Annotated in this window: 47 protein-coding genes (2 of these 47 running past the window's edge); 29 read left to right on the top strand and 18 right to left on the bottom strand. The window is 32.1% G+C overall.

The genetic code is table 11. From position 1 onward, the window contains the following. Together V9L04_RS04585 and V9L04_RS04590 are read right to left on the bottom strand one after the other, a co-directional pair. On the bottom strand, window positions 1-60 hold the 5' end (the start) of the coding sequence (locus V9L04_RS04585; protein WP_338792900.1) for a RidA family protein. The gene continues 330 nt to the left of window position 1, outside the view; only the first 60 of its 390 coding nucleotides appear in the window; its start codon is at window positions 58-60; the stop codon falls past the left edge of the window. 117 nt (window positions 61-177) lie between these two features. Next, window positions 178-741, bottom strand: coding sequence for a Crp/Fnr family transcriptional regulator (locus tag V9L04_RS04590; protein WP_338792901.1), 564 nt, complete (start codon window positions 739-741; stop codon window positions 178-180). 915 nt (window positions 742-1,656) lie between these two features. Here V9L04_RS04590 and V9L04_RS04595 point away from each other — a divergent pair. Next, on the top strand, window positions 1,657-2,247 hold the full coding sequence (locus V9L04_RS04595; RefSeq protein WP_338792902.1) for a T9SS type A sorting domain-containing protein: 591 nt from the start codon (window positions 1,657-1,659) through the stop codon (window positions 2,245-2,247). Window positions 2,248-2,392: 145 nt separating this feature from the next. Here the strand turns inward: V9L04_RS04595 and V9L04_RS04600 are convergent, their stop codons facing one another. Further along, window positions 2,393-6,505 carry a two-component regulator propeller domain-containing protein gene (locus tag V9L04_RS04600; RefSeq protein WP_338792903.1) on the bottom strand — a complete coding sequence of 1,371 codons (4,113 nt, stop codon included), beginning with the start codon at window positions 6,503-6,505 and terminating at the stop codon, window positions 2,393-2,395. A gap of 284 nt (window positions 6,506-6,789) precedes the next feature. Between V9L04_RS04600 and V9L04_RS04605 the strand changes: the two genes are divergently transcribed. Together V9L04_RS04605 and V9L04_RS04610 are read left to right on the top strand one after the other, a co-directional pair. Beyond that, complete coding sequence (locus V9L04_RS04605; protein WP_338792904.1) at window positions 6,790-8,682, top strand: ABC transporter transmembrane domain-containing protein; 1,893 nt, start codon at window positions 6,790-6,792, stop codon at window positions 8,680-8,682. Between the two features lie 166 nt (window positions 8,683-8,848). Continuing rightward, a complete protein-coding gene (locus V9L04_RS04610; RefSeq protein ID WP_338792905.1) occupies window positions 8,849-9,604 on the top strand; it encodes a superoxide dismutase in 756 nt (251 codons plus the stop codon). Window positions 9,605-9,696: 92 nt separating this feature from the next. Here V9L04_RS04610 and V9L04_RS04615 read toward each other — a convergent pair whose 3' ends face one another. Beyond that, window positions 9,697-12,261 (bottom strand): T9SS type A sorting domain-containing protein, encoded by a 2,565-nt coding sequence (locus tag V9L04_RS04615; protein WP_338792906.1) that lies wholly within the window; start codon window positions 12,259-12,261, stop codon window positions 9,697-9,699. A gap of 135 nt (window positions 12,262-12,396) precedes the next feature. Here V9L04_RS04615 and V9L04_RS04620 point away from each other — a divergent pair, with 135 nt between their 5' ends. The 6 genes from V9L04_RS04620 (at window position 12,397) to V9L04_RS04645 (ending at window position 18,145) form a co-directional block, all read left to right on the top strand. Continuing rightward, window positions 12,397-13,119 (top strand): hypothetical protein, encoded by a 723-nt coding sequence (locus tag V9L04_RS04620; RefSeq protein WP_338792907.1) that lies wholly within the window; start codon window positions 12,397-12,399, stop codon window positions 13,117-13,119. Between the two features lie 179 nt (window positions 13,120-13,298). Continuing rightward, a complete protein-coding gene (locus V9L04_RS04625; protein WP_338792908.1) occupies window positions 13,299-14,270 on the top strand; it encodes a transketolase family protein in 972 nt (323 codons plus the stop codon). Window positions 14,271-14,446: 176 nt separating this feature from the next. After that, window positions 14,447-15,307: a hypothetical protein gene (locus V9L04_RS04630; RefSeq protein ID WP_338792909.1), complete on the top strand. Its 861-nt coding sequence runs from the start codon at window positions 14,447-14,449 to the stop codon at window positions 15,305-15,307. 58 nt (window positions 15,308-15,365) lie between these two features. After that, the gene (locus V9L04_RS04635) at window positions 15,366-16,355 is read left to right on the top strand and encodes a succinylglutamate desuccinylase/aspartoacylase family protein (RefSeq protein ID WP_338792910.1); all 990 of its coding nucleotides are present in this window, start codon (window positions 15,366-15,368) and stop codon (window positions 16,353-16,355) included. A gap of 240 nt (window positions 16,356-16,595) precedes the next feature. Then, complete coding sequence (locus tag V9L04_RS04640; RefSeq protein ID WP_338792911.1) at window positions 16,596-17,498, top strand: MerR family transcriptional regulator; 903 nt, start codon at window positions 16,596-16,598, stop codon at window positions 17,496-17,498. Between the two features lie 251 nt (window positions 17,499-17,749). After that, a complete protein-coding gene (locus V9L04_RS04645) occupies window positions 17,750-18,145 on the top strand; it encodes a hypothetical protein (RefSeq protein ID WP_338792912.1) in 396 nt (131 codons plus the stop codon). Between the two features lie 98 nt (window positions 18,146-18,243). On the opposite strand, the gene V9L04_RS04650 is transcribed toward V9L04_RS04645, so the two are convergent. From V9L04_RS04650 to cobT, 3 genes are all read right to left on the bottom strand, one after another. After that, window positions 18,244-18,576 carry an iron-sulfur cluster biosynthesis family protein gene (locus V9L04_RS04650; protein ID WP_338792913.1) on the bottom strand — a complete coding sequence of 111 codons (333 nt, stop codon included), beginning with the start codon at window positions 18,574-18,576 and terminating at the stop codon, window positions 18,244-18,246. A gap of 126 nt (window positions 18,577-18,702) precedes the next feature. Continuing rightward, on the bottom strand, window positions 18,703-19,152 hold the full coding sequence (locus V9L04_RS04655; protein WP_338792914.1) for a DUF2141 domain-containing protein: 450 nt from the start codon (window positions 19,150-19,152) through the stop codon (window positions 18,703-18,705). A gap of 220 nt (window positions 19,153-19,372) precedes the next feature. After that, window positions 19,373-20,419, bottom strand: coding sequence for a nicotinate-nucleotide--dimethylbenzimidazole phosphoribosyltransferase (gene cobT, locus V9L04_RS04660; protein ID WP_338792915.1), 1,047 nt, complete (start codon window positions 20,417-20,419; stop codon window positions 19,373-19,375). 257 nt (window positions 20,420-20,676) lie between these two features. On the opposite strand from cobT, the gene V9L04_RS04665 reads away from it, so the two are divergent. Continuing rightward, window positions 20,677-20,823 (top strand): hypothetical protein, encoded by a 147-nt coding sequence (locus tag V9L04_RS04665; RefSeq protein WP_338792916.1) that lies wholly within the window; start codon window positions 20,677-20,679, stop codon window positions 20,821-20,823. Between the two features lie 323 nt (window positions 20,824-21,146). On the opposite strand, the gene V9L04_RS04670 is transcribed toward V9L04_RS04665, so the two are convergent. The 5 genes from V9L04_RS04670 to V9L04_RS04690 form a co-directional block, all read right to left on the bottom strand. Then, complete coding sequence (locus V9L04_RS04670) at window positions 21,147-22,463, bottom strand: CapA family protein (protein WP_338792917.1); 1,317 nt, start codon at window positions 22,461-22,463, stop codon at window positions 21,147-21,149. 84 nt (window positions 22,464-22,547) lie between these two features. Further along, window positions 22,548-23,552 (bottom strand): hypothetical protein, encoded by a 1,005-nt coding sequence (locus V9L04_RS04675; protein ID WP_338792918.1) that lies wholly within the window; start codon window positions 23,550-23,552, stop codon window positions 22,548-22,550. Between the two features lie 50 nt (window positions 23,553-23,602). Further along, window positions 23,603-26,878 carry a hypothetical protein gene (locus V9L04_RS04680; RefSeq protein ID WP_338792919.1) on the bottom strand — a complete coding sequence of 1,092 codons (3,276 nt, stop codon included), beginning with the start codon at window positions 26,876-26,878 and terminating at the stop codon, window positions 23,603-23,605. A gap of 140 nt (window positions 26,879-27,018) precedes the next feature. Continuing rightward, window positions 27,019-28,740, bottom strand: coding sequence for a PHP domain-containing protein (locus tag V9L04_RS04685; RefSeq protein WP_338792920.1), 1,722 nt, complete (start codon window positions 28,738-28,740; stop codon window positions 27,019-27,021). A gap of 167 nt (window positions 28,741-28,907) precedes the next feature. Further along, a complete protein-coding gene (locus V9L04_RS04690) occupies window positions 28,908-32,621 on the bottom strand; it encodes a VIT domain-containing protein (protein ID WP_338792921.1) in 3,714 nt (1,237 codons plus the stop codon). A gap of 260 nt (window positions 32,622-32,881) precedes the next feature. Between V9L04_RS04690 and V9L04_RS04695 the strand changes: the two genes are divergently transcribed. Then, window positions 32,882-33,730, top strand: a complete 849-nt coding sequence (locus V9L04_RS04695) for an SUMF1/EgtB/PvdO family nonheme iron enzyme (protein ID WP_338792922.1) — start codon at window positions 32,882-32,884, stop codon at window positions 33,728-33,730. Window positions 33,731-33,920: 190 nt separating this feature from the next. On the opposite strand, the gene V9L04_RS04700 is transcribed toward V9L04_RS04695, so the two are convergent. Together V9L04_RS04700 and V9L04_RS04705 are read right to left on the bottom strand one after the other, a co-directional pair. Next, a complete protein-coding gene (locus V9L04_RS04700) occupies window positions 33,921-35,249 on the bottom strand; it encodes a tetratricopeptide repeat protein (RefSeq protein WP_338792923.1) in 1,329 nt (442 codons plus the stop codon). Between the two features lie 181 nt (window positions 35,250-35,430). Next, the gene (locus tag V9L04_RS04705) at window positions 35,431-36,042 is read right to left on the bottom strand and encodes a fumarylacetoacetate hydrolase family protein (RefSeq protein WP_338792924.1); all 612 of its coding nucleotides are present in this window, start codon (window positions 36,040-36,042) and stop codon (window positions 35,431-35,433) included. A 318-nt stretch (window positions 36,043-36,360) separates the two neighbouring features. Here V9L04_RS04705 and V9L04_RS04710 point away from each other — a divergent pair, with 318 nt between their 5' ends. From V9L04_RS04710 to V9L04_RS04720, 3 genes are all read left to right on the top strand, one after another. Continuing rightward, window positions 36,361-38,418: a CBS domain-containing protein gene (locus V9L04_RS04710; RefSeq protein WP_338792925.1), complete on the top strand. Its 2,058-nt coding sequence runs from the start codon at window positions 36,361-36,363 to the stop codon at window positions 38,416-38,418. A gap of 135 nt (window positions 38,419-38,553) precedes the next feature. Continuing rightward, entirely contained in the window at window positions 38,554-39,138 is a 585-nt protein-coding gene (locus tag V9L04_RS04715) for a hypothetical protein (protein ID WP_338792926.1), read from the top strand. Between the two features lie 34 nt (window positions 39,139-39,172). Continuing rightward, on the top strand, window positions 39,173-39,325 hold the full coding sequence (locus V9L04_RS04720) for a hypothetical protein (RefSeq protein ID WP_338792927.1): 153 nt from the start codon (window positions 39,173-39,175) through the stop codon (window positions 39,323-39,325). 29 nt (window positions 39,326-39,354) lie between these two features. Here the strand turns inward: V9L04_RS04720 and V9L04_RS04725 are convergent, their stop codons facing one another. Next, complete coding sequence (locus tag V9L04_RS04725) at window positions 39,355-39,930, bottom strand: hypothetical protein (protein WP_338792928.1); 576 nt, start codon at window positions 39,928-39,930, stop codon at window positions 39,355-39,357. 467 nt (window positions 39,931-40,397) lie between these two features. Between V9L04_RS04725 and V9L04_RS04730 the strand changes: the two genes are divergently transcribed. Beyond that, window positions 40,398-41,393, top strand: coding sequence for a ribonucleoside-diphosphate reductase small subunit (locus tag V9L04_RS04730; RefSeq protein WP_338792929.1), 996 nt, complete (start codon window positions 40,398-40,400; stop codon window positions 41,391-41,393). Between the two features lie 104 nt (window positions 41,394-41,497). On the opposite strand, the gene rpoC is transcribed toward V9L04_RS04730, so the two are convergent. Further along, window positions 41,498-45,892, bottom strand: a complete 4,395-nt coding sequence (gene rpoC / locus V9L04_RS04735) for a DNA-directed RNA polymerase subunit beta' (protein ID WP_338792930.1) — start codon at window positions 45,890-45,892, stop codon at window positions 41,498-41,500. Between the two features lie 469 nt (window positions 45,893-46,361). Between rpoC and V9L04_RS04740 the strand changes: the two genes are divergently transcribed. The 13 genes from V9L04_RS04740 (at window position 46,362) to V9L04_RS04800 (ending at window position 53,229) form a co-directional block, all read left to right on the top strand. After that, the gene (locus tag V9L04_RS04740) at window positions 46,362-46,841 is read left to right on the top strand and encodes a hypothetical protein (RefSeq protein ID WP_338792931.1); all 480 of its coding nucleotides are present in this window, start codon (window positions 46,362-46,364) and stop codon (window positions 46,839-46,841) included. Between the two features lie 182 nt (window positions 46,842-47,023). Beyond that, window positions 47,024-47,338, top strand: coding sequence for a thioredoxin family protein (locus V9L04_RS04745; protein ID WP_338792932.1), 315 nt, complete (start codon window positions 47,024-47,026; stop codon window positions 47,336-47,338). A gap of 14 nt (window positions 47,339-47,352) precedes the next feature. Beyond that, window positions 47,353-47,808, top strand: a complete 456-nt coding sequence (locus tag V9L04_RS04750) for a RidA family protein (RefSeq protein WP_338792933.1) — start codon at window positions 47,353-47,355, stop codon at window positions 47,806-47,808. An 18-nt stretch (window positions 47,809-47,826) separates the two neighbouring features. Then, window positions 47,827-48,069 carry a hypothetical protein gene (locus V9L04_RS04755; protein WP_338792934.1) on the top strand — a complete coding sequence of 81 codons (243 nt, stop codon included), beginning with the start codon at window positions 47,827-47,829 and terminating at the stop codon, window positions 48,067-48,069. Between the two features lie 109 nt (window positions 48,070-48,178). After that, window positions 48,179-49,381 (top strand): tRNA 2-thiouridine(34) synthase MnmA, encoded by a 1,203-nt coding sequence (mnmA, locus tag V9L04_RS04760; protein ID WP_338792935.1) that lies wholly within the window; start codon window positions 48,179-48,181, stop codon window positions 49,379-49,381. Window positions 49,382-49,519: 138 nt separating this feature from the next. Beyond that, window positions 49,520-50,071: a hypothetical protein gene (locus tag V9L04_RS04765; RefSeq protein WP_338792936.1), complete on the top strand. Its 552-nt coding sequence runs from the start codon at window positions 49,520-49,522 to the stop codon at window positions 50,069-50,071. After that, entirely contained in the window at window positions 50,064-50,468 is a 405-nt protein-coding gene (locus V9L04_RS04770; protein ID WP_338792937.1) for a hypothetical protein, read from the top strand. Before V9L04_RS04765 ends, V9L04_RS04770 begins: the two co-directional genes overlap by 8 nt. Continuing rightward, complete coding sequence (locus V9L04_RS04775) at window positions 50,455-50,907, top strand: YbjN domain-containing protein (protein ID WP_338792938.1); 453 nt, start codon at window positions 50,455-50,457, stop codon at window positions 50,905-50,907. The genes V9L04_RS04770 and V9L04_RS04775 overlap by 14 nt, the downstream gene beginning before the upstream one ends. A 141-nt stretch (window positions 50,908-51,048) precedes the next feature. Then, a complete protein-coding gene (locus V9L04_RS04780) occupies window positions 51,049-51,672 on the top strand; it encodes a hypothetical protein (RefSeq protein ID WP_338792939.1) in 624 nt (207 codons plus the stop codon). 2 nt (window positions 51,673-51,674) lie between these two features. Continuing rightward, window positions 51,675-51,914, top strand: coding sequence for a hypothetical protein (locus V9L04_RS04785; RefSeq protein WP_338792940.1), 240 nt, complete (start codon window positions 51,675-51,677; stop codon window positions 51,912-51,914). Window positions 51,915-51,951: 37 nt separating this feature from the next. Beyond that, a complete protein-coding gene (locus tag V9L04_RS04790; RefSeq protein ID WP_338792941.1) occupies window positions 51,952-52,149 on the top strand; it encodes a hypothetical protein in 198 nt (65 codons plus the stop codon). 76 nt (window positions 52,150-52,225) lie between these two features. Next, entirely contained in the window at window positions 52,226-52,774 is a 549-nt protein-coding gene (locus V9L04_RS04795; protein WP_338792942.1) for a transposase, read from the top strand. Window positions 52,775-52,869: 95 nt separating this feature from the next. Further along, a complete protein-coding gene (locus tag V9L04_RS04800; RefSeq protein ID WP_338792943.1) occupies window positions 52,870-53,229 on the top strand; it encodes a calcium-binding protein in 360 nt (119 codons plus the stop codon). A gap of 65 nt (window positions 53,230-53,294) precedes the next feature. On the opposite strand, the gene V9L04_RS04805 is transcribed toward V9L04_RS04800, so the two are convergent. Next, on the bottom strand, window positions 53,295-56,051 hold the full coding sequence (locus V9L04_RS04805; protein ID WP_338792944.1) for a gliding motility-associated C-terminal domain-containing protein: 2,757 nt from the start codon (window positions 56,049-56,051) through the stop codon (window positions 53,295-53,297). Window positions 56,052-56,423: 372 nt separating this feature from the next. Here V9L04_RS04805 and V9L04_RS04810 point away from each other — a divergent pair, with 372 nt between their 5' ends. Continuing rightward, complete coding sequence (locus tag V9L04_RS04810) at window positions 56,424-57,179, top strand: metallophosphoesterase family protein (RefSeq protein ID WP_338792945.1); 756 nt, start codon at window positions 56,424-56,426, stop codon at window positions 57,177-57,179. A 374-nt stretch (window positions 57,180-57,553) separates the two neighbouring features. On the opposite strand, the gene V9L04_RS04815 is transcribed toward V9L04_RS04810, so the two are convergent. Further along, on the bottom strand, window positions 57,554-57,671 hold the 3' portion of the coding sequence (locus V9L04_RS04815; RefSeq protein ID WP_338792946.1) for an L-threonylcarbamoyladenylate synthase. The gene runs 914 nt beyond the window's last position; the window shows 118 of its 1,032 coding nt (coding positions 915-1,032); its start codon lies off the right edge, out of view; it ends in the stop codon at window positions 57,554-57,556.

Raw genomic sequence — 57,671 nt, forward strand, 5'->3', positions numbered from 1 at the left:
AGCTTGTACATAGCTACGTTGGTTTTGCCATTGCCAAGGATTGATAGTTCTTTTTTGCATTTTTTTTCTTGTTTTTGAGTAAATATACTCTGGATGATTAAAAATTTATAATGCAAAATTGTACTTTTGAAAAAGAAAAAATTGTGATATATATCACAAATTCAAATGAAGGTTTTGTCAAGAAGAAATCCGACTCAGAGTTTCTCGTGAACAGCCTAAATATAAAGCAAGTTGAGCTTTTGGTACTCTTTGAAATAATAATGGATATTTTTGAAGCAGCTTTTCATAACGCTCTTTTACACTAGTTGTTAATAATGAGAGTATGCGCTGCTGAGAAGCAATGAATCCTTTATTTGACATCTCTATTAAAAAGGTTTTCATCTTTGGAACTTCTAGACACATTTTTTGATAATTTTTAAGGGAAAGGCACAACACAGATGTATCTTCAATAGCTTGTAAAGACATACGAGCTTTTGATTGAGTAAAATAAGCTTGAAAATCGGATTCCCACCAATCTTCCATAGCAAAAGAAACAATATGAACCTTACCCAAATCGTCGACATAAGTAAGTTTCAAGAGTCCTGATACTATAAAATAAGCATACTTTACACTATCACCTTCTTTGATAAGAAACTGCTTTTTTTTGATTTTTTTTTCAACAAATAATGAACAAACAAAGCTAAATTCTTCATAGGTTAGAGGTGTAATAGCATTTATGTGATTTCTTAATTCTTCCAGCATTTAGTAATTTATTTTTATCTAAAAATAGAAAAAACTAGCTATCATATCAATGGAACAAAATGCTAAAAAATTATGGCTCTTCCGACTTTTTAGCGAAACATAGTGTGTTCAACTCCCTAGAGTTGAACGAAACGCTTTCTCAGAAGCGTGATTTAAGCAATATCACGCTTCTGAGGAAGCGTTTCGTTCGTTTTTGAGAACGGTGTAACCCTCAGCGAAGCTAAAACGAACGCACACTATTTTATAATTTCGTTAAATTGTCGGAAGAGCCAAAATTATTTATCCATCTTTAGATGATACAGCATTTTGATATTGATTGTATCTAACAATAGTATTTTTGAAAAAGCAGCTTTTTAGAAGTTGCTTTTTTTTGTCGAACACACCAAAAATTACAAAGGAAGGTACAAAATCAACTAAATTTATTTTTATTTTTTGTTTTAATTATTTTTAACATATTCTATATTAACAAATTGTTAAGAACAAAGAAAACACACTAAGCGAAATAATATTTTGAAAAAATAAATTAAACAGAATATTGCTTCCTAACAAATGAGGGGTTGCATCTTATTTTCGATGTTGTGATTTATTATGAATTCGTTTTTTGAGAGGTTTAGAACTTAACTTAAAATATTAAAACAGCAGAATTTAACACACAAAAATCAACAATATATAAAATTTTATTTTGAAATAAAGCAAATATATTTATTATAATTTCGGGTTGCACATTTTTTAGTTAAATACTTTGTTAACAAAAACGTATTTTTGAATTGTAACTTGTATCAAAATAAGCCGTTAGCTTTGTAACATCAAACGAAAACAAATACAGACAGAAAAAACAAAAAAAGAAGTCTCACTAACGAAAAAATATATTATTCAAACTTATTTATTTCAAATTCTCTAAAAACATCCATTACTATGAAATCATTAAATTCAATTTTCGCCATCGTTTTTGCTATTACACTTTCTTTTACATCATTTACTTCTGCTTTTGCTGATGAAGACAATATAACTGCAACTGTAGAGGCATTACCAAATAGCAACAAATTTATCTTGAAATTTGATAATGAAAAACAAGAAAAACTCAACATCAAGATTTATAATACAAATTTAGAACTTGTATATTCAGAAGCTCTTGGTAAAAAAGCTCAAATTCAACGTATCTACGATATGAATGCCATTGGTGAAGGAACTTATACAGTAATTGTAGAAGGCGAAACATACAATGAAAAAAGAACTGTTGTTTTGAAAAATACTTTGAAAAATGATTTCATAGCTACATTTTCTCCAAAAGCAACCAATAATAAAGTTTTTGCATCTGTAGAGAATAACAAAGGAACTGTAAAATTAACTCTTACAGATTTAGAAGGTAATATTTTGTACGAAGAAACTATCAATGAGGAAAGCAAAGCTCGTACATTTGACCTTAAAGATTTAACTCAAGGAACTTACTTTTTGCAAATTGTTGGTCAAGACAAAACAAGCTACGAAACATATTATATTGACTAATTCAATCAGAAAAAATAAAGCATTGAATTACAGACTTCTACATTAGAATGTTACTGTAATTAATTATCTCTTCATGAAAATAAAAAGCAACTTCTTTGAGGTTGCTTTTTTATGTAAAACACTTTCGTTTGATATTTTTATAAAATTATATTCTAATTCCTATTAAACTAATATCATCTACTTGTGCGCTTTCTTGTTGATGCTCTCTTAAAATATTTAATAGTTCTGTTCTTTGCTTTGTCATCATTTTTAAAGAATTATTTTCTATTATTTTACGAAGATGAAGAGAACCAATTTTTTTACGTTCTGGATTGGGTTGGTCTGCAAACCCATCAGTTGTAAGATAAATTAACGCTCCTTTTTTCAAAATAATCTCATTGTCAGTAAATGGAACAGGATTGTTTCTAGTACGTCCTCCAATCGAACGACGATTACCCTTGATAATTTTTAATTTGGACAATGAATCTGTTTTTTCAATAAAATACAAAGGTCGTTTTGCTCCTGAAAAAGTAATTTTAAATTTTTCTTCTTCTTTATCTTCTTCTAAACAAAGAAGCCCAATGTCCATTCCATCATCATTTGAAGTTTGTTCTTGTTTCAAAACAGCACGAGTATTTTTATCTAATAATTCCAAAATTTTAGAGGGTTCTTTTACTTGTTGTGTCTGTACAATTTCATCTAAAAGAGTTTTTCCAATAACAGACATAAATCCTCCTGGAACGCCATGTCCTGTACAGTCTATAATAGCTGCATAGATGCGTGTTTGAATGCTTCCCTCCACTTCTGTTTCTACTTTTGTAACCCAATAAAAATCTCCTGAAACCATAGAAAGTGGCTTAAAAATTACAAAATGAGCATCAAAAAGCGAGTCCATAAGCTCTTTTTCTGGAAGCATTGCCTGCTGAATAGTAAGTGCATAACGAATCGAATCTGTAATATTTCTGTTGTTAGTTTCGATGGTTTTGTAAGCTCGTGCATTATCTAAGGCAATAGACGTATAGGCTGCCAACGAACGCAAAATAGTGAGATGCTGATTAGAATAAGCATTTTTTTGAAAACTTTGGACTGTCAGAATTCCGATAGCATGCTGTTCTACACTAAGTGGAAAATAAGCTGCTGATTTTGGCGTTTTGCCAAGTTCCATTTCTATTCCATCATTGGCATATTCGGTAGCATAATTTTTATTCTCTTTCTGAAAATCTTGGATAACAATTTCTTTTTGCTTTTCATAACAAATTACAGAAAGGCGTTTTTTATCATTCAATGATTTGGTGTGAAATGGAAAATAGGTTTCACCTTCTACAAAAAATGGAAATTCTAAACGCTGAAATTCATCATTAAAAACACCAATTCCGAATCTATCAACAGGCATTAGTCCACTTACATTTTGATAAACTGTTTCTATCATTTGCCTCATATCCAAAGTAGACGTGATTTTTTGTCCTACCTCACTCAAAATATTTACATTATCATAAGCTACCTGAATTTCTTTTGATTGGGTTTCTAATAAAGAGTTCTGACTTTCTAATTGTTTAGTTTGGCTTTCTAGCTCCCATGTTTTTTCTGCCAGTTCATTGGTTCTTTCTTCTACTTGATACTCCAAACGACGTTTTTGTTCTTGAATTTGGTAGGTTCTAATTTTATATCCTCCTATTGTAATAACTAAAAAAAGAAAAACACTAATAGTAGTAAACCACCATGTTCGCCAAAAAGGAGGAGTTACAATAATATTCATTTCAATTCCTGTATCGTTCCAAATCCCATCACTATTAGAACCTTTTACTTTCAGAGTATAACTTCCTGAAGCAAGATTGGTATAAGTAACAAAATTTCGATTGGTAGAATGCCATTCTTTATCAAATCCCTCTAAATAATAAGAGTATTTGGTTTTGTGAGGAGCAATAAAATCTAAAACTGAAAAATCAATTGAAAACACATTCGCATCATAAGGCAACGTAATTTCTTTAGTATAAGGAATTGTCTTTTCTAAATACGAATTTTTGTTAGAAGGAGAAATCACTTTATTAAAAAGCGAAAACTGAGTAAAAACCAGTTTGGGAACACTTGTATTATAGCTCAAACTATCAGGGTTAAAGCGATTAAACCCATTTATCCCCCCAAAATAAATAAATCCTTGCTTTTCCTCTCCTGTAGTTTTGTCAATAATTCTTTCTTGATAAACTGAACCTGAAATAAACTCATTACTCTGCAAACCATCTGAAATATCATACGAACGAATTGTTTTAGAATAAGGGTCAAGTTCTGCTATTCCTTGGCTTGTACTTACCCAAATACGGTTTTGCAAATCACAAACTACTGAATGAATTATATTATTTGGCAAACCATCTTTTTCAGTAAAAACTGTAAAAACACCTTTTTTCACATCAAATTTATTAAGTCCATTTGCTGTTCCTATCCAAATATTGCCATCATCATCTTCTGTAATAGACAAAATTTCATCATTACTAATACTATTTGGATTTTCGATTTGATGCATATAACGCACAAATTTCTCACTATTTGGACTGTTGTCGTATAGATTTAGTCCATCTTCTGTTCCTATCCAAAGATTCCCAATTCTGTCTTCAAAAATTACACGGACATAGTTATTGCTCAAGCTAAAATCATTATATATTTCAGTTTTGAAAAGTTGTGTTTCTCCAGAAGGCAAAAGTTTTAATAATCCTTGTTGATATAAACCTATCCAATAGTTATTTTTTGTGTCTTGATAAATTGCTTTTATGGATAATTTGTCAGGATTATTTAGTTTTTCATTATAAATCAAAATCTGTTCAAAGGTCTCTTTTTTTTCATTGAAAATTTCCAAACCTTCTGCTGTTCCTACCCAAATTTGATTTTGCTTGTCTTGATAAACCACTGATACTTTATCACTAGCAATCGTAGTTTCATCTTTTTCTCTATGTTGGTAAGTATTAAAAATTCGTTCTTTTTCATTTTTAGGAGTCAAGATGGTAATTCCTCCACTAGCTGTTCCTATCCAAAGATTATTGGTAGTTGTCTTAAAAATACTTGTTATTCGACTATCTGGAAGACTTTTAGATTTGTCTGCTTCTTCTCTAAAATGAGCAAATTTATTTTTGATAGAATTAAATTTATTAATTCCTTCGGCAAGTGTTCCTATCCAAATGCTACCCTGATTATCTTTAAAAACACATGTGATATGATTATTACTAAGCGAATAACGTAGAGAAGGATTAGATTCAAGGGTTTTTATTTGATTTGTAGAAGGGTTGATAATCAAAACTCCATCTTCTTGTGTACCTATAAAAATCTCATCTCCAAAATTCTCAAAAGTAGTCACTATCTTTCCAGAAAAAATATTTTTAGTGGTTGGTTTTCCTGTTTTATCTACTGTTTTCTGTTCATCAGCTTCCAAAACGGTAAAAATTTCAGTATCTAAGTCTAAAATATTAATCCCTCCATCACGAGTAGCAATCCATAATTTATTTCTTTTCGAATCATCATTTTCAATAATCTCTAATCCTATTATTTGTTCACTACTTGGTGCACTCGAACTACTTCCATAAATACTTGGTCTAAAATGAATAAATTTATTTTCATTTTCTTCAAAACGGTCTAAACCACCTTCAGCAGTTGCTATCCAAAGGCGTTTTTGGTTGTCCTCTATAATATCAGTAACATGATTTTGAGCTAATGAATTTTGATTACGCTCATCATTTCTATAATGGTCAAATGTTTGGGTTTGTGGATTAAAAAGATTTAAGCCACCAATAGAAGTACCTATCCAAGTTCTTTTTTTAGAATCTCTTAAAATACAAGTAACTGCTCCTGCACTCAAACTAAGTGGATTTTGTGGCTCATAAGCAAAAACTTCAAATTGTTCTGTAATAGTATTGAGTCTACAGAGTCCTCCACTTTGAGTTCCTATCCAAATAAAATTATCTTCGGTTTGTAATAAAAAAGTAATATGATTATCAGGGATTGAATTTGTGTTTTGTTCTACTTTATAGGTTTTAAAATTACTAGCATCGTATCGATTTAATCCGTTTTGAGTTCCTATCCAAATGAAACCCAAGTTATCTTGAAGCATTGCCGTAACTGTATTTTGAGATAATCCATCCTGAGAAGTAAGTTTATCAAAACGCCAATCTAATGCAATTTGCTGTGCATAGAGGTTTGAAGCCGTATTTTGAAAAACAAATAGGAAAAGAAAGAAAATCACAAAAAGAAATGACGATAAACTATTTTTGATAAAAAGTTGAAAGGAATGCAACATGATTTTTTAGTACCTGCTAAAAAGATTGTTTTTCTGTATTGATTTTATTCTAATGTAGGAAAGATAAAAAAAAACTCTCAGAATACAATAAAACATCAGGGTATATTTATAAAATATAAAACTGTGTATTCATTTGGCTACACTAAATTATTTTCAAAGTTATTTTAAGAATATCAAAACGACTAACAAAGTTTTTATCAACCTATCTTGAGTTAGCACTTATCTAACAAAAACCGTATCTTTGCGTTTCGAAAATTAGACGTACTATCGTTTTAAAACATACTATGAAAAATACGAACGGAAAAGAAAATATAAACAGAAATGGACAGTCTCAAAAGACAGAATCTATTTCAGATGAATCTATAAAAGATTCTACAGAAATCAATAAAGAAGATGAACACAAAAAGCGAAAACTCAACAAAGAGAGTTTTCAATATTTGTTAGGCATTTATAAATATATGATGCCCTACAAAGGATATTTCTTTAGTGGAATGGTTTGTCTCTTCTTATCTAGTGTTGTTCTTTTAGCCTTTCCAGAGCTTACAGGAAATCTTATTGATGTAGCGACAGGAGACGAGAGTTTCTTGTTAGATAGCATTAATCAGATTACGCTTGCTTTAGTAGTTGTAATTGTAATTCAAGTCATTTTTTCATTTTTTAGAGTTTATTTATTTGCACAAGTAAGTGAATATTCAATGGCTGATATTCGCAAAGCATTGTATCAAAAATACTTGACTTTGCCAATGAGTTTTTATGACAAGCATCGTTCTGGAGAGCTTATGAGCCGAATTACAGCAGATGTAGCTCTTTTGCAAGACACTTTTTCGGTTACATTAGCCGAGTTTTTCCGTCAGATAATTACGCTTATTGTTGGCTTAGGAATTTTATTTGTCAAAACTCCAAAACTCACTTTTTTTATGCTTGGTGTAATGCCAGTTTTGATTATTGGAGCAATTATTTTTGGTAAGTTCATCCGTAAACTTTCTAAGAAAACACAAGACCAGCTTGCTACTTCAAATATAATTGTTGAAGAAACTATTCAAGCTATTGCAACTGTAAAAGCATTTACAAACGAAATTTTTGAATCAAATCGTTACTCAACTACTCAAAATAGTGTCATTCAAACAGCTTTAAAAGCAGCTACTTATCGTGGTGGTTTTGTCTCCTTTATTGTCTTTGCTATTTTTGGAAGTATTACAGCTGTTTTTTGGTATGGTGCAACACTTCTAGCAGCTGGAGATTTGACTTCAGGAGATTTGATTTCTTTTATTATTTATTCTATGTTTATTGCTGGTTCTATTGGAGGACTAGGAAATATTTATGGACAGATACAGAAAGCTATCGGAGCATCAGAACGAGTTTTGGAGATTTTAGGAGAAGAGTCAGAGTCAGAATTAACGTATGCTACAGAGAAATCTAATATCAATCAAAATCCAATTCAAGGAAATATTTCTTTCAAAGATGTTCGTTTTTCTTATCCTACCCGTACTGATGTAGAGGTTTTGCAAGGACTTAGTTTGGATATAAAAGCAGGAGAAAAAATTGCCTTAGTCGGACATAGTGGCGCAGGAAAATCTACTATTATTCAGCTTTTAGAGCGTTTTTATGATCCACAAACAGGAACAATAGAAGTAGATGGGAAAAATAATTTAGAGTATGATTTGAGTTTTTACCGTTCTGCTATCGGAATTGTACCCCAAGAAATTTTGCTTTTTGGAGGAACAATCAGAGAAAATATAGCCTACGGAAAACCAACTGCAACAGAAGAAGAAATTATTTCGGCTGCCAAACAAGCTAACGCATTTAAGTTTATAGAAACCTTTCCAGAAGGATTAGAAACATTGGTAGGAGAACGAGGCGTAAAACTTTCAGGTGGACAGCGTCAAAGAATTGCTATTGCAAGAGCTATTTTACGCAATCCAAAAATCTTGATTTTAGATGAAGCAACAAGTTCGTTAGACGCTGAATCTGAACAACTTGTACAGGAAGCCTTAGATACACTCATGAAAGATAGAACAACAATTATTATTGCTCACCGTTTGGCTACAATTAGAAAAGTAGATACAATTTACGTCATTGAAAATGGACAAATCAGTGAACAAGGAACACATGAAAGTTTGGTAAATCAAGAAGGAACATATAATCAACTGGTTCGCTTGCAATTGCTAGACGTTTAAATTCAAAAAAAATCAGTTAGTTTGTAGTTATTCATTTTGAAAAAATAGTCAAGAAAAAATGATACCTTGATTAAAACAAATTTTTCAAAACTATTTTGGCAGTAATTTAATTATTAAAGCATAAATTACAACTGCACTCTAACTCTAAAAAAGAATTTTTATGTTAATGAACAAGCGTACTTTTCTCAAAACGGCAGGTCTTGCCACTATCGGAATCATGTTTAATCCTCTTTCGGCTTGTGATTCTTCTAAAAAAACAGATACTACTGAAACAGATTCGACAGCAGTAGCAACTGAAAATGGACTCTTTACACTAAAATCACCCTTCGAATTACCAGCCTTACCTTATGATTTTGCTGCACTAGCTCCAAATATTGACAAACAAACAATGGAAATCCACCATGGAAAACACCATCAAGGTTATGTCAATAAATTAAACAAGGCTATTGAAGGAACAAACTTCGCCAATCAGAATTTATTAGAAATTTTGGAAAGCGTAGGCGAAAATGACACAGCTGTTCGAAATAATGGAGGTGGACATTATAATCACAGTCTTTTTTGGGAATCTTTATCTCCAAAAAATCAGGTTGTCACAGGAAATTTGAAAATAGCTTTAGAAAAAGATTTTGGTTCGTATGAAGCCTTTCAAAAGGAGTTTTCAGAAGAAGCAAAAGGAGTATTTGGCTCAGGTTGGGCGTGGCTTTGTAAAGCAAATGACGGTAAACTTTTCATTACCTCTACGCCAAATCAGGACAATCCATTAATGAAAAATCTTGCAGAAAAAACAGGAACACCACTTTTAGCTCTTGATGTTTGGGAACATGCTTATTACCTCAACTATCAAAACAAACGTGCAGAATACATTGAGAATTTTTATAAAATAATCAACTGGGAAAAAATTGAAGAGCGTTTTAATGCTTAGCTTTGAAGTTTCAAGATATAGAAAAGCAGACTTTTATAAAGTAATTATTTTATAAAAGTCTGCTTTTTTTTTATCAAATTGAAATGTAATACTTACATCTTACAAAATGTCTTTGTAAATACGCCTTTTTGAGATACAAAACGCACTATATACATTCCATTTTTCAAATTACTAATATCTAAATTTGATGAATTCGTAGCTTTAATAATTCTGTTTCCTAACAAATCCACTACTTCAATATGAGAAATAGAAAGTAATTCTGTTCCTTTAAAATGAATACTATTTTGACTTGGATTAGGGTAAAGTGTTATTCTGCTACTTTGCTTTTCATCTATGGCTGTAATGGTCTCATCTGTTTTTATAGTTACTTCATTTGAAAAATTAGAACTAGCTGCATCCTTTTTACCCAAAACTTTATAGGTATAAGTGGTTGTTGGACTTACTTGTGTATCTAGCCAGTTTCTTTCTGCTCCTCCTATTTGTCCCACTTCCTTAAACTCGGTTTCATTTTCACTTTTTCTTGAAATGACAAAGTTTGAAAAACCATCATTTGCCACCCAACTAAGAGCATTTCCTTCAGCAGCTTTAAAGATTCCGATGAGTTGTTGAGGTGCTGGATTAGCATCTACTTTTGTAGTGATAATAGAAGATATATCAGACGAAATAAGATTTCCAAAACCATTATAATAATTTAGCAAAGCATAAACACGCAGATCCGTTTGTTCGCTAATTAGATTAAATAAGAATGACAAAGGAGCTGTTTCACTAGGATTACTATTTAATTTCAAACGAATTGTTTTGCTACTACTTACTTCTACATTCGAAAACTCTAAACTACTTTCTAAAATATCAAGTTTACTCATATCTGCATCTTCATTCAGATAAATAACCATTTCAGTATAAGCTGTTTCAGCAGGCGCATTATTTCCTTTATAAATGTGATAGGTAAATGTTTTGTCTGATGAGATTTCTTCTTGAGTAAGCGAAGGAGTTGATAAAAGCGACAAATTTATACTTTGAGAAACTGCATTTTCATCTATTTGCTGTGTGATTTGTGCTTGCTCGTTATATCTTCCTGTCGAACTATTTATTTCAAGATAATGACGTATATACTCTCCATTTGTGAGAGATTCAGATTCACTTGCTTTCAAAACAATATCTATTGTCTGACTAGAATAAGCTGGAACATCAACCGAAAATGTAGCAGGAATATTTCCATCAAAATCTACACTACTACTCACTATTTCAAATCGACTATCAGGAGTAAAACTTGCTGCAATAGTTTGACTAGAATTAGTAGAATTATCCAACAAAATCTGATACTTATAATCTTGATTTGGCAGCACTCGTTCTCCATCTTGAGAAACAATAATTCCACCTACTCTTCCTCCAGTAGCTCCAATAGCAAAATCTTGTCCTGTTACTGATGGATTGGTGTTTGACAAAGTTACTGTTCTATTTATTGGTGTAGCTTCTGTTATTTGTGGAGAAAATGTAACTGTATTACCAAAAGCACGAAGAAAGTTTAATCTATAATTTCCTTCCGATTCTGTAAAAACCCAAGAATTAGGAAAACTATTACTATTCAATATATTAACACCTGCAATACCTTCTTCTCCAGTATCTTGTACTTGGTTACCATTCCAATCTCTAAATACTTTTCCACTTACAGAATAATAGTCAACATTTCCTAGCTGAGAAACGACAGCACTACTGACAGGAGTAAGATTTGTAGAAGGATTATTTATATTTACTACTGCTGCTACATCTACAGTAAAAGAAGGAACGATATTAACTGTACAAGTATATTCTGTATTTGGTGTAAATCCTCCTATAGGCAGGATAGTAACTGAAGTAACATTTCCATTTGTGACTTGAGTTTCAAATACTGGAGTAGGCAAAGAACTAGACCAACCTAATAAGACTATATTTGGTGGGGCGAAATATCCAGAGCCTGAGTTATATTGTACTTCTCCATTAGGACTTGCTCCATTCGTCATATCCAATGTTTTAGAGGGAACAACAGTATTCCATGCAAGTTCTCCATTTGCATCTGTTCTAAATACAGCAGTATTACCTCCTCCATTAGCAGGAGTAATACTAGCATTACTTCCTCCTCCTTTCAAGCGAATAGGATATTGAGCTTCTGTATATCCTAATCCTGCATCACTTATGTCTACGATTATTTCGTAATCATTTCCACTTACTTGTTGAAAAATTGCATATATATAACTAGGGTACAGAGGGTCTCCAAAAAAATAAGGATTAGCTTGTAAAACATCCTGTGGTGTTGCGTTTGGGGGAAAAGTAATAATATTAGGTGTTACAGTTACAGAGGAGACACTTCCTTGTGATATAGCAGGGTCATATAAATTAAATGTATAAATGCGTTCATCTGGTGTATCATTCAAACCATAATCAAATCTAAAGACATCATTTCCATTACCTCGCCCACCTACATTAGAATTAGTGCTAGTAAGTATCCAATCTCCAGTAGCATTTATATCAAAAAACACACTCCCACTACTTCCACTAGGAGGCACAGCAGGTACTTGTTGAAATGGAGGACTTATAGTTTGTGAAAAACTAGATTGAAATGTAAGGAGTGAAAAAAATAGTATTAATAAATACTTTTGGATTAATTTAAAATAATTCATACGAATAAAATGGGTTAAGTTGTATTTTAATCAAGACCCAAAGAGTAATACAAATGGTTGCATCATTTTGATATTATTTTCTTATAATTTATTTCGTAACTTGCTTTTCTTACATTTCATTTAACTCAAAATTCAATGTTAAAACGTCTAAAACGCTTCTTATTCAGACTCTTACTCAAACTTTCCATTGTCGTTATTATTTTGGCAGCAATTGGTTTTTATCTTTCGCCTTATAAATATCAAACTCCTTTTTATCGTTGGTATTATTCTCATTCGGATTACAAAATACTGCTTTCTGAAATAAAAGTAAAACAAGACTCTCTCAAAAAAGAATATCAAGCAGCCAAAACAGATTCAGAAAAAGATAAGATTTTAGAAAAGGCACAAAAAACATTTAAAAATAGTTTTGAGCAGGTTTGTAAGTATTGGTACGGAACAAAATGGAGTTATTCGGGAACAACACAAATACCTAGCAAGGGAAAAATAGCCTGTGGATATTTTGTAACAACTATTTTGAGAGATTTGGGCTATCCGATTGATAGAATAAAAATGGCTCAAGCAGCTTCTGAAACACTTATCAGAAAAACTGTAGATAAAAAATTTATAAAACTGAAAGTCAATGCAGGCTTTGGAGATTTTATGGAAGAGGTAGAAGAAATGGGTAACGGAATTTATATTTTAGGATTAGATACTCATACAGGTTTTTTGTTTATTGATGGAAGTTCTACTCATTTTATTCATTCTTCAAACGGAATTCTGAAAGGAGTTCGTAATCAAATGGCTTTTAGTTCGAATACAATCAGGAGATCCAAATACAGAGTGGCAGGACAACTACAAGTAGAAAGGTGGCTAAAATGAATGGTAAGTGATAAATGGTAAATTATAAATGCTGATGTTAGAATAAAAAACAGATTTTTCCCTTAGCAATCGTCCGTAATCGGACGTTGATAATGGGATTTACGACAAAACCGTTTATCTTTGTCTTATAAATAGATTCTTCTTCTTATTTCTATCATTTATATCATTGTTTTAAGAACATGAAAAAATATACTTTCGACACAAAAAACGATACTCGCTCAGGTTTTGGCGACGGACTTACAGAACTAGGTAAAACAAACCCTAAAGTAGTGGCACTTTGTGCTGACCTTATTGGTTCACTCAAAATGGGCGATTTTCAAAAGCAATTTCCAGAGCGTTTCTATCAAGTTGGTATTGCAGAAGCCAATATGATGGGTATTGCAGCAGGTCTTACTATTGGTGGCTGGATTCCTTTTACTGGAACTTTTGCCAATTTTTCAACAGGTAGAGTATATGACCAAATTCGTCAGTCGATTGCTTATTCTGGTAAAAATGTCAAAATTTGTGCTTCTCATGCAGGTATTACACTTGGAGAAGATGGTGCAACACACCAAATTTTGGAAGATATTGGAATGATGCAAATGCTTCCTCACATGACTGTTATCAATCCTTGTGATTATAACCAAACAAAAGCAGCCACTTTAGCAATTGCAGATTATCAAAACCCTGTTTATTTGCGTTTTGGTCGTCCGAAAGTTCCTGTTTTTATGCCTACTGATACAAAATTTGAAATCGGAAAAGCAATCACTTTACAAGAAGGAACAGATGTTACTATTTTTGCAACTGGACACTTGGTTTGGGAAGCTCTTTTGGCTCATGAAGAACTTTTAAAAGAAGGAATTTCTGCCGAAATCATCAATATACATACAATTAAACCATTAGATAGAGAAGCAATTTTGAAGTCTGTTTCTAAGACAAAATGTGCTGTTTCTGCCGAAGAGCATCAAATTATGGGTGGTTTGGGAAGTAGTATTGCACAAACTTTAGTGATGAATAATCCTGTTCCTATGGAATTTGTAGGTGTAAATGATAGCTTCGGAGAAAGTGGAACACCTGAAGAATTGATGATAAAATATGGACTTACTTCAACTGATATTATCAAAAAAGCAAAAGCTGTTTTAGAACGTAAAGCAAAATTTGCTTCAGTTTAAATTAAAATTATATAGCATAGAATTTGTTATTCTATTTAGACAAAAAAGGCAATTTTAAAATAGATTGCCTTTTTTTTTGTAAATTTTGACTTTTATTTTTCAAAGAAAATTTCTCTCGCTGTTTTTGGTATTACGCCGTTGTTGGTGTCCTCACCAATAACATTTAACTCAAAAAAATGATAAAAAATATTTTACGTGGTGTATTAGATACTTTTGGCTACGAAGCACGAAAAAAATATGTTCCTACACAACATAGCACAGAAAGTTATGCTAATTTTGGAGAAGACAAAATACTGGCTTCTTACTTTGATAAAATTAGTAAAAATACAGAATCAGATAATAATTTTATAGTAGATATTGCAGCTTCTGACGGAATTACGATGTCTAATACTTTCGTTTTTTTTAGGGATGGATATGAAGGAGTAGCTGTTGAGTACGATAGTGAAAAATTTGCTTTTTTATCTAATTTGTACAAAATTTATCCGAATGTTCAGCTTTTACGCACCAAAGCGTTGCCTGATACAGTTCTTTCACTTTTGAAAGTAGCCGAAGCTCCAAAAGATTTCTTGTTCCTAAATTTGGATATTGATAGTTATGATTATTTTATTTTAGATAGTATTCTTTCAGAATATCGTCCTAGAGTAATTTGTACTGAAATTAATGAGCGTATTCCTTATCCTACTCGTTTTACAGTAACCTATCACCCAGATACGTTTTGGAAGGGCGACAATTTTTTTGGATATAGCGTGGCAATGTTAGAAGATATTTGTGAAAAATATGATTATCAAGTCGTTAATATCCATTATAACAATGCTTTTTTAGTTCCAAAAGAACTCAACCAAGCTGTAAAGTTAAACGAAAATCCTGCTTCGATAGAAGAATTGTACAAGAAAGGATATTTGAATCAAACTGACCGAAAAATAAAGTTTGCACACAATTCAGAAATAGACCACTTATTAGAAAAATCACCAGAAGAAGTAAAAGAATTTTTGAAAAAAGAATTTGAGAAATACAAAGGAAATTATATTTTGGAATAAATATGTGTTGTAATAAACTAATTTTAAAACACATTTTTTATCACTCAAAACAAAAACTATGAAAAGCGAATTTCCAAATTATCATAAAGACATCGTCATTGATGGAGTTTCAGTAGCTGTAGGCGAACACAAACAAATCAATCTCAATATTGCAAAACTTCCTTCACGTACTTCTATTGATACACCTGTTTTTGTATATCGTTCCAAAAAACCTGGTAAAACATTGTTGTTAATTGCAGGTATGCATGGCGATGAAGTAAATGGAGTAGAGATAATAAGACAATTAATTTCTAAAGAATTACTCATTCCTAAACGTGGAACTGTCATTGCCATTCCTCTTTTAAACATTTATGGCTTTTTGAATTTTTCTAGAGAAGTTCCTGATGGAAAAGATATTAATAGAAGTTTCCCTGGGAGCAAAGAAGGTTCACTGGCTAGTCGTGTGGCTAATGCGTTTACTACCGAAATTTTACCTCATATAGATTTAGGCTTAGATTTTCATACAGGAGGAGGAAGAATAAATAATTTCTCTCAGCTTCGTTGTTTGCTTGCTGAAGGAAAAAATGAAGAATATGCTCGTGCTTTTGCACCTCATTTTATTATTAATGCCAAACTAAGAGATAAGTCGCTTCGTAATCTTGCTCAACAAATGGGAAAACCTATTTTGGTATACGAAGGAGGAGAGTCACAACGCCTAAATCGTGCACCTGTAAAAGAAGGAATGCGTGGTGCTGTTCGTTTAATGCATCATTTAGACATGATAGACAGAGAAGATATACTCAAAATGCGTGGTGCAGACCGAGTTACAGAACCTGTTATTTTGGAACGTACTTCTTGGATGCGAGCTAAATTTTCAGGTCTTTTTAGATCTTTTGTTAGAAATGGTTCGATGATAGAGGAAGGACAAATTATTGGAAGCCTTACAGATCCTTTTGGAGAACTTCATCACGATATTATTTGCAAACAACGTTGCCATGTAGTAGCAATTAATCATCAAGCTGTTGTAAATCAAGGAGATGCCATCTTTCATTTGGGTAAAACAAGTTAGAAAGTTATAATTATTTATTTAGATTTAAAATAGTTCTTTTGTCTACGAGAGGTAAACACAGATTAATTTTTGTTGAATATTTTCACAATCATATTAAACAAATTTTATATTTTTGCGTTATTGTATAAATTATTTACTACTCAGGAAGACAAAAATAGTGTTTTATTAACTTTGAAAGAAAAGATATAATACTAATAATATATTAATAATCTACTCTACTTACTCTTAAATTTATTTATCGTGCGAGATACCAATACTTATTCCATACGAGATTTAGAAAACCTAACAGGCATTAGAGCACATACTATCCGAATGTGGGAACAGCGTTATGAAATCGTAACGCCCAAACGAACAGATACAAACATTCGTTACTATGACTCAGAAGATTTGAAATATATGCTCAATGTAGCATTACTCAATAATAATGGGGTTCGTATTTCGAAGATTGCCAAAATGTCCCAAAACGAAGTATATGTAAAAGTAAGGGAAACTCTTTCAAGAACTTCGGATTATCAATCTCAGATTAGCGCACTAACAGCTGCTACAATTGATATCAATGAAGAACAGTTTGAGAGAATCATGTCGACGAGTATTTTGCAGTTTGGTTTTGAAAAGACAATGCTTAATATTATTTATCCTTTTTTGAGCAGAATAGGAATGCTTTGGACTACCAATGCAATTAATCCAGCTCAAGAACATTTTATTACAGGACTTATTCGTCAGAAAATAATTGTTGCAATAGATGGACAGTATAGAGATAAGTCATCTGGGACAGGAAAAAAATATATTTTATTCTTACCTAGTGGAGAATTGCACGAAATTTCTCTCCTATTTTCTTATTATTTATTGAAAGTAAGAGGAAATCAAGTCATTTATTTAGGGCAAAATCTTCCTTTGAAAGACTTACAAGAAGTATATGCAACTCACAAACCTGCTACCTTAATAACCATTATTACGTCTTCACCAAGTGCAAATGCAGTAGAAGAATATTTATTTGAGATTGGTGAGCGTTTTCCAGATGCTGATATTTTAGTTTCTGGCTTTCAGGTAATGGGACAAGATTATAAGACTTCTAAAAATGTTCATATTCTACAAAAACCACAAGATTTGATTTCTTATTCGGAAGATAAAGCTGCCGAATAGATATAAAATTATTTTTCATAATTGTATTTTTTATAAATAAGGAATTGAAATTAAATAACATACTCATTTAAAAATAATGTTTTTTTGATATTCAGTGTATTACATTCATAATTTTAATTCGTAATTATTTCTAAGCTATTAAAGTTAGATTTTTCCTTCTATAGATGAGCCGTTTGGGTGTTTTTTTTTGTGTATTAAAGTGAAAACCAAATTTCATTTTTACTAATTTTAAAATTAAACTACTCAAAATTATGGAATCTCAAGAATCAAGACAATCAAAAAACTTTTCAGATATAGAAACAGCTACTGAAAGAAGCATTTCTATTTCAGATAAAGAAAAATCAAATGGAATTATAGCCTACATTACTATAATAGGGTGGGTTATAGCTTTTGTTCAGAATCAAGAGCAAAAATCTGAATATGTTAATTTTCATATTCGCCAAATGCTTGGTATAGGAGTAGCAGGTATTGCTCTATCAGTAGTAAATATTATTCCATTACTTGGATGGCTAATTTCTATACTTGGAATAATACCTTTAGTTATTTTTTGGGTAATGGGACTTATGGGAGCTATAAATGGTGAACACAAGCCTGTTCCAATTATAGGAGAGCATTTTCAAGAATGGTTTAAAAGTGTAGGAGCTTAAAAGGTCTTTAGTTAGCTCTACTCACATATATAAAAAATGACTGATAAATAAGTTTTTATCAGTCATTTTTGCTTTTTGAAATAAGTACAAAAGTTTTTTTATTCTGAAGATTTGGGTTGAAAAACAAAACCTTGTTCGCTGCTTCGTTCCTCAAAATCAATTTCTAGACCTATCAGAAATAACATATCTTTTTTTTGATAGATAACTTCTAGTCTTTCTTTGTCATTACTTAAAGAACTCAAAGGATTTTCTAAAAAATACGATTCATCTTCTTCCTTTTTTTTATCAAAACCTAGACGGAAATTGACTCCACTACATCCATTCCCACCCTGTACAATTAAGCGCAATCCGTATTCTTTAGGAATGCTTTTGGTTGATAGAATAGTTTGAATATGAGAAAATGCTTTATCAGAAATTGTAACAGGAATCATTTGTTAATTAAAAGTATCATAGATTTCTAAGTCTATTATTAAAAGATAAATTAAATATCACGATAGTGTCAGTTCGCTCCGTTAAAATAAAATATGAAAAACATCATCAATGATTTTGCTACAAAATTAGTTGATAATTTTGACTTTTTGAACTGTATCTGCTTCTATTTTAAAGTCAGCTTCATCAAAGTCAGGTGCGCTTACCTTAGGCTTGAAATTAGTAGAAAATCCATAGCCTTCTTTTGGAATTCCAAACATATTGCTATCCATTTCATTATTTCCGTTTTCGTCGTGAAATAATGCAAAAGCATAATCTCCTGCTTCTAAATCTGTAAAAGTAATTGTTGCTTTTTTATCTTTTATAGTTACTTTCATTTTTTTGACAGCCTTCGAATCATCTTTTGGAAAACCATCTTCTCCCTTAAAAAGAGCTATCATTATTGTTCCTTTGTCACTTTTTATATTAGAAACTTCCACTGTGAGTGTATGTTGAGCAAATGCTGTGGTAGAAAAGGCAAAAATAGACATAAATAAAACAGCAAATAAAGCTGTTTTGAAAAATTGAGAAGATTTCATAATTGGATTTAATAATGAGATATAAATTGAAAAAATAATTCACTCATAGATTACTCTATTATTATACCAAATGTTTTGATATTTAGAAGTAAAATATGGTTTTTAATAGATTTTTTATTAATTAACTCATTTTAAGTCCAATACAGTTGTTGGTGTTTTAGCGAAACGACACCAAGAGCCAAATAACTTATCATACTTTTTACAACATCACCTCTTCCTCTTATCTTAATGATTCTGAAACATTAGCTGTTTCAAATGAAGCCATACTATTCAGAAAAGCAATAGCAGATTCCAAAAGAGGATAGGCAATAGCACACCCTGTCCCCTCTCCCAAACGCATTCCCAATAAAAGAAGTGGCATTACTCTCAAATGCTCTAACATGTGAGCATGTCCATATTCGCCAGATTGATGAGAAAAAATCATATACTCTTTACTTTGTGGATAAAATGCATGTGCCATCATAGCAGCAGCCGTTGCAATAAAACCATCTACTAAAATAACCATGCCTTGTTGTGCTGCTTCTAGCATTGCTCCTACCATATGAGCAATTTCAAAACCTCCAAAAGTAGCTAAAACTTCGAAGGGTTTCATGTTTTTTGGATATTTGCGATCAGCTTGTTTCAAAAGAGTAAGTTTTTTATCTATTCCTCTTTCATTCAATCCTGTTCCACTTCCTACACATTCAGCAAGTTTTATTCCTGTGAGATGATGCAAAATAAGAGATGCAGAAGAGGTATTTCCAATTCCCATTTCTCCAAAACCAATAATATTTGTACCTTTTTTAGAAATATTTTCTACAATTTTACTTCCTTGTTCTATACATTTCCAACATTCTTTTTCACTCATAGCAGGTTTGTCTAAAAAATTATTTGTACCAAGTGCTATTTTTAGTTGTAAAAAATTCTCTTGTTGCTCATCGAATTCTTTTTTTACTCCTGTATCTACAACAATGAGTTCAATATTGCTTTGCTTACAAAAAATATTAATTGCTGCTCCTCCTTGTAAAAAGTTTTTTACCATTTGGTGTGTTACCTCCTGTGGATATTGGCTAACACCACTTTCTGCAATTCCATGGTCAGCAGCAAAAACAACAATGTGAGGGTTGAGAAGAGTAGGGGAAAGTGTTTGTTGTATAAGTCCTATTTGAAGAGCAATACCTTCTAATCTTCCTAAAGAGCCAATAGGTTTTGTTTTTTGATTGATTTTTCGCTGTAATTCTGGACGCAAACCCAAAGAAGGAGCAGCAATAGTAAAGGATAAAGACATAGAATAAAAAGTTAATAAAAATGTTTTTTTTTCAAAAATACAATACTTTATTTAATCCACAATAATAAAGACTATAAAAGAGTTGTATAATAAAAATGATTTTCTTTGTTTTGTCATAAAATACAACATTTACTGTTGATTTAACACAACCTTTTCCTTCTGAATAGAGTATATTAAAAAACATTTGTTCATTGTTAGAGCTTTTTTTATATACTCAGAATCACTTTTATTTTATTTTATTCAACCTTATCTTACTTATGCGTTCTATTTTTTTTCGTGCTTTTATTGCTTTCACTTTCTTAGCCTTTGCTGGTTTAGGTACTTCTTGTCAACGTTCGGCTTGTTATGTTAAACCGAAAGCAGCTAAACAAAAGCGTGCACATTATAATAATCAGTATAAATAATTATTATTTTCAAAGTTATTTAAACCCTAAAAAGCAGCAAAATTAATAGTAAATCTATATTTTATAGAATAGAAATAAAAGCTTTTAGGTCTAGGGCAATTCTACATAAATATCAGTAGATTTGCCCTATTTTTTTACAGGTTATAACTAAAGTTGTTTAAGAATACTCTTTTTCCTTAGCACTAGGTTTGCAAACCTAGTGCTAAGGAAAAAGAACATAGCCTTTGTTGGTGTTTTAGCGTAGCAACACCAACAAATATACACTCAAAATCTATTCTTAAACAACTTCACTATTTACAAAAATAAAAAGCTATTTGATGCACCTATTTCAAAATTGCTTTTCCGTTTTTATCTAAAAATAAATGCTTACTATCTACATTATACATTCGCAGTGCATTATCACTATCTTTTCTACTTTGATTGAGATAAGCTCTACCACTTTTTGAAATAAAATCAAGAGTATCTAAAGATAAAAAAGGCGAAAAAGGAACAGAATCATTTTGAGCTGGATAAATACGGTATTCATTCTTTGAAGCATCACGAACTCTTCCAAAATAGACCCAAGTAGGCAAATGAGCAATGTTTTTCAAAATAATTTTTGATATTTTTTGATTATTATTTTTTGGGTCTCTCTTTTGATTTTTTTCAGTTACTTTTTCCATTTCTAGCCAAACAATTGCGCCATTATGACGAAAACGCTTTCTTTGTCCAGAATAGAAGTTTCCCATTGAATAGGCTACAATTCCACTATCCAAAGTCGCATTGCCTTGAGTTTTATATTTTTTCAACGGCTGTAAAACATGTGGATGTCCTCCAATGATTACATCTGCACCAAGTTCAATCGTTTTTTCAGTAATCATCTTTTGATATGAATTTGGCTCTGGCAAATATTCTGCGCCCCAGTGGTAATGAATCAAAACAATTTCAGCTCCTTGTTTTCTTGCTTTCTGAATATCTTGTCCTACTTTTACAGTATCAATAAGCTGAAAAAGATGGCTTTCAGATTCACGAAGCGTGATATTCGAAAATTGTGTATAAGCCAAAATACTATATTTAATATCATTTTTTTCAAACACTTTTATTTCGTCTTGTGCTTCCTGTGTGCGATACGAACCCAGAACTCCTGTAAAATTTCGTTTGTCTAGTTCATCTAAAGTACGCAAAACACCATCTTTTCCTTGGTCGTAAGTATGGTTATTTACTGTTACGATAATGTCAAAACCTGCATCTTTGAGCGCATCAGCGTAGGCGTTTGGCGTATTGAATTGGGGATAAGATTTATAATTCTTTCCTTCTCCTGCTAAAACCGTTTCTAAATTTCCGACCATTACATCAGCAGCTGATAGAAATGGCTTTACTCCTTCAAAAACAGGAACAAAATCATACGTATCATTTCCTTGAAAAACAGCTTGATATTGCGAGCCATGACACATCAAATCGCCAGTAAAAGCAAACGTAATTTTATTTGTATCTGGCTTTTCTGTAAAGTCTTTTATAGGCTCAAAGTTGGCAATTACCTTTAATGAATCCTTTATTCTTTCACTATCTTCTGTACTTGCAGATGCTTCTTGTGCAGGCGAACACGATGAGAAATTTGATAGAATTGAAAAGGCTAAAATGTATAGATAGATATGTTTCATTGTTTTTTGTTTGGTTTTAAATGTTTGATTTAAACCCTAAGGGACTCTGAAGCCCCTTAGGGTTTTCTATTCTAAGATTATTGCTTATTCCTTTACCATAAGTTCAGCATTATTAGCAAAAAGAACAAAATAAGGATTCAGAGATTGTGTTTTTTTCAAAACTACAAAAAATGGTTTGTCAAAACGCATTTTTTTTGGCTTTGGTAATTCTTCTTCTAATGCTTCTGCTGTTACTTCAATTCTTGCTTCGCTTTTAATTTCTGCTCCTTTTTCATCTAAAATAAAAGCTGTTCTTTGCCAAGCTGTCGTAATTACATAATTATTTTCTGAAGTTTTGATTTTATTTCCTTCTATATTTGAATAATTCGTTTCAATATTAAAATTAAATTTTGGAATAACTACTTCATCTTCATCTTGCAAATAATATTTCCAGTATTTACTTTCATTTTTTTGCTCTTTTTTTCCTAGTTTTCTATTTTGTTCTAACTCATTATTCATTTGAACAAAGTTTTTAAATTGCTTTTTGGTCTTGAATAAAATGATTTCGTGCTGCTGGTCTTTCGGCAAAAGTTTGATTACAAATTCATCATCGTTCTTATAATAAAGAATATCTATTGTTTTATAAGCATTTTTTCCTCCTCCAAAACTACCAAAAGAAGCTACTTTTTTTCCTTTAAAAGTTAGTTCATTATGAAAATTTTTCAAATCAAACTCAAAAGGTAAAGATTTATCAAATTCTGCTTTTGCTTCTATTCTATCTCCTTCTACATTTACAGAAGAAGAATATTCATCAGCATTCAATACATTTTTAAAAGAAGTCGAATTATGAACTAAAACCAAATCTTGTGAATTTTCTTTACTATTTATTTGCAAAGGAGATTTTATAGCCTTTCTAACTTCATCCCACGTATACAAAAGTGTAACACAATAAACAGCGTTTTTATCTTTAGAAATTTTGTTTTCAAGAGTAGGTAAAAACTCTGTTTTTGGAAATTCAGATAGCTTTTTTACTTTCGGAAATTCTCTGTTATCATTGCATCCACAAAAAATCACAAAAATAAAAGAGAAAAGAATAAGATTTGATTTCATAAATGATTTTTTCTAAAAAATGAAATTCATAATTCACCACTCACAATTCATCATTCAATATTTCCCCCATTCATCCATTCTTCTACCTCTCGTTCTTTTTGCTTCTTGAGTGTGTCGTATTTTGGAGAAAACTCTTCATAGTATTTTGGCATATTCAACCTCAAAAATTCTTTTGAACGTTCGGCATAATTATCTAATCCTGCATCTAAAGCCTCCAAGGCATAAATTTCATTTGCTTTAGCTGAATAAGGAAAGGTTTCTACTACTTGAAAAGCAACTTTATAGGCTTTGTCTTTCAGATTATTTCGTTTGTAATATACAATTGCTTCTTCCAAAATTTCAAAATCAAAAGGAAGTCCTGCAATTGCTTTCTGCATTGCATTTCTAGAACGAGCAGTATCTCCTAATTGCTCAGCAAAAAGAGCTGTATAGAATTGTTTTTTAGCTTTTTGGTATGCACGAGTAGGTTTTAGATTATCCAAAATAGAAACAGAAGAAAGCAATTTATTATCCTTCCAAAGTAATTCTAAATCGATAAGTTGGAAACGTTCAAGCGTTCTGAATTCTAATTCTTCTGCGCTAAGTTGTGTAGCTGAATTTCGCCAAACTAATGCACTTTGTAAATCTCCTCGTTTTAAATCAAATTCTATTTTATCCAAAACTACTTCTAGTTTCAAGTTTTGATTTGTCATGGTTTGGAGCTTTTCAGCAAATTCTTTTGTGCCTTCTTCTCCTATCAAATATGGAATTTGGTAATGGAAATAACGTCTTTTTGCATCTTCATCTAAAGAATCAAAATTTATTTTTTGGTTAGCGTCAGCTTGTAGAGTCAAATACATTTCGTTTGCTGTTGCCTGAAAAGGATGTGTTGCTGTCGTATCCCAACCTCTCCACATTTGAAGAGCTTCTGTTTTGTCTTCTTGATAACGTACTTTTTCGGAAATTGCAATGGCTTCATACAAATTATTTAATCCTCTATTCATCAAATAGGCTTTATTAAAATACAAACTTGCTTCATCGTATTGTTTGTGTTCTAAAAACCAAAGTCCTAATAAATGTTTGTACTGTGAAGACGAATTTCCATAAGCCGTATCTAAATATTTTAGTGTAATAAAAGCATTATAAACATCTCCTAATTTGTATTGATTGACAGCCTTTACCAAAAGCATAAAAGGAACATGTTCTTGATTTGCTAAAACCTGCTCTCTATTTTTGATTAGTTCTACAATTGTGCTATCTATTTTTTGATTAGCTTGTTCGTCTGCTACTCGCTGATTGAGCAGTCCGTAGTGATAAACATAGAGTAAATCTTCCGTCGTCCAAACTGAATCTTGAACTAGCTTTTCATTAAAATTAATATCTGTATTTGAGTTTAAATTAGCTTCTTTTTTATCTAAATCAAAGAAGCGTTTTTGATATAAAATTTTGTTTGAAAGTGCGCCTGTATTGTCTTGCGTTTTGATGCGTAATTCTAAAGAGTCTAAGGCTGTATAATTGTCCGTCAGTGCATTTAATGTCCACCAGTTTGTTTCCAAAGTAGATTTTGCTTGCTCAGAATCAGCGTATTTTTTGACTTTCTCTAATTCTCTAGCCAAAGAATCATTGTTTTGTAAACCAAAACGCTCAATAGAACTAAAAATCAAATTATTTTTTAGTTGTGGACTTTCTGGAAACTCAGCCGAACCATTCAGAAGGGTATAATAAGATTGGTCTGCATTATTTGTTCTGAGCATTAAATCCGAAACTGCTGTATATGTATAAGGCGATGCTGTACGTTCGGATGCAATTCTTAAAAAAGAAAAGGCTTCTTGCCAATGATATTGACGCAATGCAATTCCTGCCATTCCCCAATATCCTTTATGATTTGTATAAATTTTCTGAAGAGCAGATTTATAATTTATTTTCGCTAGTTGATAGGTATCTTCTACTTTTTTATCTCTCTCTTCAATTTCTTGTAATGTCAGATTGCTTGTAATTCCATTTCCTATTGCATTTTCATCTACTCCTTTTTTATTTAAAGCATCTGCTTCTGATAAGAAAACATCTCCAATTCCATTCAAATAACCTGCTTGTGCTTGATTGTAATGAATAAAATTATGGCGATAAAATAAAAGGGTAATTACAATTCCAGCTACCAAAGCTGTATAACTCCAATCTACTTTACGAGGTTGCCATAAAAGAGGATAGGCTTGAAGGCTTTTTTCTAAAAGCTCACTAAAATTGATAAATATGTAAATGAAGAAAGCGAGCGCAAAACCGATATTTGAATAAATAATTATGTCTGAAAAAATATCAATTAAAGGGTCATTATTAGTAGAAATGGCATACATAATTGTCGAACAAGCAATCAAAGCCCAACCGATATACAAAAGCAAACCCACAGGACGAGCATCAAAAAACTTTTTATAATGCGCTTCTCTACCTACAAAACCCCAAATGCCTAGCACAGTCATAATGATAAAAATCACAAAAGGAGGAATATAAATAATTTCCCAAGTAATGCCATGAATACTGAAAAGATAAGAATAAACCATGTGTAGAAAAAATATTCCACTGACGATAGCAAAATGGGTCAAGGTACTATTTGAGCCATCTGCACCACGAGAAACTAGCCAATATAAAGCTCTAGGAATTTCGTGTCCATTAAAAATAATAAACAAAAATGTCAAAATAATAGGAACTACAATACCATAGTTTGCTAGAAAAAACACTGGATTACTGAGTGTGTTGAGTTGAGAATCCACAACAAACCCAATTCCGATAGCCAAAGCAGAAATAACTAAAAAGCGAACAAGCAGAGAACCTTTTGCAAAAAATTGAAACAAGAAAGTAACCACTCCAAAACTCAGAAGAACGACAATAAACCAAGTCTTTTCATTTCTAAAATCCATAAGTCCTTGAATGCCAGCTAATCCATCAATAGAACAATAACTCAAGAAAATAGCAAAAACAAAAAGCACAATTCCGTACCAATGAACACGCAAATAGGTTGCAGCAGTCAAAATTAAAACCCACGCAAAGGCAACACTAAAAGCAAAAAGGTTTGCAGCCGAATAGTTTAGCTGGAGAAAAGAAGTTGAAAAAGTCTTGTTAAGCAAATAACCATCTACTTCTGCAATAAATGGAAAAAAGATATGTTGAAAGCTATCAATTTGAAGAGGAACAGTAGTAAGTTCGCCATTGGAAGTCCATTCGAAAACGGCTTTTTCTCCCAACATAAAGGCATACAAATAAGCTCCCAAAGCAACAAAAAGCGCAAAAATAGAAAGTGTACACAAAATACGCTCTGCTAAAGACCATTTTCTCCAAAAAATTAGGTTTTTCATAGGTTGATTATGACGTGGTTTTATATCTTTTGTCAAAGGCAAGCCTTTGACCTACGAAGTATTTTATCTTTATAAACGAATATTATTTTATAAATTGTGCTACAAATTTAGTCAATTTAATTTTTTAACTTGAATTAATCTTAACTTTTCGCCCAACTCTCAAACTCCTCAATAGAAAGCGTATTCAACGTTTTTTTCTTCAAAAGTCCTCCTTTTTGTGCTACTCTTACGCCCCATTGTGTATCTTTCAAACCTTCAATAGAATGTGCATCAGGACTAATACAGAGCCAAACATTTTTTTGCATCGCATAATCAATCCATTTCCAATCCAAATCTAGGCGATGAGGATTTGCATTTATTTCTATGGCTACATTATATTCTGCACAAGCATCAATTATTTTTTTGTGATCTATTGGATAACCTCCTCTTCTCAAAAGCAACCTTCCTGTTGGATGTCCTAAGATTTTTGTATATGGATTTTGAATAGCTTTTAATAGTCTTTCAGTTGCTTTTTCTTCGCTCATTCCCAAAACCGAATGCACAGAAGCAATCACAACTTCAAAACCTTTGAGCGTATTTTCATCATAATCCAAACTTCCATCATTCAAAATATCGGATTCTATTCCTTTAAAAATACGAAAAGGAGCTAGTTTTTTATTTAACTCTTCTATTTCTTGCCATTGCTGTTCTACTCTTTCTTTATTAAGTCCATTTGCATAAAAAGCAGATTGAGAATGGTCAGAAATTACTAAATACGAATGCCCCAAGGCTTGTGCAGCAAGAGCCATTTGTTCGATACTATTTTGTCCGTCGCTGTAAGTTGAATGATTATGAATTGTTCCCTTCAAATCTTGAAGTTGCAAAAGGTCGCTTTGATTATTTTCTGTTATCCATTTCCATTCACTATTATTATTTTCCAAAGTATTTAATCCGTTTCTTAGTGGATAAGGAATAAATTTTGAACCTATTTTTTGATAAATTTCTTCTTCCGAATTTGCCTTTTGATAAGAAGCCGAAAGCAAAGAACTTTCCAAATGATTCGGATTATTTGAAGAATAATTTAGGTGAGATAGTGAAGACGATTCTCTCAATAGTTTTCCATAATAATTTTCTTTTTCTGTAAGATGAATTTCTAAATTCAAATCAATTTCATCAAAATTTCCTTTCCATAAAAAAGGCGAACTATTTTTTGCATCAAAACTTATTCCATCTAAATTATTCAAAAATTGAAATACTTCTTTAGTCGTTTTTCCATCTTTCAAAATGCTTACAAAAGAAATTGTATCAATAACAGGTTCGTGTCTTGCCACTTGCCCTGCTGCACTTATTTTTTCTATGAAATCTTGTTTTTCTAAATTTTGAAGAATATAATCTGAATATTTAAAAGCAATATTGATGCGCTGTTTTCCTTCTTGTTTTTCTAAAAATTCTATCTGATTCGCAATATTTTCGGCTGTCTTTTTTCCAAACCCTTTTGTTTTTTCTAACGAACCATCTTTAGCAGCTTGGTATAAATCTTTTACTGTTTCAATTTCTAATTCTGTCCAAATAACACGAACTTTTTTTGCTCCCATTCCTTTTATATTGAGCATTTCGAAAACTCCTGCTGGCGTTTGGCTGGTCAGTTCATCTAACTCTTTAAAACTTCCATTTTCTAGAAGAGAAAGAATTTTTTCACTCATATTCTGACTAAAACCTAAAGCAATAAGTTCTTTTTGAGATAATTCGGCAGCTACTTCATTTAGATTTTCCAAACGAGTAGCCGTTCCTGTATAAGAACGCACTTTAAAAGAATTTTCGTCGTGAAGTTCTAGTAAAGAACCTGTCAGTTTGAAGGCTTGAGCGAGTTGTTTGTTAGTCATTTTTTGGGTAGAGATTAATCAAAGTCGTCGGTGAGGACACCGACAACGGCTAAGAGGCAAATTTGAGTTTTCTGACACTTGAAAGTGTCTTGACAATAGTTTCTACAAAGATACTAAAAACTATAATTTAAACCCTAAGGGTCTTGGAAGCCCTTAGGGTTTGAAAGTTATTTTTCCCACTCAAACCTACCTACTTCAACTTCTACTCCCTCATCGCCTGCTTGTAATTGAAATACAATTTCTTTTTGAGTTTGATTTTTAGAGCCATAATTGAAATAAACGATTGCTCTCAGCGTAGATGCACCTACTATTTTTTGGGTTCTGTCATCATAAAAATCTACTTTTATAATATACTCTCCCTCAATAGCTTCTTTCAAAATATATTCTTCCGAACCGTAGCCATCTATCATATCTTCAATCATAAAACCACCATTTTGAGTTCTGCTATTCCAATAATTGCAGGTTTCGCCAGTAGGTTCGATTATCCACAAATCAATATCTGTTTCAAGCGTATTCCAATCCAAAATAACACGCACATCGACAGGCATATTTTTGAATAAGTGCTTTTTTTGTTCTTCTTCCAGTTCTTTCGCTATTTTACTATTGATTTTTGATAAATCTAATTTGTCTTTATGTAGCTCAATCAAGCTAGAAAACTCTGAAAAAACGATAACTTTAAAAAGAGGAAAAAGGTCTTCTAAGGTATCCCAGTTTTCATCTTCTTTATCAAAATCCATTATCAAAACTTCATAAAATAAATCTAATGCTTTTTGATAATCGCCATTTTTTTGATGCGCTAAAGCCAAATCTCTATACGAATGAGGTTCATCTGGACGTAATTCTTTTACTTTTTCAAAAAGAAAAATAGCCGTTTCCATTTGTCCTAATTGGCTATATTTATAACCTAACATTTTCAAAAGCTCATAATTTTCTAGCTCTAGCTCTACAACATTAGAAAGGATTTGTAAGCCTACTTCTTCCTCTCCATTTTGAATAAAATAACTTCCCACACTCAAGAAAAAAGAAGGTGTAGAAGAATAATTTTCTTTGAGTAAAAGATAGGTTTCAAAACGATTATCTTTTGTAGCATTTTTGATAGAATCCATATAGGGTTCATCAGCACTCCATTCTTTTACTACTAACTCTGTGATTTCTTGACTTTGTAATTCAAGCTGTTTTGTAACAGAATCGGGTAGTAAATAACCATTTTTTGCAGCTTCTTTTGTGATAATTAAAATTACACCATTAGCACCTTTATTTCCATAAAGCGTCATTCCTTGCTTTTCTTTTAGAAGAGTTATGGTATATATTCGACTAGGATCAAGACTAGCATTTTCTTTTTGTTCTGCAACAACTCCATCTATTACATACAAAGGTTCTATACCACTACGAGTAGATGAATTACTTTTTAAAGTTACTTGTGTAGAGTTTTGATTGCGAGAACTTGTAACCTCTAAACCTACTATTTTTCCATTCAAAAATTGAATTTCTTCTGAAATAGTTTCTTTTACAGCAACAGAATAACTCAAACTTTGGCTTTTTTCCTCAACTGCCATACCAGTAACAACCACCTCTTGCAAACTTCCACTTGAAAGAGTTACATCAATGTTGCTTCGGTTTGCTATGTTTTCTTCTACGGTTTTATACCCTATAAATCTAAAAACGAGTACATCTTTCTCACTACAAACAATAGAATAATTCCCTTCCATATCTGTTTGTGTCCCTATTGTTGTTCCTTTTATTTGTACCGTTGCCCCTGGTAAAGCTCCATCTGCAGAAATAAGAGTTCCTTTTATAGTTTTATTGCGTTCATAGCCTAAAATCTCACTTTCATTATCTGAAATAGTTTGATTTTGAGTAGTTTGACTTTCGGTTTCTTCACTAGAGTTATTTTCTTCCTCCTCAGTTTCTTCTTCTGTTTCTTCTACATTTTCAGTTGTTGCTTCTGTTGTAGAATTTGTATTGGTTTCGGTATTGCTTTGAGAAGTAGTTGTGTTCGTTTGACTTGTTTTCTTGGGTTGTTCTGGTAATGAATCTTTTTTGTTTTCTGTCCACCATTCTATTTTTTCTTCATAGTCTGCAAGAGCTAATTTGATAATTTCACTTTCTGTACTTGCTATTTTTTGCGTTTTTTGAGCTAATAGTTTTTCATACTCTTCTTTTAGTTCGGCTGGTGGAGAAATTTCATATCTGACATAATCTTCTATTCTATCCAAAACGATAAGCGAAGTATAAGGCGTAATCAAACTATATTTTTTGGCTACTTCAATGATTTTGGTTTTATTTTGAATAGAATTTAATGACAATTCATCTACTTTTTTGTTTGCCCAAATACGCTGAATAGAGGTTGAATTATAATTTTTGGGAATTGTTATCTTTCTAGTTTCTAATACCTGTTTTCCTATTCCAAACTGAATTTCTATTTCTGTATCTTTAGTCGATTTTATTTGTCCTGCTAAAGAAAAAGTTTTGTCTCTTTGTAGCGTTTGAGGTGTTTGTGGATAAACTTCGCTTACTATTCTGTTTTTATATTTTGCGCCCAAAAACTGATAATTTTGAGATAAAAGAGCTTCTACGGCTTCTTTTTCTGTTTCATAAGAAAGATTGATATAATTTCCTCCTGTTTTTTGGACTAAAGAATTTAGAAAAGGAGCATCATTTGTTCCACTAGAAACAATAGTATAAATAGTTTGTAGATTATCTTTTTTAATAGGAAAAGCTGTTTCTGAATAAGATAGATTTGAAATTCCATCCGAAAAAAGAAGGATTTCCTCTTGGTCTAATTTAGGGAAATCAATGGCTTTTAAATCTGTTCCTCCGTCATAAACTACGCTTTCTAATTGCTCTTTAATTTTTATAATTTGATTTTCAAAATTAGATTCATTTATCAAAAATTCATTCTGACTGACTATTCTATTATTGAATAAAATTAATTTTATTTTTAATGAATTATCTGATTTTTTTGAGCTAATTGTTTCTAAATACTTTTTAAGAAGTGCTATTTCTTTTTCTGTATTTCTTTCTTTGCTAGAAGTCGAAACATCCCACAAAACAGCCATAGAAGAAGGCATTTCTTTTTCTTTTTGAATGACAGTAGGAATCAGATTAATATAAAAATAATCATTTTCTGTATTCTTGTCACTGTTTTTCTCTCTAAAAATCTTTTCATTTATTTCTGTTGGAATCTCAAAACTAAAAATACCTGTGGCATCAAAATTTTTCTTTTTAGAATCTGTGATATATGAAGTTTGCCATTTTTTAAATTTAAAATTAGAAAGCTGATTTTGCTTAATTGTTGGCTTTTCAATTTGATTAATAACCTCTACTTTCAAATCAAACTCTTTTACTTTTCCATATTTCAAATTCATTTGATACAAAGGTACTTTGCTATCTTGTAGTTCTTCTTCATATCCTATCAAAATTATTTTTCGTCCTTTTGCAGGAATAGGATAAACTCTCGCTTTATAATTATTTCCAACTGTCATTTCTAATAAAGCTGGGTCAATTTCTTGCCTGACTACTCCTTCAAAAGCTCGCCTTCCCAATTCTTTTTCTACTACTACGCCTTCTCTAAGTTTTCCATTCAAATCCATTGCAAATCTGAAAACACGTTGATTATCGGCAAGTGGGAAATTTAATTCTCCCTCCAAAATTCTATCATTTGGATTGTAAAAAGTAAGTTTTGTTACTGTTGTGGCTCTGTTTCCTATAATTTCTACTTGAATAGAAATGTTTTCTAAATAAATAAGTGCGCTATCATTTTTGATTTTTAGAATCGATAAATCGCCCAAATCATTTGATTGTTGAGAAAAGACAGAAGTTAAAGCACAAAAGTAAAAACAAGCAAAAAAAATAAAGTTGTGTAAATAGTATTTTATCATAATTAGTTTCATTAGTGAGAAAGTGTAAATAAATCTTAAAAAACCTTTACGATGAGTTTTATAAGAAATGTTGCAAAGCTGGTTTTATACTTTATTAATTACTGTCACAATATTTGACCTAAAACAAAGATAAATCACATTGGCAAGATTTTTTCCTTATAGTTTTTGTTAATTTTGTAGATTTAAAGATTGGATTAAAATTGATTCAAAATTCATCCTTATACCAAAAATCACCTCATTTACTTTATATATAGAATTTTATGAAAACTCGTTTTACAGCTACTCATATTTTTTCAGTTTTGCTTTCTGCTTTAGGATTAGCAATTCTGATTTTGGGAAGTGGTTTTTTTCCTGCTTCTTTTGATAAAGAATATACTACTTTAGAAACCACAAAAGTATATTCGAATTATTACACTTTTTTATTACCTTCTCATCTGCTCAAAACTAAGGAAGATACAGCAGGAATGGTCTTTGTAAAAGGTAGTATTTTTAATATGGGAAGTACGGTTTTTGAAAATGAAATGCCTATTCATGAAGTTGATTTAGATGATTTTTATATTGGAAGATATGAGGTAACAGTAAAACAATACAGAGAATTTTGTGATGCCACAGGAAGAGATATGCCAAAAGAACCAATGTGGGGATGGAATGATACACATCCAGTAGTAGGCGTAACATGGGATGATGCTAGTCAGTATGCAGAATGGGCAGGCAAAAGATTACCAACAGAATCAGAATGGGAATATGCAGCACGAGGAGGATTAAAAACTCAACATTATACCTATGCAGGCGCAAATTACGCAGAAGTGGTCGGGTGGTACGAAGGAAACTCAGTAGAAATGGTACAACCTGTTGGATTAAAAAGACCTAATGAATTAGGAACATATGATATGTCTGGAAATGTTTGGGAATGGTGTTCTGACCATTATGGACGTTATCGCCAAGGACGTGAAAAAAATCCTAAAGGAGTTCCACAAGGTTTGAATCGTTGCATCAGAGGAGGAAGTTGGTTTGGAAACAAAGGAAATCTACGTACAGCAAATCGTTATTACAACCCTCAAGGTTTTGGTAGCAACTTGATTGGTTTTAGAGTAGCAATGGATAAATAATTCAGTTATCAGTTATCAGTTATCAGTTATCAGTTATCAGTTATCAGTTATCAGTTATCAGTTATCAGTTATCAGTTATCAGTTATCAGTGTGAAACTACGTTTCTCTGATTTTTAGTATAAATGATGCTGTTTTTTAGTGAGAAAAATTTGTAGTTAGCTTCGCTGCTTTGGCAGGTCGTAATTCGTAATTACTTACTGGTAATTGATTTGATTTCCCAATGAGATGCGTCTTCGAAAATTCCCCTTTTGGATTGTTCAAAGGCTTTTCTTGCTTCTCCATAATTTTGGGTTCTTTTATAAAGTAATCCTAAAAGAAAATAATATTTAGAACGTGTTTCATTATCTAGTTTTGGGAAGTTTTTAAGTGCTGTTTGTATAATTACTATTCCTTCTTTGTCTCTATTAGTTTTATAGTTAGCTATTGATTCCAAAAAATAAACTTCATGTCTATTAGGTTCTAAACGCAAAGATGAATCAGCTACTTTTATAGCTTCATTGTAGCGTTTTTCATACACAAATAGACGAGTGAGGTCATAATAATAAGCTGCATCATGAGAAAGTTCTTTAGACAATTCTATCTTTTTCTTGATATGATAAATTGCATCTGATTTATCTGTATTTTGGTCTTCTACTTTATTCAAAAAAATTTGTGCAGAAGAATAATCAGGCTTTATTGTGAGAGCTGTTCTAAGATAGCGCATGCTTCTATCAAAGTCATACATAAAAAAATAAGCATAACCCAAATTATAATAATATTGAGGAGCTGTATTTTCTAATTCAGTTTTGAGTTTTTCATCTTTTATTCTAGCATAATAGGTCGTCATTCCATCAAAATCCTGTAAACGAAAAGCACAACTAGTATAAATAAAAGCAGCTTTCTGAATAGGATAAGCATTCGAATTAGTCTTTTCTAAAATAGATTTTGTAAGTTCTTGAGCATCTTCATATTCTGAATTTTGATAGAGAATATTTGCTAATGAAAGTGCAACAGGAGGAGGAATATTATCTATATCTTCAGATTCAAAATACTCATCGGCATACTTTATAGTTTCTTCATCGAATTTTTCAGCTTCATCAGAAAGAATAATAATCCTGCCCAAAATTGTATTTTTTTCTTGTTCTTTGGAAGCAGGAACATGAGAGAGAGCCATTTCATAATAAGAAAAAGCTTGTGAAATAGAATCTACTTTTTCATACAAAAATCCCAGTCTATAATTTGCTTCAAAATTAGTTTTATCTATTTTGACAGCTTCTTTATAAAGTTCAACAGCTTTAGGAATATTTTTGAGTTGTTCCAAATAAAGTCCTGTATAATAAAGCAACTCCGTATTTTTAGAATCAGCATTTAACTCTGTTTTGAGAAGATTTAATCCATCTTGAGGATTTCCCTTTTGAGCCATTTCGACGGCTTTGGTATAAACTTCTGGTTGAGCCTTAGCAAAACCAAAAATAAAAAGTATGAAGAGAAAGCTACAATTTGCAACTATTATTTTAAAAATTGAAGTGTTTTTTTTCATACTTTTTATAGCTTAGAAATAATTACGAATGTAATTTGTAATTGATTTATAAATGGTTTATCGTTTAATAATAATACTTTAATTGATTTCTATTCCTTCATAGATTCACATGTATTTTTCTGTAAAGGTAATTCTGAAATTAATTTATCACTCACCACTTATAACTTACCACTAAATGAGATTATTTAATTTCGAAATTTAACATTTTTTTCTCTCTTATAAAACCTTCCAATTTATCTCCAATATTTACTTTGCCTACGCCTGCTGGCGTTCCTGTAAAAATAATGTCGCCTATTTTGAGAGTAAAGAACTTAGAAATATACGCTATTATTTCATCAAAGTTCCAAATCATTAACTCATTATTTCCCTTTTGGCGTGTTTCTCCATTTACGTCCAAATGAAAATCAATTGAATTTATGTCTCTAATATCTGAAAGTTCTAGCCATTCTGAAACAGGTGCAGAGCCATTAAACCCTTTTGCAATATCCCAAGGAAGTCCTTTTTCTTTTGCTTTGGATTGCAAATCTCTTGCTGTAAAATCTATTCCTAAGCCAATTTTGTCATAATAAGAAGCTGCAAATTTTTCTTCAATGTGTTTTCCTTCTTTACAAATTCTCAAAAGTAATTCTACTTCATGATGAATATCGTTGCTAAAATCGGGATGATAAAACGCATCGTTATTTTTAAGAATAGCTGTATCTGGTTTTAAGAAAATGACTGGCTCTGTTGGGCGTTCGTTTTTGAGTTCGGCGATATGGTCTGCATAATTTCTGCCAATGCAAAGAATTTTCATGTGTTTTTTATTTTGAAGTGAGTCTATTAAAATGTAGCAACGAATTAGTATATTTATTTCATACAAAAATACAAAATCAAATTTTCTTTTTTAAACAAGATTTTGATAAGGAATAAGAATTAAATAAACTACTATTTTCAAACATTCAATTAACTGGTAATCAATAAATTAAATTTGTAATTGTTCCTAAGTCATACACTGGTATTACAAAAATTTTGAGTTTAATTAAGATAATAAATTAAAATTTGTATTTTAGATTAATTTACCAAAACATATAACTTAAAAATCACTTTTTCACAAACACTTATATATATTTTTATGGGAGATTTGAATGTACGAATAGCAGATAATCAGCTTGACCTCAATGAATTTACACGATACTTACTCAAAGATATTCAGGCTCTTGATTTGATGCTCAAAAAAGACTGCTTCGATAACGAGCAAATGCACATTGGAGCAGAACAAGAAATTTGTCTGGTAGATGACCACGGAAAACCCTCTGCCACTTGTTTAGAAGTTTTGGAAGAACTAAATCATGATAGTTTTACAACCGAATTGGCTCGTTTTAATGTAGAATGTAACCTAGAACCTCAACCTTTCAAGGGTGATTGTTTTTCAAAACTGGAAGCCGAAACAATCAGTTTACTAAAGGCTTTAGAAAAAGTTACTAAAAAACAGGATATCGATTATATCTTGACAGGAATATTACCAACAATACGAAAATTTGACCTCACTACTGACAATATTACGCCATTAGATAGGTATTATGCGCTCATGAATTCCCTCAAAAAATTGCGAGGAAAGGAAACTTACGAACTAAAAATTGAAGGAATTGACGAACTAAATACTTTACACGATACAGCATTAGTAGAGGCTTGTAATACCAGTTTTCAGGTTCATTTGCAGATAAAACCTGAAGAGTTTGTATCAAAATATAATGTTGCTATGGCTATTTCTGCACCTATTTTGGCAGCAGCTTGCAACTCTCCGATGCTTTTTAATAAACGTCTTTGGAGTGAAACCAGAATTGCACTTTTTCGTCAGTCGGTCGATACTCGTATTTCATCAGAACATTTGCGTGAACGCAGTCCTCGTGTGATGTTTGGCAATAAATGGCTCAAAGGTTCAATTTTAGATTTATATCGTGAAGACATCATGCGTTTTAGAGTTTTACTTACAACTGATATTGATGAAGACGCTTTAAAGATGGTTCAAGAAGGAAAAACACCAAAGTTGCGTGCCTTGAATGTTCATAATTCGACGGTATATCGTTGGAATCGTCCTTGTTATGGTGTAAGTCCGAATGGAAAACCTCATTTGAGAATTGAAAACCGTATTCTGCCAGCAGGTCCAACTGTGGTAGATGAAGTCGCAAATGCAGCTCTTTGGATTGGTGCTATGAATGCCTTTGAAGATACTTATCCAGATGTAACTGAAATAATGGATTTTGATGATGCTCGTGCAAACTTTATGAATGTGGCTCGTCACGGTCTGCGAGTAGATGTAAAGTGGGTAAATGGCAAAAAAATGAGTGTTAAGGATTTACTCTTGGACGAAATAATTCCGATGGCAAGAAAAGGACTACAAAAAGCAAATGTCGATCAAACAGATATTGATAAATACATGGGAATTGTTGAAGCTCGTGTAAAATCCGAACAAACAGGCTCTAGTTGGATGTTACAATCTTATTCTAAGCTCATTAAACAGACCACAAAAGAAGAAGTAATGACAGCCATTACGGTAGCCATTGCAGCCAAACAAAAAAGTAATCAGCCCATTCATACATGGAAACTTGCCACTATTGAAGATATTTCAGATTGGCAACCTTCTGATTTGTTAGTAGAAGAGTTTATGGATACTGACCTTTTTACGGTAACTGAAGATGATGTTCCCGAATTTGCAGCCGATATTATGGACTGGCAACGCATTCGTTATTTACCTGTTGAATGTCGTGATGGTGTTTTGGGTGGTTTGGTTTCTTCTCGTCTTTTGCTGCGTCATTTCAACTCTCAACAAAGAGATATAAAAAATAATATAACAACAGTCAAAGATTTGATGATAACTAATGTACATACTGTTTCACCAGAAGCCAATATTCATGAAGCCATGGATTTGATGCGAAAACACAAAGTAGGTTGTTTGCCTGTCGTGGCAAATAATAATCTAGTTGGAATAATTACAGAAGCTAATTTTTTAAATATTACAGCTAGTCTTTTGAAACGAATTGCAGAACGAAGAAGAAAACGCAGAGAACAAAATGAAAAAAATGAAAAGCTCAAAAACTCTTCACAACCTCAAAATATAAAAGATAGAGAGATTAAAATAGAAGGCATAGATTCGCTTAGAAATGTTTTGGCTGGAGAAGAGGAGGAGTAGAAACAAAACCCTAAGGGGCTTTAAAGCCCCTTAGGGTTTACTTTTTCAAAAAATTCTTTTATTGATGAATTAAAAAAAGAAATTTTAGGTTACTTTTAAATAATCAAAAATCTCATTTAGCAAACTAGTGTAATTATGTGTTATTCAGTCTATATCGCAACAAATCAAAAATTAGAAGAGGGAAGTTTTGTACCCAATGAAACAGATATATTTTTTTCTAAAATTAGTGATGCAGAAGAAGTACATCTACGCTCTAAATTTTCTAAAGAGAATATTTATTATGTAGGTTCAGATACAAATTGCTCTTGTGGGTTAGCTTTCGATAGTAGTGATTTTGAAAATCCAAAAGAAGAAATCAATAAAAAATCGCCTGCAAAATTTATTGAGTTTTTACAAGAAACAACATTAATAGAAAGTGTACAATGCTATTGTTGTTGGGAAGGAGATGAAGGGGCTGATATTGAAAATTATAAAGACATAAATATTCAGAAAATTTCATTTAAAAAAAATTATTTCAGCTTAGAAGAAAATGTACGTATTACTTTTATCAAAACCTATGAACCAAAACTAAGAAATGAGATAGTGAAAATTCTGCAAGAGAATGAACAAGGAAGTCTATTAAAAGCTATAAAGTTTTTGAGAAACAAAACAAAATCAGGCTTAATGGATGCTAGAATCTATGTAGAATATCTAGCTATTGATTTGAAAAAATCAGAATAGATTATTTTATCAACTTTAAAATCAAAAACAAAAAATGTCTCAACTCACACCCAAACTAGAAACCGAAGTAATCAATCTTATCAAACAAAACAGATTGATAGAAGCTGTCAAATTAGTAACATTGAATACAAAACTAGGCTTGAAAGGCGCAAAAGAGTATGTCGATGCTTTGAAAGCTAAACTATGAGATTAAATTATAAGCTATAAAAAAATAACCTACCTAAAAACCCCCACCAAACGATAATAATCCATCATTGTAATACGAAAAGTTTCTCGTTCTTTTTCAGTATTCAAAATTGGGATTTCATCAGGTAACATATAAAACTCATGTTTGTCTAAAAGACTGTTGTACATGCGTGTCGCAAATTCATATTGTGTATCGACGTGTCCTGCGATATAAAAAAGTGTTCCTTGTGCTTTTGTTTTTGGGTTTTTCCATCTGATTTTGAGTGTGTCATTTTTATTTTCATCAAAATAATCTTCAATATATTTATTTGGGTCTGTGATGATATAGGCTTTGTCTTTGTCCCACAAATAAACAATCGTCATATTCAAAACAGGAGCTAAAGTATCTTTATTAGCATCTTCGTGTACATAAATTTCTCTTTTGAGTTTGGGTTCATCTTTTTTGTCATAATCCAAACTTCGCATATTTTTAAAAAATAAAACTGAATTTTGAGTAGTAGAATTTTTTGGTTCAGTAGGAGAGACTCGCTTTTCTTTATCAGGATTACAAGAAAAAAAGAAAGTTGAGAGAAAAAGAATCAGAAAAACATATAAAATAGACTTCATAGAGTAGATAGAATGGATTAGCTTTTAAAATTCAACTTTTTGTTTCCAAAATGGTTTTATGTAGTTTAAATTTTGGTGTTTGTAAAAGAACAAAAAATTAATTTGAGATTAATTTCAAAAAAATTCTTCAAATAAAATCAAAATATCGACCTTTGTAAAAATACACAAACTATTGAAAAATAATATGAGATTGTGAGAATGTAGAGGGAATAATGTGGAGAGATTTCTCGTTTATTAAATAGCTATCTATCCATGCCAAAACTAAAATCAACAAAAAAAACGAATATAAGTAAGGGAAAGAAAAATAATATCGTACTTTTGCAACCCTTTTCGTTTCACAGTTTGTTGTTACACTATTCATTTACTTTTTAAAGACCAAAAGTCTAATTAAAATCTGATAAACGTTTTTTAAACAAATACAGGGCTGTTTTTTGCGCCCTTTTATATAAATATCAAAATCATTTTCTATGTCAAATACACCATCTAAAGAACTTTTACACGAACCTTTACTTGCAGAAAACCCAAATCGTTTTGTCCTCTTTCCTATCAAACACGACGATATTTGGCAAATGTACAAACAAGCTGAGGCAAGTTTCTGGACTGCTGAAGAAATAGATCTTTCCAATGACATGAAAGATTGGGAAAATATGAGCGACAACGAACGTCATTTTGTAAAACATGTCCTTGCATTTTTTGCTGCTTCTGACGGAATTGTAAATGAAAACTTAGTAGTTAATTTTATGAAGGAAGTACAGCTTCCAGAAGCTCGTTGTTTTTATGGTTTCCAAGTAATGATGGAAAATATCCATGCCGAAACCTATTCACTTCTTATTGATACCTATATAAAAGGTACAAAAGAAAAAGATTATTTATTCAATGCACTAGAAAACTTAGATTGTGTTGCCAAAAAAGGAGACTGGGCTTTGAAATGGATTGAAAGCGATAATTTTGCAGAGCGTTTGGTTGCTTTTGCTGCTGTTGAAGGTATCTTTTTTAGTGGTTCTTTTTGCTCTATTTTTTGGCTCAAAAAGCGTGGCTTAATGCCTGGATTGAGTTTTTCGAATGAGCTTATTTCTCGTGATGAAGGTTTGCACTGTGATTTTGCGTGTCTGCTTTACAACAATTACATTGAAAATAAACTTCCAAAAGAACGTATCATCGAAATTATTACAGATGCTGTAAAAATTGAACAAGAGTTTGTAACAGATGCCATTCCTGTAAGTTTAATCGGAATGAATGCCGATTTGATGAATCAGTATATTGAGTTTGTAGCAGATAGATTATTAGGCGAACTAAATTGTGAAAAACAATATGGCAGCCATAACCCATTCCCTTTTATGGAAATGATTAGTTTGCAAGGAAAAACAAATTTCTTTGAAAAACGTGTTGCAGAATATCAAAAAGCAGGCGTCATGAACTCAAATGACGACTCTCCTAAGTTCTCTTTAGATGAAGATTTTTAATATCTTTTAGTTATCTAAAAACGGATAAAAATAAAATACACGTATGAAAAAAGCCTTTCAAAAAATAAATTTTGAAAGGCTTTTTGTTTTATATAAATTCAGAATTAACCTACTGTTTCAGTAGTTTCTTCATCTTTTTCTAAGGCTTCTAAACGCATACGGTTTATTTGTGCTTCAGTACGAGTAGACTGTACATTCTCATCAGCTAACGAATTTTCAAGTTTGTCATACGTTTTCTCATCATAAACAATAAGATCTTCGTATTTACGCAAACCTGTACCTGCAGGAATAAGGTGTCCTACAATTACATTTTCTTTCAAGCCCATCAAATCATCAGATTTACCACGTATAGAGGCTTCACTCAATACTTTTGTAGTCTCTTGGAAAGAGGCTGCTGACATGAAGCTCTTCGTACCCAAAGATGCCTGTGTAATACCACGTAATGTAGGTTTAGAAACTGCTGGCTGTGCTTCACGCACTTTAGCAACTTTCATATCTCTACGACGCAGACTAGAATTTTCATCTCTAAGTTCACGAGCTGTCAGAATCATTCCTACTTTAAGTTTGGTAGATTCTCCTACATCAGTAACGATTTTCTTGTCCATAAATGAATCATTTTCTGCACGAACTTCAAATTTATCTACAATTTGGTTCGGTAAGAAATATGTATCACCTGGATCGATAATCTCTACTTTTTGCATCATTTGGCGAACGATTACCTCAATATGCTTATCATTGATTTTTACACCTTGTAAGCGATATACATCTTGGATTTCGTTAGTCAAATACTCTTGAACAGCCGTAGGTCCTTTAATAGCCAAAATATCTGCTGGAGTAATTGCACCATCTGAAAGTGGCATACCTGCTTTTACAAAGTCATTTTCCTGCACAAGAATGTGCTTAGAAAGCTGAACCATGTATTTTTTGATAATACCGTCTTTCTTAGATTCTACAAAAATCTCTCTGTTACCACGCTTGATTCCACCATAACTTACAATACCATCAATTTCTGATACTACTGCTGGGTTAGAAGGATTACGGGCTTCAAAAAGTTCGGTTACACGTGGAAGACCACCTGTAATATCTCTACTCTTAGAAACTGAACGAGGAATTTTTACCAAAATCTGACCAGCTCTAACTTGCTGACCTTCTTCAATAGAAAGATAAGCACCAGCAGGAACGTTACTACTTGCTCCTTCTCCTTTTGCATTTACAACAGTAAGAGTTGGATTTCGTGTTTTGTCTCTACTTTCAATAATTACTTTCTGACGGTAACCCGTTTGCTCATCTGACTCTTCTTTATAAGTAATACCTTCTTCAATACCTTCAAATTGAACTGTTCCATCTTGTTGAGAAAGGATAACAGCATTAAAAGGATCAAAGCTATATAAAGCATCGTCTTTTTTGACTAATTGTCCATCTTTTACAGTCAAGAATGAACCGTAAGGAACATTGATAGAAGCTAAAGTTTTAGAAGGATTATCAACATCGATGATACGAAGTTCACCAGTACGTGACATAACTACTTTTGCTTTCTTGCCATCTTCATCAAGTGTATCTATTGTTTTTATTTCTTCTAAAACAACTTTACCTTCTTTTTTCGCCTTAATAACTGGTTCTGCTGCAATGTTAGAAGCAGTACCACCTACGTGGAAAGTACGAAGAGTAAGCTGTGTACCAGGTTCTCCAATAGATTGTGCAGCAATTACACCAACTGATTCTCCCTGCTGTACTAATTTTCCAGAAGCAAGATTTCGTCCGTAACACTTAGCACAAACACCAATGCGAGTTTCACAAGTAAGTACAGAGCGTATTTCTACAGCTTCTACACCTGCTTCTTCAGCACGCTTAGCAGAAACTTCATCTATAAGTTCGCCAGATTCAATAAGAATTTGTTCTTCATTTTCAGGATGGAAAACATCATGCAATGATATTCTACCCAAAATACGGTCAGAAATTGATTCGATAATCTCTTCCTGTTCTTTGAGAGCTGTTACTGTCAATCCACGTAAAGTTCCACAATCAGTTTCGTTTACAATAATATCTTGAGCAACATCTACCAAACGACGAGTAAGGTAACCAGCATCAGCAGTCTTAAGGGCTGTATCTGCAAGACCTTTACGAGCACCGTGAGTAGAGATAAAGTATTCCAAAACATCTAATCCTTCTTTAAAGTTAGAAAGAATAGGGTTTTCAATGATTTCACCTACTGAACCTTGTAAGTTCTTTTGAGGTTTCGCCATCAGACCACGCATACCACCTAACTGACGGATTTGCTCACGAGAACCACGTGCGCCTGAGTGCATCATCATGTAGATAGAGTTGAATCCTTGTTCGTCAGTTTCTAACTGCAACATCAACTCATCTGTAATTCTACGGTTTACTTTTGTCCAAATATCAATTACTTGATTGTAACGTTCGTTATCAGTAATCAGACCCATGTAGTAGTTTTGCGTAATTGCTGCTACTTCATCTTTAGCTTCTGCTACTAAACGCTCTTTATTTTCTGGAACTGGAATATTATTGATACCAATAGAAAGACCACCTCGGTAAGCTTGATCAAAACCTAAGAATTTAATCTCGTCTAAGAATTCGGCAGTACGAGCCATACCGACTTGCTTAACAATTTTAGAGATTACCTTTTGAAGTGTTTTTTTACTTAATAATTCATCAATATAACCAGATTCTTCAGGAACACATTTGTTAAATAAAACACGTCCTGCTACTGTTTCGATAGTTTTATATTCTAACTCTCCTGTATCCTCATTCAATACTTTTGTACGAACGAAAATATAGGCATGTTTAGATATAGCTTTATGATTGAGAGCCATTACAACTTCCTCTTCTGAGTAAAAGCGCATGCCTTCTCCTTCAATTTTCAATTCTGGAATACTTCTTCTTCCTTTTGTCAAGAAATATAGACCCAAAACCATATCCTGTGAAGGTACAGTAATCGGACTACCACTTGCAGGAGAAAGAATATTATGAGAAGCAAGCATTAGTAGAGAGGCTTCCAAAACAGCTTCTTGTCCCAAAGGAACGTGAACAGCCATTTGGTCACCGTCAAAATCGGCGTTAAATGCCGTACAAACTAACGGGTGCAACTGAATTGCTTTTCCTTCAATAAGTTTTGGTTGGAATGCTTGAATACCCAAACGGTGCAATGTAGGAGCACGGTTGAGGAGAACTGGATGTCCTTTCAATACATTTTCCAAAATATCCCAAATAACTGGGTCTTTTCTATCAACAATTTTCTTAGCTGATTTTACTGTCTTTACAATACCACGCTCAATAAGTTTGCGAATTACAAACGGCTTAAATAGCTCGGCAGCCATATTTTTAGGAAGACCACACTCATGAAGTTTGAGTTCTGGACCTACCACGATTACCGAACGACCCGAGTAATCAACACGCTTACCCAAAAGGTTTTGACGGAAACGTCCTTGTTTACCTTTGAGCATATCTGAAAGTGATTTTAACGCACGGTTTCCATCACCACGAACAGCGTTTACTTTACGAGAGTTATCGAAAAGAGAATCAACAGCTTCTTGAAGCATACGTTTTTCATTACGTAAAATTACTTCAGGAGCTTTTATATCTATCAATCTTTTCAGACGATTGTTACGAATAATAACACGACGATACAAGTCATTCAAATCCGAAGTTGCAAAACGTCCACCATCAAGTGGAACTAAAGGACGCAATTCAGGTGGAATAACAGGTACCATTTTGATAACCATCCAAGATGGCTCATTCGGAACATTTCTAGATTTGGCATCACGGAATGCTTCCACTACACGCAAACGCTTCAAGGCTTCTGCCTTACGTTGTTGTGAAGTTTCGTTCATTGCAGCAGCACGCAAATCATACGAAAGTTGATCTAAATCTAAACGGATTGGGTCAAGAAGCATAACAATTGCTTCTGCTCCCATTCTTGCGATGAATTTTGTTGGATCACTATCATCTTTTTGCTGATTTTCACGAGGTAATTTGTCCATAATGTCCAAATATTCGTCTTCAGTCAAGAAGTCTAAACGTTGCAATCCTTCATCTTCTAATGGACCAGGTTGTACTACAGCATAACGCTCATAGTAAATAATTTGGTCTAATTTTTTGGTTGGTAGACCGAGCAAGTAACCTATTTTATTAGGCAATGAACGGAAATACCAGATATGCGCCACAGGAACAACAAGTTGAATGTGTCCCATGCGCTCACGACGGACTTTCTTTTCCGTTACTTCTACGCCACAACGGTCGCAGATAATTCCTTTATAGCGAATTCGCTTGTACTTTCCACAATGACACTCCCAATCTTTAACAGGTCCGAAGATACGCTCACAGAAAAGACCTCCCATTTCGGGTTTGTAGGTACGATAATTAATCGTTTCTGGTTGAGTAACTTCTCCGAACGAACTATTAAGAATAGATTCTGGAGATGCCAAGCTGATAGTAATTCGCTTGAAATCGTTTTTTAACTTTCTGTTCTTTTGGAACGACATGGGCGATGCAGGTTTGGATTTGGAGTAACAATCAACAAAGGTAGGAAAATATTTTGAAAAATCCTTTTTTTATAAGAAATATTTTTGTAGTTAGGATGATTTTTGAATTCCTTGAGAAGAATTTAGTTTTTTTTAGAAAACCAATTCTACTTATTGCTTTCTAATTGGAAATAAGAGGGTTAGCTTTGAACTAGATGTGGGGAATAATAGAAAACATATTAGATTTGAAACTAAATACATAATTTTGTGGTGTTGTAAAAAGTATGATAAGTTATTTGGTTGTTGGTGTCGCTACGCTAAAAAACCAACAACGGCATGGAAGCTCAATCATAGAAATGATGAATGACTACAAAAACACGGATTGTTTTTTTATTAGAATCAACTAAATCTACTTCTTCCTATCATTGAAATTACGTAGTAATCTTTATTGTGTAAATTTGCATATAATTTTAAACCAAGTTAGTAGAAAATGATACAAAAAAATGCTTTTACATTTTCATTGCTTTTTATCTCTAGTTTATTGCTCTTGTCTTCTTGTAGAAAAAAAGATGCCGATAGAAAAAAAGAATTGAATGAAATTCTGACTATTGTTCGTGAGTTCAAACATGTTAAATATGTAGAAATTTGCTCATTAAATAAGTATACTGGGAAATATACCATAGCATATGACTCTCTTTATTCTTTCACTCAAGACGAAGTGTGTATTAATTGTAAGAAAAAAACATTCGATAAAATAATTTTAAAAGTAGAAGGAACTCAAAACCTGTCTTCTAAGCTTTATTTTATAGATTTTGTACAAGCAGTTTATTACGAAAAACAAGAAGATTGGTTAAGAGTTTGGTTTCACAAATTTCCATTTTTTGAAAAAAATGAAAAAGGAGTAGATTTTAAAGAGGGAAAATGGAGAGAATTTATACTGGAGAATGATGAGATAATTTACCTAGAATAAAACCACCTTCAAAACTTATCCCACCTAAATATTCTAAAACATAACCATTTCACAAAAGATATTTAGAATGGACAAAAAACTATTTCGTTTTTTGTTCGTAAATTTGCAAAATATTATTCTCACTTCAGATTTTATTTGGTTTTACTTCTAACTTCTGAAATCTAAAATCTAACTTTATTATTATGGCAGTTATAGACATAGACGACTCAAACGTAAAAGAAAATTTGAACCAAAACGAAAAAGTAATTGTAAAATATTATGCAGGTTGGTGTGGTTCGTGCAGACTTATTAAACCTAAGTACAAACGTCTTTCTAATGATGAGCGTTTTGAAGGTATTGCTTTTTTAGATACTGATGCAGAACACAATCCAGAAGCTAGAGGTTTAGCAGGAGTTCAGAGCCTTCCTTATTTTGCTATTTTCAAAAATGGAGAATTGGTAGAAGGTCTTTCTACAAGTAAAGAAGAGAGTATAATTGAGCTTTTGGAGAAATTATAATATTTTGTATAATTATGAATATTACAAAAAACTTAGAAAAAGCTAATGTAACCCTTCCTTCTGTTTCAACTCCTGGTGGTTCTTATGTTTCTGTAAATGTAAGAGCGAATATTGCCTACATCGCTATTCAATTTCCAATCTTAGATGGAGAATATAAGTTTCAAGGTAGATTAGGAGATGAAATTTCCACAGAACAAGGATATGAAGCAATGAAGTTATGTGCTTTAAATGTTTTAGCTCAAATCAATTCGAAAATAGGTTTTGAAAATAGTATAGGTCTAAATCATATAGATGCTTACTTTCAATCCAATGAAACATGGGATGATTCTCCGAAAGTTGTAAATGGAGCTTCTGATTTGTTTTTAGAAATATTAGAAGATAAAGGCATTCATTCAAGAGCTATTTTTGGAGTTCATAAATTGCCTAGAAACTTTTCTGTTGGACTAACAGCTACTTTTACTATCAAATAAAATTATTGAACTAATATCATGAAATTACCAGTTATAAAACAATTAGTCGAAAATCACTCATTAGAAGAACTCAAAAAAGCTGAAGCTGCAATGGAAGAAGGCGAAATGCCAGCCTTCGAAGTAAAAGGCGAAGATGAAGGCGAACAATTTACACATGTGATTGCAGCCGTTTGGGTAAAAGAAAAAATGGCAACAGATGGAATTGATGCTCGTTCTGCTATGCGTGAATATACGCAGAAAGTAAGAAATTCAATTTCTTAATTGTACGACAGGCTTCCAGCCTGTCTAGTTTTAACTATTTTTTCACAGACTAGGAAGTCTGTGATACATGTTTTTAGTGGACTTTGAATCCACTTTAAAAAACAAAACTATGAATATAACTACTAAAAATCCAGACAATCCAAATTCGAAAGGAAGAGTTTTGGTCGCCATGAGTGGTGGAATTGATAGTTCGCTCGCAGCCGTTTTGTTGCACGAACAAGGGTATGAAGTCATCGGAATGACGATGAAAACGTGGGATTATGCTGCTTCGGGTGGCAATATGAAAAAAGAAACAGGCTGTTGTAGCTTGGATTCTATCAATGATGCCCGTTCTATTTCGGTTGATTTGGGTTTCCCTCATTATATTTTGGACATTCGTTCAGAATTTGGCGATTACGTCATCGATTATTTTACAGAAGAATATATGGAAGGCAGAACGCCAAATCCATGTGTGCTTTGCAATACGCATATCAAATGGGATGCACTTTTAAGACGTGCCGATAATTTGGGTTGTCAGTATATTGCGACAGGTCATTATGCCAATATTAGAGAAGAAAACGGACGTTTTGTAGTTTCGAAAGGTGTCGATACCAAAAAAGACCAATCCTATGTTTTGTGGGGTGTTTCGCAAGAAAGTTTGAGTAGAACGATGCTTCCGTTGGGCAATCTTACAAAAGCACAAATTCGTCAAATGGCATTGGATAGAGGTTTTGATGAGCTTGTCAAAAAATCAGAATCGTATGAAATCTGTTTTATTCCAGATAATGATTACCGTAGTTTCTTGAAAAGAAGAGTTCCAGATATGGACGAAAAAGTAGGACAAGGAAACTTTGTCATGACGACTGGCGAAGTAGTTGGAAAACATGAAGGTTATCCATTTTATACCGTCGGACAACGCAAAGGACTAGGAATTGCATTAGGCGAACCTGCTTATGTAGTTGAGATTAAAAAAGATACCAATGAGGTTATTTTAGGTTTCAAAGATGATTTGTATAGAGATGGAATGATTGTCAAAAAATTAAATCTTCAAAAATATGCAAACATTGAAGGCGATTTGCTGACTACTACAAAAGTTCGTGTACACCACGCAGGCGCACCAGCAACCATCACACAAAGCGAAAATGGACAAGAACTTACCGTTCTTTTTCACGAGCCTGTCGATGCCATTGCCCCTGGACAATCTGCCGTTTTTTATGATGGCGATGATGTCATCGGTGGAGGTTGGATAGTTTCTTCCTTCCAACAAATTGGAAACGAACGAATAGAGAAAAATTTGTTTCCTACGGAGGTTTATAAGCCTAAGGTGGTTTAGAGTTTTTAATTATATTTGAGTCGAACGGTTTGCTTTGAGTAAACCGTTCTTTTTTATACATTTTCTTTAAAAGAAAAAATAAATTTGATATATTACGTCTGCATTTAACCAAAATGAATTATTACAAAACAATGAATTATGAGAATAATAGGACATCATACTTGTAGTAGTAAAGGAAATATTTCAGATATTGAAATACAAGGTCCATTTTTTTCAGAACATGATGAGGAGGATTCAAATGCACATAAATTTTTGGGTTCTGGCTACTATTTTTGGGATAATAATATAGGAATGGCACATTCTCATGGACAAAATAACTATAAGAGAAAGTACTACATATTTGAAGCTGATTTGAATTTGGTTGAAGAAGCTCTCTTGGATTTAGCAGGTAATAGAATTGACATGCTACATTTTCAAGAAATAATGAAGAAGCTAAATGAAATTGATCCAAATACAGAATCTTGGACATTAGCTCATTTTATTGAATTTCTAAAGAGTAAAAATATTTTTTCCTATAAGGCTATCAGAGCTATTGATACAAGTATTACTCCTCGCAACTTATTAAAATTTGTTCCTGAAAGAAAAAACTATATCAACCTAAGTCCTATATTTATCGTATGTTTACTTGACAACACTAAGGATATTATCCTTTCATTTAATCACATTAGAACTTTTCCACCCAATGAATAAAAAAAGTAGAATACATGAAGAAGTAATGGCTTTTTTAGATAATTATTTGGAAAATACACCCAAAGAAATAATTAGGGAAGAAATTGCTGCTATTAGTCGTAAAAAGTTTGTTGGTAGTTCTGCTAATAGCTATTTTTTGGATTTTGACAAACATTATTTACACTTTGATGACACGATACCAACTAATAACATAAATCAAATAGAACTTCCTTCACGTAATTTAGTACAAAAAAGAAAGAAAAATTTTTCAAGAGTGTCAATTAAAAGCAATAATTTAGCCTATTTTGATAAAAAAGACTCAAAGAAAATGATTTTTCGTATTAATAGATTTAACTCTTTTACAGAGAAACCTTCTGTTTCAAATACTATAAATAAAACATACGATGAGTACCTTTAGAAAAACCTTAACCTACCTTGAAAAACAAAAGTGGCACTATACTATTCCAGAAGAAGAATGTAATATAGCTACTATGGGTATTTCTACTGAAAAAGGAAAATTTCATTGTATAATAGATGTTGATGAGATAGGAAAAAGAATTATTTTTTTTAGTATTTATCCTATCAATGTACCTGTTGCTATTAGAAAATCAATGGCTGAAATTATGATGAGAGTCAATTATACTCTCTTTTTTGGTAATTATGAAATGGATTTTTCTGATGGAGAGATTCGTTTTAAAACAAGCCTTATTTACGAAGATATAGAACTAACAGATAAAATTTTAGAACATATAATAAAAGGCAATATAGTAACTTTAGATACTTACTTTGAGTTATTTAATTCATTTATAAGTGGTAAAACTACTCTTGAAGATATTATTAGTCAAATAGAATCTTAATTTTTTGGAAATGAAAGAGTAGAGAAAAATTTGTTTCCTACGGAGGTTTATAAGCCTAAAACAGTTTAAAATTGTTATTTTTACCCTTACTATTATTTTAATTAGTAAGGGTATTTTTTTATCTAAAACAATTTACAATCAATGATGACAATTAAAACTCTGACCTTAACATTAGCTATAAACCTACTTATAGGATTTACAAATTTTGTTTTCTGCCAAGATGTTAAGGTAACAGCTTCTTATGGAAGTAAAAATCAAGAAATACAAGATATTATTGATTTTCAGAATATTTTTATTGAGAAATTTAATTTTGCTAGTGATAGTCTTATCGGTAAATGGTTTGAGGTCAATATACAAGAATATAAAGATGGTAATTTAGTAAATACCACTCTTATTTTTGATGGTTCTGAATCTGATTATTTCAAAATTGACTCTTCTGAAATGTCTATAAAAATATTTACAGATATAAATGACTCCAACCTTATTACTAGTATTTTTGGCAAACGATTTAGGAGTAAAAAAATGGACTTTGAACTTACAGAAGACTCAAAGAGATATGTTTTAAAAGACTTTTTTGGAAGCAATGATGAAATACAAGTTTCACTAAAACAAGAGTTTCCTATTCTTGCTATCATAACACCTACATTACGCAAAGACGGTTCAAGTTCATATTGTGAAGTAGTTCAATCAAATATAAAACCTGAAGAGTTGGGCAAACATTTTGATATTCCTCACTATTTTTTGATTACAATGAAATTTAAATAATTATGAATTCAGACTACGAAGACAAGCTAGTAAACATAGAAAATAATGTTCAAGATGAAACCTCTTTAGCTTGGAAAAAATTATGTGAGTATATTGAAAAGATAGCAGAAGAAGGAAACGAAGAATTTGCTCCTTATGAATACTTGGGAGAAGAATTACATTCTCAGATTTATACGCTACCAAAAACGATTGCCAAACTCAAAAAGGTAAAGACCATTGTTTTTGCCGTTGTCGGTGTTTAAGCGTAGCGACACCGACAACAAAAACACGCACAAATCTATGGAAAACGAAGATGAAGAGTTATTCGAACATATCTACCCAAACTTTTTCACAGCTAACGAGTATGAATCGTTTCGTGCAAATGTTCTTGTTGGTGCCGCTGCGCTAAAACACCAACAAGGGCAGGGGAAAATCCTCAAATATTTCTGTATCTATCTTGATAACAAGAAATTTTGTAATTTGATAAATCAATCATAACATAAAAAGCAGAAGCACTAGCCGTTGTCGGTGTTTAAGCGTAGCGACACCGACAATAAAAAACACCCACAAGTCTATGGAAAACGAAGATGAAGAGTTATTCGAACATATCTATCCAAACTTTTTTACAGCTACGATTTTGAAATGGTTACCTCTTTTGAAGCCAGATAAATATAAACAGTTAATTATTAATTCTTTAGATTTTTTGGTAACTCAAAAAAGAGCAAAAGTATATGCTTTTGTAATCATGCCTAATCATATTCATTTGATATGGAAAATCTTAACACCTTATCGTTTGTCAAATGTAAAGCGTGATTTTTTTAAGTTTTTGTCTAATAAAATCAAAAAAGACTTAAAAGAGTTTCATCCTGACGTTTTACCTCGTTTTGAATCAACTCAAAATGATAGAAAATATCACTTTTGGCAACGTAATCCTTTACCTGTTTTTCTTTATTCTAGGGAGGTGTTAGAACAAAAATTAGATTATATTCATCATAATCCGGTAACAGGAAAATGGATGTTGGTAAATTCTTTGGAACAGTATAAATGGAGTTCATTTAATTTTTATGAAGAAGAAACTAATGATTTTATTTTTTTATCGCATTATATGGAAGAGTATGAGTAATTTTGTGCAAATGTATTTGTCGGTGTCGCTACGCTAAAACACTGATAAGGGCAGGGAAATATACTACCTTTTTACACACCAAAAAACACAAAATCATGCCACTAACAAAAAAAGAAATTGAAGAAATCATTGAAAACGAAATCATTGTAGATGCATATAGTGATGAAGAAGCAGAAACAGGTTGGGCAACTTATATGGAGGATAATCTCAACTTTCCATTTGAAGCAGAATATTTGGTAAGAAAGGCATCTAAACCAAATGAATGGAAAAAAGTCAGAATTATAGAGAGTCATACAAATTCTTCAAATTATGAAGGTGGAGGCTATTATTTATCAGCCCTACTTGAAGATGTTGATATGATTATTCCAGTAGAAATTGGTGAACTAAGAAATGTAGAAGCCGATGAGGAAACTCTTAATACTTTACAAATATGGGAAAGCAAGAGTAAATATTAAAAAAACGAATGGTTCACACAAAAGCAAACCGTTCGTTATAGCATTAAATTCGTAATTGTACCTTCTTATTCCCTAAGCAAAGAGACCCATCCTTTCAAAATCAAAACTTCATCCGTTGGATTCAAGCGATTGAAAGTAACTTTGATTTGATAAAAATACATTCCAGAAGGCATTGTTGTTCCGTTGTTGTTTTCTCCATTCCAATCAATAAAGACATTATTATCTTCTTCACTAGAAGTTTCAAAGACAAGCTGTTCCCAACGGCTATAAATTTTGGTTTCTACATTTTTGACAAAAGCAGGACAATCTAAGGCTCTGAATGTATCATTTATTCCGTCGCCATTTGGTGTAAATACATTCGGTAGCGCATAATTCGGACAATTATCATTACAAACTTGATTGCTAAATGTACTCTCATTTCCAGCAGCATCAAGAGCCGTAACCACATAACAACCTGCCACAGAACGAACTTGCTCATGCGTGAAAGTTGTATCAGTAGTATTAATCAAAAGTTGTAAAGAATCAGTAGTTTGAGCTTTGAAGTATAAATTATAACTACTTATTTCCAAATCACAATCAGGCGAATAATCATTTTGCCATCTCAAATTATTTCTAAAAAGAGAATCACTACAATAAATAGGGTCTTCAAAATTGATGGTTTCACAAATCAATGAATCTAAAAACAACGTCGTAGGTGAACAAGGAGGTGTTTCATCTAGTGGAATAATACATATCTTTTGAGATTTATTTAAAAGTGGTTCTGGTAACCCTTCTTTGTTGTAACTTCCTTGTGTTGTAACAAAATAACAATATTCTGTTTTGTCTTCTAGTCCTGTATCTGTATAAGAAAACGAGCCACTAAAGACATTTATACTATCCAAAAGAACAAAATCAGTGCCATCAGCAGCCGTTTGACGATAAATATAATGTTGTGGAAAACGTGAATCTGTGTTGTTCCAAGGCACTTCTGCACTCCAATTTAATGTTGCTGCATTTACTCTAGGTGTTGCAGAAAGACGAACTGAACTTGCTACAGCCGAAGAATCTACCAAATTATTATTTGAATAAAAAAGAACTCTATAATTATAAACTTCTTCTTCTGTATTCAGATTTGTATCTACAAAGGTAGTATCATTTTCAGCAAAACGATCTCCTAACTGTGTATAATTTTGCGTTCCTATAAAACCATCTGCACGGAAAAGCTCGTAGGTATAAGGTCTTGGAAATTCAGTTTCTATAAGGTCTAAAGGTTTTGTCCATTCTACTTTCATTTCTCCATTTTGTATATCTGTTTCTTCTACACTTACTTTTGTGATATAAGGTGCATTGGTTGGAATAATTACACAAACTTCATCAGAAACATAACTTTCTCCTCCCCCTGGATTTGGGAATTTTGCAAAAATACGGTAACAATAGGTTTTTCCTCGTTCTAGTCCTTCGCCATTATTATCATCTAAAAAGAATCTGTCTCCTATTTCATTTGCTCCAATTTGTGTATAACCTGTATAGGCTGGTAACCCTGTTTCGCATGTATCAGGATTAAAATCAAAAGAACCTGTTCTTCGCCAAATTGTCATTTCACTTGCATTGGGACACTGATAAGAAAACCAATTCAATGAAATACTATTATCTACTGTATTTACTTCTGCAATCAAAGTATCAGGTTTTGGTCCTACCACTCGGATTTGCCATGTTTTTAAATCTACTAGTTTATTACTACTCGGACTAGGCTGATCTTCTGCTTTAAATGTTACGGCATAGGGTTGCAAACGCACATCTTCACATACTGTTTGCCAATCAAAAATGGCTTTCTCTTCTCCATTTGGAGGCTGAATATTCAAAATATTAAAATTAGCATAATTTCTTGGTGGTACAGATTGTAATACATTTGCCTCTCTAAATAATGCACTATATCCAAAAAGTTTCACAAAATCATTATCAGGGTCTGTTCCTGTAATTGTATCTCTCAAAAAAGCTCCTGCTGTAACACATGTATCTCTAGGAATTTCTAAAATTGGACGCTTATTTGGATTATCTCTTACAATAATTTGCATATCACGGTTTACTTGTCCAATCAAAACACCTTCACGCCATTCTTGAACAATAAAAGCAACATTAAATTGTCCTGTACGCCCAGGAGTATTCCAAATTAAATCTCCTGTAATTGGATCAAGAGTTGCTGTAGCTATTCCTCCATCTTCACTTTCGCCTCCAAAAGCAGGGTCATCTAAAAGTCTGAAACCTTCAACAGGAGTATTTACAGCACGCTTAGGGGTAACAAAAATATAAGCCAAACTATCTCCATCAGCATCATACGCACCTGGATTATGAATAAACTTTTCACCAACACGAGCAAAATCAATTGGTGGAACAAGCAAAACAGGTGAGCGATTCAGACCCAAAAATGGATTTATCAAAAATGTAGATTGGATATGAAAAGCTGTATTAACAGAATTTGGAATATTGACTATATTATCATTTCTGTTTCGAATAGCCACCCCCACGTTATATTCTCCAGCTCCAGGAAAAGTATAAGTAGTAGTATATGTATTACGAGTAGTTGCATTTCCAATACTAACTCCTGAAAGGCGAGTTACCATACGAGTTTCGCCAGTTCCAAAATTAAATTCAATTTCTGCGTCTGGTTGTACTCCTCCATCATCTGTATAAATGATAGCAGTAATTCGATAAGTAAGACTAATATCCGAAATACGTTCGGCTGTCAAATCTCCTGCTCTTACGTGAGTAGCGTAGGAATTTTGAGTAAGAAAAGATAAAAAGAAAAAACAGAAAAAAACACTATAAATCAATTTAGCAGACATAAAAAAATTTGATTTAATAGGTTTTATATTTTTAAAAAAATAGAAAAAATCCTTATTCATTGGTTTATATTTATTTTATCGAAGTAATATCGAAATAACTGTATTTTTAAAGGAGGGTTTTATAAACCTCCAATTAATTTATTAGAAGGGAATTTTATGTTCAATATAATTTCTGATTTATAATTGCACTTTTCAGAAGGTAAATATAAAGATAAGGCAGTCAATTGCAAATACAAAATTTTGTGTTGCATTAAAATAGTATTACTTACTCTAGCAAAATTATATCTAAATTCTTTACACAACTTTGATTATAAAATCATAAATGAAAAATTTATTACTGTTATTCTGAAAGAATTATATTATTTTTGAAAAATGAATACTTCAAATACACCTTCTACTCGCTCTATTCCAAAAATTGATTCTTCCAAAGGTACTCGTTATGCCATTTCGGACATACACGGTTGCGTTCAAACATTTAAAGCTCTTATCAAGAAAATAAATCTTTCTACCGATGACCAACTTTTTTTGTTGGGAGATTATATCAATAAAGGACCTGATAGCAAAGGTGTTTTAGATTATATTATAGAACTTCAAAAAACCTATTCTGTTTTCTGTTTGCGAGGAAATCATGAAGAACTTCTAATTAGAGCGCACCAACGAGCAGGAGGAGATAAATCTATTCGTTTAGTACCTGTTTTGCATCGTGGCAGAGGATTAGTAGATGAAAATCGCCGTATTTTACCTGAATATTTACCTTTTTTGGAAAGTTTATGTTATTATTTTGAATTAGAAGATTATTATTTAGTTCATGCAGGTTTTGATTTTGAAGCTCCAGACCCTTTTTCTGAAGTTGAAAAAATGCTTTGGTTACGTCATTTTGAAGTGGATACAAGTGTAGTAGGAGAAAAAAGAATTATTCATGGACATGTTCCAGAGTATTTACAGTTTATTCAAGAAGAGATTGATTATGGTTGTCCTTCTATTTGTATCGATAATGGCTGTGTATATAAAACACGCAGAAAAGCAGGTTTGGGGCAGCTTTTAGCCCTGAATTTGGATAGTTTAGAAATAATTTTACAAGAAAATATAGAAACAGAACGCTCTTCCTCAAGAAGTCATTTTTTATAAAAAATCAATGCTTTTAATATCATTACATTTTCAATTATCCATTCTCAATACAGTGTAACATAATAAACGTTATCACGGTTATTTACAGGTTTGATAATCAACTTAATTATAAAAACTATACCTTTGCTTATTTTTCCTTAGTGGTAGGTTTGCAAACCTACCACTAAGGAAAAATGAACTTTACAAAATTAACCGTGATAACGTTTAAGTTTTGCGATATTTTAAAAATATTTTTGATGAGAAGTTTTATCAATAAAACTAACTGTCAGACACTTCTGAACGGCTTTAACCCTCAACGAAGTTAAAGTGTCTGATAGGAATAAAACAATCTCAAAATATAAATAAACTTTTGAAACAGTGTACTCAACTATCAATTAATACGCTGCTCTCCTCAAACGGTCATTGATTGCTCTTCCTAATTCTTTTTCAGGTAGAAGTTCTGCTAATATAATTTTGATATTGAGTTTATCTAATTCCCTCATATAAGAAAAA

The organism is Bernardetia sp. MNP-M8 (genome assembly GCF_037126285.1).
Classification (GTDB): domain Bacteria; phylum Bacteroidota; class Bacteroidia; order Cytophagales; family Bernardetiaceae; genus Bernardetia.

Coding starts and splice junctions, on each gene's coding strand:
- V9L04_RS04805 (WP_338792944.1), bottom strand. CDS start 56,051: ATGTCTGCTAAATTGATTTATAGTGTTTTTTTCTGTTTTTTCTTTTTA.
- mnmA (WP_338792935.1), top strand. CDS start 48,179: ATGAATATAACTACTAAAAATCCAGACAATCCAAATTCGAAAGGAAGA.
- V9L04_RS04800 (WP_338792943.1), top strand. CDS start 52,870: ATGCCACTAACAAAAAAAGAAATTGAAGAAATCATTGAAAACGAAATC.
- V9L04_RS04720 (WP_338792927.1), top strand. CDS start 39,173: ATGTCTCAACTCACACCCAAACTAGAAACCGAAGTAATCAATCTTATC.
- V9L04_RS04750 (WP_338792933.1), top strand. CDS start 47,353: ATGAATATTACAAAAAACTTAGAAAAAGCTAATGTAACCCTTCCTTCT.
- V9L04_RS04605 (WP_338792904.1), top strand. CDS start 6,790: ATGAAAAATACGAACGGAAAAGAAAATATAAACAGAAATGGACAGTCT.
- V9L04_RS04695 (WP_338792922.1), top strand. CDS start 32,882: ATGAAAACTCGTTTTACAGCTACTCATATTTTTTCAGTTTTGCTTTCT.
- V9L04_RS04625 (WP_338792908.1), top strand. CDS start 13,299: ATGAAAAAATATACTTTCGACACAAAAAACGATACTCGCTCAGGTTTT.
- V9L04_RS04725 (WP_338792928.1), bottom strand. CDS start 39,930: ATGAAGTCTATTTTATATGTTTTTCTGATTCTTTTTCTCTCAACTTTC.
- rpoC (WP_338792930.1), bottom strand. CDS start 45,892: ATGTCGTTCCAAAAGAACAGAAAGTTAAAAAACGATTTCAAGCGAATT.
- V9L04_RS04615 (WP_338792906.1), bottom strand. CDS start 12,261: ATGAATTATTTTAAATTAATCCAAAAGTATTTATTAATACTATTTTTT.
- V9L04_RS04785 (WP_338792940.1), top strand. CDS start 51,675: ATGAATTCAGACTACGAAGACAAGCTAGTAAACATAGAAAATAATGTT.
- V9L04_RS04595 (WP_338792902.1), top strand. CDS start 1,657: ATGAAATCATTAAATTCAATTTTCGCCATCGTTTTTGCTATTACACTT.
- V9L04_RS04655 (WP_338792914.1), bottom strand. CDS start 19,152: ATGAAATCTTCTCAATTTTTCAAAACAGCTTTATTTGCTGTTTTATTT.
- V9L04_RS04775 (WP_338792938.1), top strand. CDS start 50,455: ATGAGTACCTTTAGAAAAACCTTAACCTACCTTGAAAAACAAAAGTGG.
- V9L04_RS04700 (WP_338792923.1), bottom strand. CDS start 35,249: ATGAAAAAAAACACTTCAATTTTTAAAATAATAGTTGCAAATTGTAGC.
- V9L04_RS04765 (WP_338792936.1), top strand. CDS start 49,520: ATGAGAATAATAGGACATCATACTTGTAGTAGTAAAGGAAATATTTCA.
- V9L04_RS04645 (WP_338792912.1), top strand. CDS start 17,750: ATGGAATCTCAAGAATCAAGACAATCAAAAAACTTTTCAGATATAGAA.
- V9L04_RS04810 (WP_338792945.1), top strand. CDS start 56,424: ATGAATACTTCAAATACACCTTCTACTCGCTCTATTCCAAAAATTGAT.
- V9L04_RS04795 (WP_338792942.1), top strand. CDS start 52,226: ATGGAAAACGAAGATGAAGAGTTATTCGAACATATCTATCCAAACTTT.
- V9L04_RS04715 (WP_338792926.1), top strand. CDS start 38,554: ATGTGTTATTCAGTCTATATCGCAACAAATCAAAAATTAGAAGAGGGA.
- V9L04_RS04620 (WP_338792907.1), top strand. CDS start 12,397: ATGTTAAAACGTCTAAAACGCTTCTTATTCAGACTCTTACTCAAACTT.
- V9L04_RS04690 (WP_338792921.1), bottom strand. CDS start 32,621: ATGATAAAATACTATTTACACAACTTTATTTTTTTTGCTTGTTTTTAC.
- V9L04_RS04670 (WP_338792917.1), bottom strand. CDS start 22,463: ATGAAACATATCTATCTATACATTTTAGCCTTTTCAATTCTATCAAAT.
- V9L04_RS04650 (WP_338792913.1), bottom strand. CDS start 18,576: ATGATTCCTGTTACAATTTCTGATAAAGCATTTTCTCATATTCAAACT.
- V9L04_RS04590 (WP_338792901.1), bottom strand. CDS start 741: ATGCTGGAAGAATTAAGAAATCACATAAATGCTATTACACCTCTAACC.
- V9L04_RS04635 (WP_338792910.1), top strand. CDS start 15,366: ATGAAAAGCGAATTTCCAAATTATCATAAAGACATCGTCATTGATGGA.
- V9L04_RS04740 (WP_338792931.1), top strand. CDS start 46,362: ATGATACAAAAAAATGCTTTTACATTTTCATTGCTTTTTATCTCTAGT.
- V9L04_RS04790 (WP_338792941.1), top strand. CDS start 51,952: ATGGAAAACGAAGATGAAGAGTTATTCGAACATATCTACCCAAACTTT.
- V9L04_RS04755 (WP_338792934.1), top strand. CDS start 47,827: ATGAAATTACCAGTTATAAAACAATTAGTCGAAAATCACTCATTAGAA.
- cobT (WP_338792915.1), bottom strand. CDS start 20,419: ATGTCTTTATCCTTTACTATTGCTGCTCCTTCTTTGGGTTTGCGTCCA.
- V9L04_RS04630 (WP_338792909.1), top strand. CDS start 14,447: ATGATAAAAAATATTTTACGTGGTGTATTAGATACTTTTGGCTACGAA.
- V9L04_RS04745 (WP_338792932.1), top strand. CDS start 47,024: ATGGCAGTTATAGACATAGACGACTCAAACGTAAAAGAAAATTTGAAC.
- V9L04_RS04685 (WP_338792920.1), bottom strand. CDS start 28,740: ATGACTAACAAACAACTCGCTCAAGCCTTCAAACTGACAGGTTCTTTA.
- V9L04_RS04610 (WP_338792905.1), top strand. CDS start 8,849: ATGAACAAGCGTACTTTTCTCAAAACGGCAGGTCTTGCCACTATCGGA.
- V9L04_RS04680 (WP_338792919.1), bottom strand. CDS start 26,878: ATGAAAAACCTAATTTTTTGGAGAAAATGGTCTTTAGCAGAGCGTATT.
- V9L04_RS04710 (WP_338792925.1), top strand. CDS start 36,361: ATGGGAGATTTGAATGTACGAATAGCAGATAATCAGCTTGACCTCAAT.
- V9L04_RS04730 (WP_338792929.1), top strand. CDS start 40,398: ATGTCAAATACACCATCTAAAGAACTTTTACACGAACCTTTACTTGCA.
- V9L04_RS04675 (WP_338792918.1), bottom strand. CDS start 23,552: ATGAAATCAAATCTTATTCTTTTCTCTTTTATTTTTGTGATTTTTTGT.
- V9L04_RS04770 (WP_338792937.1), top strand. CDS start 50,064: ATGAATAAAAAAAGTAGAATACATGAAGAAGTAATGGCTTTTTTAGAT.
- V9L04_RS04665 (WP_338792916.1), top strand. CDS start 20,677: ATGCGTTCTATTTTTTTTCGTGCTTTTATTGCTTTCACTTTCTTAGCC.
- V9L04_RS04780 (WP_338792939.1), top strand. CDS start 51,049: ATGATGACAATTAAAACTCTGACCTTAACATTAGCTATAAACCTACTT.
- V9L04_RS04600 (WP_338792903.1), bottom strand. CDS start 6,505: ATGTTGCATTCCTTTCAACTTTTTATCAAAAATAGTTTATCGTCATTT.
- V9L04_RS04705 (WP_338792924.1), bottom strand. CDS start 36,042: ATGAAAATTCTTTGCATTGGCAGAAATTATGCAGACCATATCGCCGAA.